Here is a 54056-nt window from a genome sequence, read left to right as displayed (position 1 = left end):
GGACCCACAACATGCGCGCCGCCGGCGGCGGCGAACTGCGGCTCGGCAAGAACGTGGACGTCTTCACCGCCACCGAGGTCGCCGACGACGACAAGGTCGAGCTGCTGCGGGCCTACCTGAAGCGCTGGAAGGCCGAGGTCGGCGTCTTCTTCAACGGGGTCGGCCCCGACTCGCCCGACGCCGACCTGCGTCGCATCGCCCCCGACCACCCGGTCTTCCGGATCGCCGTCACGAAGTGACCGAGTCCCCCGCGTCCGCGCCGCCCGCGCCGTCCGCGTCCGCCTCGGCGGCCTTCTCCGAGACCACCGGCTCCGGAGCCAGTGTGGTGAGGGCGCGCTGGGCGAGCGGGTGGGAGCGGACGAGTTCGCCGAGCGAGGTCCGGCCCTGGGTGATCTCCTTGAACGCGCGCCAGGCCGGGCGGAAGCCGGTCAGGGCCGCGTGGAACAGGCCGGGCCGGCGCTCGAACACCGCGAGCATCCGCTTGCCGACGCTCATCTCGACGCCGAGGCCCGCCTTGACGGCGAAGGCGTAGTTCAACGCCTGCCGGCGGGCGTCGACGGCGTCGTGGGCCTCGGCGATCCGCACCGCCCACTCCCCCGCGAGCCGCCCCGAGCGCAGTGCGAAGGAGATGCCCTCGCGGGTCCAGGGCTCAAGGAGGCCGGCCGCGTCACCACACACGAGCACCCGGCCCCGGGACAGCGGCGAGTCGTCGGCGCGGCAGCGGGTCAGGTGGCCGGAGGAGACGCTCGGTTCGAAGCCGGCGAGGCCGAGCCGGGCGATGAAGTCCTCCAAGTACCGTTTGGTGGCGGCGCCTTCGCCGCGCGCGGAGATCACGCCGACGGTCAGGGTGTCGTCCTTGGGGAAGACCCAGCCGTAACTGCCCGGCATCGGGCCCCAGTCGATGAGGACCCGTCCCTTCCAGTCCTCGGCGACCGTCTCCGGCACCGGGATCTCCGCCTCCAGGCCGAGGTCCACCTGGTCGACCTTCACGCCGACGTGGGCGCCTATCCGGCTGGCGCTGCCGTCGGCGCCGACCACAGCGCGCGCCAGCAGGGTCTCGCCGTCCTGGAGGACGACGGCGACCGTGCGCCGGTCGGGGACGGCCGAGCCGTGCTGTTCGACGCGCTGCACGGCGGCGCCCGTGCGCAGTTCGGCGCCCGCCTTCTGGGCGTGCTCGACCAGCTGCTGGTCGAACTCGGGCCGGTTGATCAGCCCGAACATCATCTGCTTGGAGCGGCGGGTGCGGGTGAACCGTCCGTTGTTGGAGAAGGTGACCGCGTGCACCCGGTCCTTGAGGGGCAGCTCGAAGCCGGGCGGGAGCGCGTCGCGCGAGGGTCCGATGATGCCGCCGCCGCAGGTCTTGTAGCGGGGCAGCTCGGCTTTCTCCAGCAGCAGCACGCGCCGTCCCGCGACCGCCGCCGCATAGGCCGCCGAGGCTCCCGCGGGTCCCGCGCCCACCACGACGACGTCCCACACCCGCTGCACGTCGTCCGCCGAAGAATTCTCACCGCTCACGATGGTCCGCTGCTCCGATCAAGCCGTAGAAGCCGTAAGTGTCGTATGTGCCGTATGTGCTGTATGCCGTATCAAGCGGTAGGTGCCGTATCAACCCGTGGGTCAGGCCCTGTCCGTCCGTAGCCGGGCACCTACCACCTGTCCCCCGCATCCTACGGCGGAGATCGCCGCAGGCCGCTGTGGGAGGATCGGTGTACTCACCAGTTCAACGTCGCACCCACGAGGAGCGTGCCCATGTCGTCCAATCCGGTCGCCGAGACCGTCGCCGCCCTGCTGCCCAGGGCGAGGGCGGAGCTCGCCGAGCTGGTGGCCTTCAAGTCGGTGGCGGACTTCACCCAGTTCCCGAAGAGCGAGAGCGAGGGCGCCGCGAACTGGGTCGCCGACGCGCTGCGCGCCGAGGACTTCGTGGACGTCGCCGTGCTGGACACCCCGGACGGCACACAGTCGGTGTACGGCTATCTGCCGGGGCCGGAAGGTGCCAAAACGGTCCTGCTGTACGCGCACTACGATGTGCAGCCGCCGCTGGACGAGGCCGCCTGGACCTCCCCGCCGTTCGAGCTGACCGAGCGGGACGGCCGCTGGTACGGGCGCGGTGCCGCCGACTGCAAGGGCGGCGTGATCATGCATCTGCTGGCGCTGCGTGCGCTGAAGGCGAACGGTGGCGTCCCGGTCAACGTCAAGGTGATCGCCGAGGGCTCGGAGGAGATGGGCACCGGCGGCCTGGAGCGGTATGCCGAGCAGCACCCCGACCTGCTGACGGCGGACACGATCGTCATCGGCGACACGGGCAACTTCCGGGTCGGCCTGCCGACGGTGACCACGACCCTGCGCGGCATGGCCATGGTCCGGGTCCAGATCGACACGCTCCAGGGCAATCTGCACTCGGGGCAGTTCGGCGGTGCCGCCCCGGACGCGCTGGCCGCGCTGATCCGGGTGCTGGACTCGCTGCGCGCGGAGGACGGTTCGACGACGGTCGACGGGCTCGCGCCGGAGGCGGGCTGGGCGGGGCTGGAGTACGAGGAGGAGCAGTTCCGCAAGGACGCCAAGGTGCTGGACGGCGTCGGGCTGATCGGTGACGGCTCGGTCGCGGACCGCATCTGGGCGCGTCCGGCGGTCACGGTGCTCGGCATCGACTGCCCGCCCGTGGTCGGCGCCACCCCGTCGGTGCAGGCGAGGGCCCGTGCCCTGGTCAGCCTGCGGGTGCCGCCGGGCGTGGACGCGGCCGAGGCGAGCAAGCTGCTCCAGGCCCACGTGGAGGCGCACACGCCGTGGGGTGCCCGCGTGCGGACGGAGGCGGTCGGCCAGGGGCAGCCGTTCCGCGCCGACACCGCCAGCCCGGCGTACCAGGCGATGGCCGACGCGATGGCGGTCGCCTACCCGGGCGAGACGATGCAGTACGCCGGTCAGGGCGGCTCCATCCCGCTGTGCAACACCCTGGCGAGCCTCTACCCGCACGCCGAGTTCCTGCTGATCGGTCTGAGCGAGCCGGAGGCGCAGATCCACGCGGTCGACGAGAGCGTGTCTCCCGAGGAGTTGGAGCGCCTGTCGGTGGCCGAGGCGCTGTTCCTGCGGAACTACGCGGCGGGCTGAACCGCTCTGCCCACGGCAGAGGGCCCTCGTCCGCGGACGGGGGCCCTCCTACGGTCCGGGTATGGACGTCATCGAACTGCTCCCCCGGCTGCACCTGCTGCGCTTCCCGGTCGGCCAGGCCTACCTCTGGCACGACCCGGACACCGGTGCCTCGACGCTGATCGACGCCGGCCCGCTCGGCTCGGGCCGGCCCATCGCCGACGCCCTCACCGCGCTGGACCGGTCCCCTTCGTCGGTACGCCGGATCGTCCTCACCCATTTCCACGAGGATCACGTCGGCGGGGCGGCGGAGTTCGCCGCCCTGAGCGGAGCCGAGGTGCTGGCCCACCGCCTGGACGCACCGGTGATCCGGGGTGAGATCCCAGGCCCGCCGCCGGTGTTCGAGGAGTGGGAGCAGCCGATCCGGGCCGAGGTCGCGAAGCTGCTGCCGGTCGGCGAGCCGGTCCCCCCGGACGAGGTGACGGAGTTGTCCGACGGTGCCGTGCTGGACTTCGGCGGCGGCGCCCGGGTCGTCCACGTGCCAGGTCACACCGACGGCAGCATCGCGCTCCATCTGCCTGCGCACGGCGTGCTGTTCACCGGGGACGCGGTGGCGGTGTCCCCGGTCACCGGCTCGGTGATTCTCGGGGTCTTCAACCTCGACCGGGCCCGAGCCGTCGCGTCCTTCGGGCGGCTGGCCGATCTGGCCGCGGAGGTGGCCTGTTTCGGCCACGGTGATCCGGTGACCGCGGAGGCATCCCGGGTGCTGCGGAAATCCGCGGACACCTACGGGCCGCCGCGCTGAGCGTGGGGACATGACCACACCCCGCGCCGTATCGCCGCCCACACCGACCTCGACAGGCAGTCAGGGGACGTCAACCGACCGGGATGCCGGCCTCCAGATAGAGCGCGGCGCCCCGCTCCCGGGCCCGCAGCGCCCAGCGCAGCCGTTCGTAGCGCACCGGGGGCAGCATCTCGGCGGCCTCCTGTTCGGTGACGAAGCGCCAGCCGCGCAGCTCGGGTCCCGGCAGCACCAGCCGTCCGGCCTCGGCGGAGTCCAGCCGGCCGCCGTCGAAGAGCAGCCGCAGGCCTCCGTAGCGGGGCGGTACGGGCTGCTCCCAGTCGACGACCAGCAGCCTCGGCATCTTCTCCAGCCGGATCCCGGTCTCTTCCTCGACCTCGCGCACGCCTGCCTGCGCGGGGGCCTCGCCGGGCTCGACGACACCGCCGGGGAACTCCCAGCCGGCCTTGTAGGTGGGGTCGACCAGCAGGACGCGGTCCTCCTCGTCGAAGAGGAGCACCCCGGCCGCGAGGGTCTCGGCGGTGGGCTCCGGGGTCTGCACGATGTCGCAGACGGACGCGGTACCGGTGCCGACGGCGTCGGCGATGTACACGGCCGTCTCGTACGGGGTGAGGGTGCTGGTGTCGACGAGATGGGCGTCGGCGCCGATCCAGGAGGCGAGGGCGGCGCGGTAGGGCTCGATCTGGTCGTACGACCACTGCCGGACGCGCATCTCGCCGTCGGGCAGGTCGGACGGGATCTCGCGCCCGGCTATTCGCTCGCGCAGGATCGTTTCGGCCGGGGTGAGGCACAGATGCCGGACGGCGATCCGGCGGGCGGCGAGACCCCCGAAGATCTCGTCGCGGTACTCCTGGCGCAGCAACGTCATGGGAACCACCAGGGTCCCGCCCAGCTCGGCCAGCATCGCGGCCGCCGTGTCGATCACCAGTCGCCGCCACATCGGCAGGTCCTGGAAGTCCCCGACCTCGGCGAGGTGCTTGGCCGGTAGCAGGTGTGTCAGTGCCCCGCCGATGATCTCGGGGTCGAAGAGCGTGCTGTTCGGGATCAGTTCGATCAGTTCACGTGCGGTGGTGCTCTTGCCCGCACCGAACGCGCCGTTGACCCAGACGATCACGGACTTCCCCCTCTTCTGTTGGCCCCCTGAGGCTTGCCCGCTCCACACTGCCACGGAAACCAGTTCCCGTTGAGGGCGCGCAGAACGGAGTGCCGGTGCTCCCTCCGCGGAACACCGGCACCGTCGTTCTCTCCCGCCCCGCCGGGCTACTCCTGGCCCAGGAAGTCCCGATCGGTCTGGAAGCTGTCCTCGCCCACGAGATGGCCGACGTGCTCCAGGGTGTCCGAGATGTGCAGGTCGTCGAGCGGGCCGTCGTCGGCGGCGTGCGACGGAGTGATGGCGGCCACGACGAATCCGGTGGCCAGGCTGGCGATGGCGAGCATGCTGCGCTTCTTCATGCCCCGTCCAACTACGCGGGCGGCCAGGGGTCACGGGCGGACCCGCGAGGGGAGCAACACGGCGGGTCGGCGCGGCGGCGGTGGGCGCCTCGCCGTCGGTCCCGCGCGGAAACCGGGTGGCCCCGGCGATCACCGCGCGGCTAGCCTCGGGAGACCCGATCTCCCGACCGCACGGAAAGACCTGCGCCATGACCAGCCCGCGACCGACCACGACCCTCTGGCGCCCCACCGGCCCCGTGGAGCTCGCACTGGTCCGGGAGCTGGAGTGGCGCGCCTGGCCGCCCCGGCTGCCCGAGCAGCCGATCTTCTACCCGGTGCTCGACGAGGACTACGCGATCAGGATCGCCCGCGACTGGAACGTCAGGCACGACGGCGCCGGCTTCGTGACCCGCTTCGAGGTCGACACGGAGTTCGTCCGCCGCTACCCCGTCCAGCAGGCGGGCGGCAGCACGATCCTGGAGCTGTGGGTGCCGGCCGAGGAGCTGGACGAGTTCAACGCGCACATAGTCGGCACGATCGGCGTGGTCCACGAGTTCCGGTGAGGCCGGGTGCCGTCGCCGCACCAGGACATCGGATGTCCTACCCGGCCACCCCACAGGCAGGTCCCAGAGACCTCATAGTCTCCTGGGTCCGTCAGTCAACACAACCCAACGCACGCGACGGCGCCCCATCCCCAACAGGCCCCACAACCAGGCCAGTACGGGAACTGGAGCAACCTTCACCACTTCCCTTCCAACATAGCTCAACAGCTCCTACCATAAGCGCGCACCGATGACGCCCACATGACGTCATCCCACCTTTCGCGAGTCGGAGGAGCGTCACGATGCGTCACCCTCACACCCGCACAACCCGCCGAAGAGTGGTCGGAGCACTGACTGCGGCACTGCTGTGTACGGCGGGCCTCGCCGCACCCGCCGCCGCCGGCGGGGCATCCGGCTCGCCCGCCCCCGCCGACGGACTCGCCCTCACCCCGCCGATGGGCTTCAACAACTGGAACTCCACGCACTGCGGTGCGGACTTCGACGAGACCATGGTCGAGGGCATCGCGGACCTCTTCGTGGCGAAGGGCCTGAAGGACGCCGGCTACCGGTACGTCAACCTCGACGACTGCTGGGCCCTGCCGAGCCGCGACGCGGACGGCAAGCTGGTCCCGGACCCGGCCAGGTTCCCGCACGGCATCAAGGCGGTCGCCGACTACGTGCACGCCAAGGGCCTCAAGCTCGGCATCTACACCAGCGCGGGCACCAAGACCTGCAACGACGCGGGCTTCCCGGGCGCCCTCGGCCACGAGTACAGCGACGCCCGGCAGTTCGCCGACTGGGGTGTCGACTATCTCAAGTACGACAACTGCAACAACCAGGGCGTGGACGCCAGGCAGCGCTATCTCACCATGCGGGACGCGCTGAAGGCGACCGGGCGGCCCATCGTCTACAGCATCTGCGAATGGGGCGAGAACAAGCCCTGGGAGTGGGCTTCGGACGTGGGCCAGCTGTGGCGCACCACCGGGGACATCAGCGACAGCTGGGGCTCGATGGTGTCGATCCTGAAGCAGAACCTGCCGCTCGCGCCCTATGCGGGCCCCGGGCACTGGAACGACCCGGACATGCTGGAGGTCGGCAACGGCGGCATGACCGACACCGAGTACCGCTCGCACTTCTCGATGTGGTCGATGATGGCCGCCCCGCTGCTCATCGGCACCGACCTGCGCAAGGCCTCCCCGGCGACCTTCGACATCCTGGACAACAAGGAGGTCATCGCCGTCGACCAGGACCCGCTCGGCAAGCAGGGCACGGTGGTCTCCTCGGCCGGCGGACGCTGGGTCGTCGCCAAGGAGATGAAGGACGGCAGCCGCGCGGTCGCCCTCTTCAACGAGTCCAGCTCCCCCCAGCGCATCGCGACCACCGCGCAGGCGGTCGGCCTCTCGCACGCGCCCGCCTACACCCTGCGCGACCTGTGGCGGCACCGGAGCTACAACACGGCGGGCGCCCTCTCCGCGGTCGTCCCGGCGCACGGCACCGTCCTGGTCCGGGTCGCCGTCGACCGGCGCTGGGCGGCCAACCCACCGGCCGTCGAGCTCGGCCTGGACGGAAGCCGGTTCATCGAGCCGGGCAGCACGGCCGCGCTCACCACGTCCGTCACCGACCTCGGCCGCACGACGGCCCGTAAGGTCTCCGTGTCGCTCACCGGCCCGCACGGCTGGACCGTCACCCCGACCTCGCCGGCCAGGACCGCGGCACTGCCGACGGGCCGTGCCTTGCGCACCGGCTGGAAGGTGACCGCTCCCGCGGGGACGCCGAAGGGGTCGTACGACCTCGGGCTCCGGGCGAGCTACCGGTCGCCGGCCGGAGTGCGCGCCGAGAGCACGATGACGATCACGATGACCGTCGCGGACCCGCCGCCCGCCGGCAGCTCCTATCTCAGCGACCTTCCCTGGCTGTCGGCCGACAACGGCTGGGGACCCGTGGAGCGCGACACCAGCAACGGGGAGACCGCCGCGGGCGACGGGCATCCGATCACCGTCGGCGGGGTGGTGTACGCCAAGGGGCTCGGCACCCATGCCCAGAGCCAGGTCGACTACTACACCGGCAAGGCGTGCGAGAAGGTCACCGCCGAGGTCGGCGTGGACGACGAGGAAGGCGCCGACGGAAGCGTCTCCTTCGAGGTCTGGGCGGACGGCACCAAGGTCGCCTCGACCGGCGTACTGACCACGGACATGCCCGCCCGGCCGTTCACCGCCGACGTCACCGGCGCCGAGGTGGTCAGCCTCGTCGTCACCGACGGCGGGAACGGCGTCACCTCCGACCACGGCGACTGGGCGGACGCGCGGATCACCTGCTGACGTCCCGCGCGTAGCACGTTCCCGACCGGCCGTTCCCGACCGGCCCGGTCGGCCGGACCTGAACCCCGGCCGACCGGGCCTGAACGTTACTGCTCCGTCCCGCGGCTGCCTCAGACCCCCGCCGCCGTCGCGTCCGTGCCCATCCGCGCCAGCGCGGCCGCCGCCGCGCCCACCAGGCCCGCGTCGGTGCCCATCTGGGCCGGGACGACCGTCAGACGCTGCACGAAGGAGAGGGTCGCGTAGTCGGTGAGGGCCTTGCGCAGCGGCGTGAAGAGGATGTCCCCCGCCTTGCCCACACCGCCGCCGATCACCGCGATGTCGATCTCGACCAGGGTCGCGGTGGCCGCGATCCCGGCCGCCAGCGCCTGCGCGGCCCGCTCGAAGGACGCCACCGCGACCGGGTCGCCGGTCCGGGCCGCGGCCGCGACCGCCGCCGCCGAGGTGTCGCCGTCGGGACCCGGCTGCCAGCCGCCCTCCAGCGCGCGCCGGGCGATGTTGGGCCCGCTCGCGATGCGTTCCACGCAGCCGCGCGATCCGCAGGGACAGGGGTCCCCGTCGAGATCGACGCTGATGTGCCCGATGTGGCCCGCGTTGCCGGTCGGCCCGGGGTGCAGCCTGCCGCCGAGCACCAGGCCGCCGCCGACACCCGTCGACACCACCATGCACAGCGCGTTGTCGTGGCCGCGGGCCGCGCCCTGCCAGTGTTCGGCGGCCGTGATGGCGACGCCGTCACCGATCAGCTCGACCGGCAGACCGCCGGCTGCCGCGCGCACCCGCTCCACGAGCGGGAAGTCCCGCCAGCCCGGCACGTTGACCGGGCTCACGGTGCCGGCGGAGGCGTCCACCGGGCCCGCGCTGCCGATCCCGAGCGAGCCGGCCCGCCCCCACAGGGGTGAAGCGGCGAGTTCGCCGACCACCTCCTCGACGGCCCCCATGACCGTCTCGCCGTCCTGCTGGGCAGGCGTCGCGCGCTGGGCGCGCGCCTGGATCCGTCCGTGGCCGTCCACCAGAGCGCCGGCGATCTTGGTGCCGCCGATGTCGAGGGCCGCCACGAGGTCGGTGTGCATCAGAGTCAGATCTCCCCGTCAACCATGAGTAACCGAGTGAAAGGCAGCCGTCCAGCGGTGGGGGCGCGGGCCGGAGATTGCGGTGGACAGTCTCCCTCGCATCTGACAACGTTGTCCAGGCTCTATGCTCGACGCCACATCCTCATACAAACCCATGGACCTGTGCATCCCCCGTGGACAACAGGAATCCCACCGTGGACGACAGGACAGGACGCCGCATCGTGCCCGAGACCTCCCGCCGCGCAGACCGTCTTCCCGGCTCCCGTTACGGGACCCGGCCGACGATGAAGGACGTGGCTGCGCGCGCCGGTGTCGGTCTCAAGACGGTGTCCCGGGTGGTCAACGGCGAGGCCGGGGTGACCCCGGACACCGAACGCCGGGTCCAGGAGGCGATCGACGCACTCGGCTTCCGCCGCAACGACAGCGCGCGGGTGCTGCGCAAGGGCCGTACCGCGAGCATCGGGCTCGTCCTGGAGGACCTCGCCGACCCGTTCTACGGCCCGCTCAGCCGTGCCGTCGAGGAGGTGGCCCGGGCCCACGGCGCGCTGCTGATCAACGGCTCCAGCGCCGAGGACCCGGACCGGGAGCAGGAGTTGGCGCTGGCGCTGTGCGCGCGGCGGGTGGACGGGCTGGTGGTGATCCCGGCCGGCGACGACCACCGCTATCTGGAGCCGGAGATCAGGGCTGGCGTGGCCACGGTGTTCGTGGACCGCCCGGCCGGGAGGATCGACGCCGACGTGGTGCTGTCCGACAACTACGGCGGGGCCCGCGACGGGGTCGCCCACCTGATCGCGCACGGCCACCACCGGATCGGCTTCATCGGCGACATGCCCGGCATCCACACGGCGGCCGAGCGGTTGCGCGGCTACCGGGCCGCGATGGAGGACGCCGGGATATCCGTCGCGCCCGCGTGGACCTCCCTCGGCATGACGGACCCGGAGCGGGTGCGCCGGGCCGCCGAGGAGATGCTGTCCGGGCCCGCCCCGGTCACCGCGATCTTCACCGGCAACAACCGGGTGACCGTCACCGTGATCCGGGTCCTCGCCGAACAGCCCCGCCCGGTCGCGCTCGTGGGCTTCGACGACATCGAGCTGGCCGATCTGCTGCATCCGGGCCTCACGGTCGTCGCCCAGGACGCGGCCCTGCTCGGCCGTACGGCCGCCGAGCGGCTCTTCCGTCAGCTGGACGGAACTCTCCTGGCACCGGAGCGCATCGAGCTGCCGACCCGGCTGGTCACCCGCGGCTCGGGCGAGCTGCCGCCCTCGGAGTGAGCCGCGCATGACCGGCCGTACGCTCACGGAACTGGGCCTCGACCAGGCACCGCGCGACCACCCGCTGACCTACCCCGGCGTCTGGCCCGCCGACTCCGGACTCCTCGACGGCGACCGGCTGCTGCCGCTGGACCGGCTGGTGCACGACGACGGCCGGGTACCGGTGCTCGCGGTGGGCTCCAACGCCTCTCCCGCCCAACTCCAGCACAAGATGGCCGAGTCCGGGGTGACCGGGCCGATCCCCATGGTGCGCACCCGGGTGACCGGGCTCGATGTGGGCGTCTCCGCGCACGTCAGCCGGCTCGGCTATGTCTCGGCGTCCCCGCTCCGGTCCCCCGCGACGGCACGGGAGTTGTTCGTCCTCTGGCTGGACGGGCCCCAGCTGGAGGTGATCGACGCGAGCGAGGGCGTACCGCTGCCGGGCGGCAACTTCGGCCGGGCCTGGCTGCCCGCCCCGGACATACGCGTCGACCTGGCGGACGGCACGACGCTGCCCGGCGTCCACGCCTACGTCAACCGGCACGGCGTCCTGCACGACGGCTCCGGCACACCCCGCCGTCACCCCGGCGAACCTGCCCTTCTCACCGAACTCCTCACGGAGTCGGGTGAATTGAGGGGGCTGTTCGGTGCCACGCCGCAGGAGTTCTGCGCCCGTGCGCGCGCCGACGCCGACCTGTGCCGACGGGGCACCCGGCTGTTCGCCGAGCGGAGGTGGGCGGTCGCGTCGGGCCTGGAGCGGTACGTCCTTGCTCGGCGGACGGGAGGTCCGGGGACCGGCTCGTCGTGGTCGCCGCCCTTGGTGTAGACGTCGCTGACGTATCCACCGGCGTTGCCGCTGTCGTCGGCCCTGGCCCACCAGACGTCGTCCACCCGCCACAGGTCTCCCGGCGGCCCGGATCCCCCGAACCCGGATACGCCGGCCGCTACTTGCCGGAGGCCGTCAGATCGCCGCGCCGGGGTGCCGCGAACCCCTCCAGATCGGCGCGGGTCAGCCCGGTCAGCCGGGCCACCTCGGCGATGTCGAGGGCGCCGCAGTCCAGTCCGCGCAGCAGGTACCCGCCGAGGGCCTTGGCGGTGGCGGGCTCGTCCATGACGTCACCGCCGGCGCGGTTGGCGTACCGCGCGAGCCGGGCGGCGGCCTGCTCGAAACCCTCGCGGTAGAAGGCGAACACGGCCGCGTACCGGGTCGGGATGTGGCCGGGGTGCATGTCCCAGCCCTGGTAGTAGGCGCGGGCCAGGGCGCGCCGGGTGAGTCCGTAGTGCAGCCGCCAGGCGTCGTGCACCTTCGCGGTGGGGCCGACCGGCAGCACGTTGGTGGAACCGTCCGACACGCGTACGCCGGTACCGGCGGCCGCGACCTGCATGACCGCCTTGGCGTGGTCGGCGGCCGGGTGGTCGCTGGCCTGGTAGGCGGCGGAGACGCCGAGGCAGGCGCTGTAGTCGAAGGTGCCGTAGTGCAATCCGGTGGCGCGGCCCTCGGCGGCCTGGATCATCCGGGCGACGGTGGCGGTGCCGTCGGTGGCGAGGATGGACTGGCTGGTCTCGATCTGGATCTCGAACCCGATCCGGCCGGGCTCCAGGCCGTGCGCCTTCTCGAAGGCCTCCAGGAGCCGGACCATCGCGGTGACCTGCTCGGGGTAGGTCACCTTGGGCAGGGTCAGCACGAGGCCCTCGGGCAGGCCGCCGGCCGCCATCAGCCCGGTGAGGAAGATGTCGAGGGTGCGGATGCCCCGGTCGCGCACCGCGGCCTCCATGCACTTCATCCGGATGCCCATGTACGGTGCCGCCGTACCCTCGGCATACGCCTCGGCGATCAGCCGCGCCGCCCGGGCCGCCGTCTCGTCCTCCTCCGCGTCGGGGCGGGGGCCGTAGCCGTCCTCGAAGTCGACGCGCAGGTCCTCGATCGGCTCGCGCTCCAGCTTGGCGCGGACCCGGGAGTGGACGGGCTCGGCGAGTTCGTCGGACAGGCCGAGGACGGCGGCGAAGGAGGCTGCGTCGGGGGCGTGTTCGTCGAGGGCGGCGAGGGCCCGGTCGCCCCAGGAGCGGACGGTGTCCGCGGCGAAGGCGTCACCGGGGACGTACACGGTGTGGACGGGCTGGCGGGTGCCGGGGTCGCCCGGGTAGCGGCGCTCCAGTTCGGCGTCGACCGGCGCGAGGGAGGCGCTGATCTCCTCGCTGACGGCGCCCGCGAGACTCGTCGCCACCTTCTGCTGCTGGCCCTGGCCCATCCCACACCCTCCTGTTTTCCACTGTACGGAATCAACAATCCGTTGAATGAAGTTATCCGGATGCCTTCGGGACGGTCAACACCATGTCCACCGTGCGACACGCCCCCATCTGGGCATGTTCACGCTCGACTCACACCTGGGTAGCACACTCTCTGCGCAGGACTCGCCTTACGCACGCCTCGTCCGGCCGTCGCCACCGAAGGAGCCCCCGTGCCGAACCAGCGCCGAGTCACCCGTCGCCTGGGACTGAAGGTCCTGTTGGCCGCGGCGGTCACCGTGCCCCTCTCCAGTGCCGCGATCTCCGCCTCGTCCGCCTCCTCCAGACCGTCCGCCACTCTGCGGGCCGGGCGGGCGACCCCCTCGGCTCCGTCGCGGCGCGCGCCCCGGCTCGACGTCATGACCTTCAACCTGCGGTACGCCAGCACCGCCGAGCCCAACAGCTGGACCGACCGCCGGCCCGTGATGCGCGAACTGCTGCACCGCGCGCACCCCCAGGTCATCGGCACCCAGGAAGGCCTCTACCAGCAACTGCGCGACATCGACACCGACCTCGGACCGCACTACGACTGGATCGGCACCGGCCGCGAGGGCGGCAGCCGGGACGAGTCCACGGCGATCTACTACGACATCCGGCGCCTGGCCCCTGTGGAGCACTACACCTTCTGGCTCTCCGACACCCCGGAGGTCATCCGCTCCAACACCTGGAACGCCGCCTTCCCCCGCATCGTCACCTGGATCCGCTTCCGCGATCTCGCCGACGACGGCCGGGAGTTCTACGTCGCCAACACCCACTTCGACCAGAAGAGCCAGTACGCCCGCGAGCGCAGTGCGACCCTGCTCACCCAGCGGATCGCGGAGTTCGACCCCGCGCTGCCGGTCGTGGTGACCGGCGACTTCAACGCCGCCGCGCACAGGAACCCGGCCTACGACACCCTGGTGGACTCCGGCCTCGTGGACACCTGGGAGGCGGCCGAAAGGCGCGGCACCCTGTACGGCACCTTCCACGGCTACCACCGGCTCAAGCGGGACGGCGACCGTATCGACTGGATCCTGACCTCGCCGGGTGTGACCACGCACCGGGCGACGATCGACACCTTCTCGATGCACGGCCAGTTCCCCAGCGACCATCTGCCCGTGCAGGCCTCGCTGAGCCTGCGCTGACACCACGAGGCCCCCGTGACCGGTGTCGGTCACGGGGGCCTCGGACAGCCTGGCGGTGATCAGCCCTTGCGGGTGTTGATCTCCTCGGTCAGCTGCGGGACGACGTCGAAGAGGTCGCCGACCACGCCGAAGTCGACGAGCTCGAAGATCGGGGCCTCGGCGTCCTTGTTGACCGCCACGATCGTCTTCGAGGTCTGCATGCCCGCCCGGTGCTGGATGGCCCCGGAGATGCCGTTGGCGATGTACAGCTGCGGGGAGACGGACTTGCCGGTCTGGCCGACCTGGTTGGTGTGCGGGTACCAGCCGGCGTCGACGGCGGCACGCGAGGCACCCACGGCCGCGCCGAGGGAGTCGGCGAGCGCCTCGATGATCGCGAAGTTCTCGGCGCCGTTGACGCCGCGGCCGCCGGAGACCACGATCGCGGCCTCGGTCAGCTCCGGACGCCCGGTCGACTCACGCGGGGTCCGGCCGGTCACCTTGGTGCCGGTGGCCTTGTCGGAGAAGGTCACCGCGAGGGCCTCGACCGCGCCGGCGGCCGGGGCGGCCTCGACGGCGGCGCTGTTGGGCTTGACCGTGATGACCGGGATGCCCTTGGAGACGCGGGACTTGGTGGTGAAGGACGCGGCGAACACCGACTGGGTGGCCACCGGGCCCTCGTCGCCGGCCTCCAGGTCGACGGCGTCGGTGATGATGCCCGAGCCGATGCGCAGCGCCAGACGCGCGGCGATCTCCTTGCCCTCGGCGGAGGAGGGGACCAGGACGGCGGCCGGGGACACGGCGTCGTAGGCGGCCTGCAGCGCGTCCACCTTCGGCACGACCAGGTAGTCGGCGTACTCGGACGCGTCGTGGGTGAGGACCTTCACCGCGCCGTGCTCGGCGAGGACGGCGGCGGTGTCGGCGGCGCCGTTGCCGAGGGCCACGGCGACGGGCTCGCCGATCCGGCGGGCCAGGGTCAGAAGCTCCAGGGTGGGCTTGCGGACGGCACCGTCCACGTGGTCGACGTAGACGAGGACTTCAGCCATGGGAATGCTCTCCTGCTTGGATCAGTTGAGGGGCGGTCGGCGACTGCGGGGCTCAGATGAACTTCTGGCCCGCGAGGAACTCGGCGAGCTGCTTGCCGCCCTCGCCCTCGTCCTTGACGATCGTGCCGGCCGTGCGGGCCGGACGCTCGGTGGCGGTCTCGACCGCGCTCCAGGCACCCTCCAGACCGACTTCCTCGGCCTCGATGTCCAGGTCGGACAGGTCCCAGGACTCCACCGGCTTCTTCTTCGCGGCCATGATGCCCTTGAAGGACGGGTAACGCGCCTCACCCGACTGGTCGGTGACGGACACGACCGCCGGCAGGGAGGCCTCCAGCTGCTCGCTGGCGGCGTCGCCGTCACGACGGCCCTTCACGACGCCGTCCTCGACGGAGACCTCGGAGAGCAGGGTGACCTGCGGGACACCCAGCCGCTCCGCCAGCAGGGCCGGGACCACACCGGCGGTGCCGTCGGTCGAGGCCATACCGGAGACCACCAGGTCGAAGCCGGCCTTCTCGATCGCCTTGGCCAGCACCAGCGAGGTGCCGATCACGTCGCTGCCGTGCAGGTCGTCGTCCTCGACGTGGATCGCCTTGTCCGCACCCATCGACAGCGCCTTGCGCAGCGCGTCCTTGGCGTCCTCCGGACCGACGGTCAGGACGGTGACCTCGACGTCGTCGTCGGAGTTCTCGGAGATCTGCAGCGCCTGTTCGACCGCGTACTCGTCCAGTTCGGAGAGCAGACCGTCCACGTCATCACGGTCGACGGTCAGGTCATCGGCGAAGTGCCGGTCGCCAGTGGCGTCGGGCACGTACTTGACAGTGACAACGATCCTCAGGCTCACGCCGGCTCTCCTACTGCATCGTCTTTTCTGGGCTGCCTCTTGAAGGCAGCATAGGCGCCTCAAGCGGCTCATCCCGGTCGGGGCGGCCGCGCGCTCCGAACGGAATATTACTCGTCAGTACACCCAGTTCATGCCCGCTAAGCAAGCGCTTTGAACTGTGACCTTCGCAACGCAGCGTAACCGGAATCCGACGCCCCCGCAGGACGAGGGACGCGTGATCAATCGCGCAGTCCGTTGAAAGCACCCTGGTGGTACAGGAGCGGCCGGCCGGCGCGGGAGGGGTCTCCGACGACCACTTCGGCCAGCACGATGCGATGATCGCCGGCCGGTACCCGTGCGACGACCCGGCACACCAGCCAGACCAGCACGTCGTCGAGGACCGGGACTCCCGCATGGCCCTCGCGCCAACTGGTGGGCGCCCCGAACCGGTCGGCGCCGCTGCGCGCGAAGGTGGCCGCGAGCTCGGCCTGGTGCTCGCCGAGGACATGGACGCCGATGTGCTCGGCGGTGGATATCGCGGGCCAGCTGGAGGCGCCCGTGCCGACACCGAAGGAGAGCATCGGCGGCTCGGCGGAGACGGAGGAGAGGGAGGTGGCGGTGAATCCGACCGGGCCGCCGGCCCCGCGCGCGGTGATCACCGCGACGCCGGCGGCGTGCCGCCGGAAGGCGGAGCGGAGCAGGTCGGGGGAGGCGAGCCGGGAGGTGCCGAGGTCGGGCGTGGCCGTCATGGAGTCTTCCTTCTGGGGGAGGCGGCGTTCGGGTCCGGGGTCGTTCAGCGACCCGGACAGCGCGCGCTCGCGGTGCGGGCCAGATCGACGTGGACCCGCCCGAAGAGAAGGAGTTCATGGGGCATACGGTCAGGCTGACGATAGGTGGTACGCCCAGTCAAGTACGTTCCGGCATATGGGAGCTGCCTCACCGTCATCGGCACGTCCGTCAGACCGCCTCTCCCAGCGCGGCGATGACGTCCGCCTTCCGGGGCTGTCCGGTGGCCCGGCGCACCACCCGGCCGGCCGCGTCGAGCACCAGCACGGTGGGCGTCTTGAGGATCTCCAGTTCGCGCACCAGGTCCAGGTGGGCCTCCGCGTCGATCTCGACATGGGTGACCCCGGGGACCAGCGCGGCGACCTCGCCGAGCACCCGCCGGGTGGCCCGGCAGGGAGCGCAGAAGGCGCTGGAGAACTGCACCAGCGTTGCGCGTCCGCCGAGTTCGGCACCGAGTTCGGCCGCCCCGAGCCGCTTGCCGTCGTCCCGCCCGCGCACTCGTACCCTCCCGCTCCGCCGCTTGTGCAGCACTCCGTAGACGCTCGCCGCCGCGAGCACCGCCACGCACACCATCAGTCCGGTCATCACGGGCTCCAGCTTTCACGACGCCGCTCGCCACTTCGACAAGCGTTCACGAGACTGCAAAGATTCCCGACTCCCCTATCGGCCTTCGGGGCGGAATCCTTGGTTCATGGACATCGACGCACGTGGGCCGCGATTCGCGGCGGCCGTGACGACGGTCGTACTGGCCGCCGCGCTGATCACCCGGAGCCCCTGGATCCTCGCCTGGCAGACACTGGTGTTCGCGCTCGGCGCGGCCGCGGGCGTGAGCCGTTCGCCGTACGGGTGGGCGTTCCGGACGGCGGTACGACCCCGGCTCGCTCCCCCTACGGAGTTCGAACCACCCGAACCCCCGCGATTCGCGCAGGCGGTGGGACTGGTGTTCGCGGGACTCGGTCTGGTCGGCTTCGCGCTGGGCCCCGGCTGGCTGGGGCTCGCGGCGACCGGGATCGCGCTCGCCGCGGCCTTCCTGAACGCGGCGTTCGGGTACTGCCTGGGGTGCGAGATGTTCCTTCTCATCCGCCGAGTGGCGGTACGCGCAGAGTAAAGGCGGGTTAAAAATCCGAGGTGGATCATAGGCCGACGTGACGAGGATCTCGCCACTCCGGGGCACCAGGGCTGGCTCCCCGTCCGTTCTTCGGGCACGATCTGCGATACGTCGTAAACCTACGGCTCCGTAACTTTCTCGCCGGGAGACTCTTTCCCAGGCAGAGCAGAAAGGGTCCGCCCCGCCCATGGCCGAGTTGGTCTACCGTCCCGTCATCGGTTTCGCCAAGACGCTGTTCAAGGTCTGGGACCTCAAGATCGACTGCCAGGGTTCCGAGAACATCCCGCGCTCGGGCGGCGCCGTGCTGGTGAGCAATCACATCAGCTACCTGGACTTCGTCTTCGACGGACTGGCAGCCATCCCGCAGAAGCGCCTGGTGCGCTTCATGGCGAAGGACTCGGTCTTCCGGCACCGGATCTCCGGTCCGCTGATGCGCGGGATGAAGCACATCCCGGTGGACCGCAAGCAGGGCGAGGCGGCGTACCAGCACGCGCTGGACTCGCTCAAGTCCGGTGAGATCGTGGGGGTCTTCCCGGAGGCCACGATCTCCCAGTCGTTCACGCTGAAGAGCTTCAAGTCGGGCGCGGCGCGCCTGGCCCAGGAGGCCGGCGTCCCGCTGATCCCGATGGCGCTGTGGGGCACGCAGCGCCTGTGGACCAAGGGGCAGCCGCGCAACTTCAAGCGCAACCACCTCCCCATCACCATCCGGGTGGGCGAGCCGGTCGAGGCCCCGCGCGACCAGTACGCGGGCGCCATCACCCGCCGCCTGCGCGAGCGCGTCCAGGACCTGCTGGACGCGGCCCAGCGCGCCTACCCCGCCCGCCCGAAGGACACGGCGGACACCTGGTGGCTTCCGACCCACCTGGGCGGTACGGCCCCCACGCAGGAGCAGTTGAAGGCGGCCGAGGCGGTCTGAGCCTCAGCCCGCCGACTCGGGCGCCCGCACCTCGATACGCGCCCCGGGGCTGAACTTCTCCAGCAGCTCGGCGAGTTCGGCACCCGCCGACTCGACCTCGGCCACCGGCATCGGGGCGAGGCTCTCCAGGAGGAAGACGGCCGAGGTCGTCCGCTCGGTCAGGCGGGTGCGGGGACCCTGGCGCCAGTTCCAGCGGCGGCAGGTGACGCCCGCCGCGTCGCACCACACGACCTCGCCGGCGTCCGGGTGCTCGACGGCCTCCTCGCCGCCCGCGACCGTCACGAAGTCCTCCTCCCCCGTGGCGCGCACGAGGCGCATCCCGCCCTGGATGAGGTCGAGGTCCTCGCCGCCGACGGGGATCAGGTGGGCGACGCTGATGGCGTTGTAGAGGTCCACCAGCAGGTTGATGCGGGGCAGGCCGCCGTCCGCGAGGGCTCGTTTGGCCAGCGCCTCGGCGGAGTTCCGGGTACGGGACGGCTTGGATCCGAACGCCGTGTAGGCCGCGCGCCAGGCCGCCATGTGCGGATCCTCGTGCGGGGCACGCCCGTCGAGGCGCACCGCGAGCCGTCGGGACGCGTCGTCGAGGAGGGCCGAACTCGCCTCGGTGCTGGGCCCGTTGGCCAGACCGTGAGCCTCGATCGCGAGGTGCGTGAAGCCTGGCGCGAGGGCGCGCACCTCGTCGGACACGGTGAGCGTGAGAGTCATCTGCCTTGCCTCAGAGTGCGGTGGGGAACGTCTTCCACAGGTACGAGCGGTCGGGCGCCGCTTTCAGCGCGCCGAGCACGGCCGGGTGAGGTTCAGCGTACAGGACTGGATAGTCCATCTCATTGGACTCCGGGTCGGGAGTCCAGGCCAGCCGCTCGCCGTCGAGGGAGAACCGGGCGTCGACGCCGGGCTTGTTGCCGCGCGGGTCCTGCCGGTGCCAGGCCCCGTTGAAGCGGACGGCGACCAGCCCGTGCACGACGTGGCCGGTTCCGTCGTCGTCCGCCAGCCGCTGGTAGCACAGGGCGGTGGGGATGTCCTCGGCGCGCAGCAGGGCGGCGAGGGCGTGGGCCTTGGCACAGCAGATGCCGGTGCGCCGCTCCAGCACGTCCGAGGCCCGCCAGGTGACCCGGGGATCGCCGGCATCGGCGGAGTGCGGGACGGCGTCCCGCACGAACTCGTACGCGGCCCGTGCATAGGCATACGAGTGATCGGCTTCCGACGCCAGTCGGGCGGCCGCCTCCCGGACCACGGGATGGCGATGGTCGATGACCTCGTCAGCTGCCAAGTACGCGGACAGGTCGGCGGTGTTCTGGATCAGCTCCATGAGCGCAGAGCATAGAAATGCGATCACCCGAGAGTCAATGACTTTTCAGGCGACCGCATATCTATGCAACAGCCGTGGCCCTGCCTAGCGCGCCATCTCCTCCTTGAGCGCCGCCACGAACGCGTCCACGTCCTCCTCGGTCGTGTCGAAGGCGCACATCCAGCGCACGTCTCCGGCGGCCTCGTCCCAGAAGTAGAACCGGAAGCGCTTCTGGAGGCGCAGGCTCACGTCGTGCGGGAGCCGGGCGAAGACGCCGTTGGCCTGCACCGGGTGGAGGATCTCCACACCGTGCACGGCCCGGACGCCCTCGGCGAGCCGCTGGGCCATCTCGTTGGCGTGCCGGGCGTTGCGCAGCCACAGGTCCTTGGCGAGCAGCGCCTCCAGCTGCACCGACACGAAGCGCATCTTGGAGGCGAGCTGCATGGACAGCTTGCGCAGGTGCTTCATGTGGCTGACGGCGTCCTGGTTGATCACCACGACCGCCTCGCCGAACACGGCGCCGTTCTTGGTGCCGCCCAGGGAGAGGATGTCGACGCCGACGGCGTTGGTGAACGTGCGCATCGGGACGTCCAGGGAGGCCGCCGCGTTGGCTATCCGGGAGCCGTCCAGGTGCACCTTCATGCCGTGCCCGTGGGCGTGCTCGCAGATCGCGCGGATCTCGTCCGGCGTGTAGAGGGTGCCCAGCTCGGTGCTCTGGGTGATCGACACCACCTGCGGCATCGCACGGTGCTCGTCGTCCCAGCCGTACGCCTGCCGGTCGATGAGGTCCGGGGTGAGCTTGCCGTCGGGGGTGGGCACGGTGAGCAGCTTGAGGCCGCCCATGCGCTCGGGGGCGCCGCCCTCGTCCACGTTGATGTGCGCGCTCTCGGCGCAGATCACCGCGCCCCAGCGGTCGGTGACCGCCTGGAGCGCGACGACGTTGGCACCGGTGCCGTTGAAGACCGGGAAGGCCTCCGCGGTCGCGCCGAAGTGGCCGCGAACGATCCGCTGGAGGTTCTCGGTGTACTCGTCCTCGCCGTACGCCACCTGGTGACCGCCGTTGGCGAGGGCCAGGGCGGCCAGTACCTCGGGGTGGGCTCCGGCGTAGTTGTCACTGGCGAAACCGCGGACCTCCGGGTCGTGGTGGCGACGTGCGTCGGTCTTCGGAGGATTCACGGCTGCTCGGTCAGCCACAGACGGTTTCCGTTCACTTCGGATGCGGACCTGCTCCAGACGCCCTCGACGGCCTCGGCGAGGTCTTTGACGTCCGTGAAGCCCGCGAACTTCGCGTTGGGACGCTCGGCGCGCATCGCGTCGTGCACCAACGCCTTCACCACCAGGATGGCAGCAGCGGAGGTCGGGCCCGCCTCGCCCCCGGCCTTGCGGAAGCCGTCGGCCATGGCGAGCGTCCACGCCTCGGCGGCGGCCTTGGCGGCGGAGTACGCGGCGTTCCCGGCGGTGGGCTTCGACGCACCGGCGGCACTGATCAGCACGTACCGTCCGCGGTCGCTGCGCTGCAGGCCGTCGTAGAAGGCCAGGGAGGTGTGCTGGACCGTCCGGATCAGCAGCTTCTCCAGCAGGTCCCAGTCGGCCAGGTCGGTCTCGGTGAAGTTCGCGCTGCCGCGCCAGCCGCCGACCAGGTGGACGAGGCCGTCGATCCCGCCGTGGTCCTTCTCGATACGGTCGGCCCACGCCCGGGTCGAGTCCAGGTTGAGCAGGTCGACCGTCTCACCGGTGACCACGGCGCCGCCGCCCGCGTAGCGGGCCGCGTCCACGGCCTCCGCCAGACGCTCGGGATTGTTGTCGGCGCCGACGACGGTCGCGCCCGCCCCGGCGAGTCTGACCAGGGTCGCGTGCCCGGCGGGTCCACCCGCCCCGGCCACCGCGATCACCGCACCACTCAAAGACCCGTTGCCCGCCATGTGCTTCCCCTCTTGAGCAGTGTTCCGGAGACGGCCGCTCACGCGGCGACCGGCTCGGCGCTGTCCGCCGTGATGCCCTTGGTCTCGGCGATCACGTTCTTCAGTTTCTTGGACAGTGCCTCGTAGAACATGCTCAGCGGAAACTCGTCCGGAAGCACGTCGTCCACGAGCTTGCGCGGCGGCAGCGTCAGGTCCAGGGCGTCCGGGCCCTTGGCCCACTTGGAGCCCGGGTGCGGGGCGAGGTAGGCGGCGACCAGCTCGTAGCCGGCGAACCAGTGGACCAGCTTCGGGCGGTCGATGCCGTCCTTGTACAGCTTCTCGATCTCGGCGCACAGCTGGTTGGTGACCTGCGGGGCGCGCTCCCAGTCGATGGCGAGCTTGTTGTCGGTCCACCGGACCACGTCGTGCTTGTGCAGGTAGGCGAAGAGCAGCTGGCCGCCGAGCCCGTCGTAGTTGCGGACCCGGTCGCCGGTGACCGGGAAGCGGAACATGCGGTCGAAGAGCACCGCGTACTGCACGTCACGGGCCTGCGGGACGCCGTCGGCCGCCAGCTTCACGGCCTCCTTGAAGGCGGTGAGGTCGCAGCGCAGCTCCTCCAGGCCGTACATCCAGAACGGCTGGCGCTGCTTGATCATGAACGGGTCGAACGGCAGGTCGCCGTGGCTGTGGGTGCGGTCGTGGACCATGTCCCACAGGACGAAGGCCTCCTCGCAGCGCTTCTGGTCGTGGACCATGGCGGCGACGTCCTCGGGGAGCTCCAGGCCGAGGAGGCCGACGGCCGCGTCGGTGACCCTGCGGAAGCGGGCGGCCTCACGGTCGCAGAAGATACCGCCCCAGGAGAAACGTTCCGGCGCCTGGCGCACGGCGATGGTCTCGGGGAAGAGGACGGCGGAGTTGGTGTCGTAGCCGGCCGTGAAGTCCTCGAACGTGATGCCGCAGAACAGCGGGTTGTCGTAGCGGGTGCGCTCCAGCTCGGCCAGCCAGTCGGGCCAGACCATGCGCAGCACGACCGCCTCCAGGTTGCGGTCCGGGTTGCCGTTCTGGGTGTACATCGGGAAGACGACCAGGTGCTGGAGGCCGTGCGCGCGGCTCGCGGCGGGCTGGAAGGCCAGCAGCGAGTCGAGGAAGTCGGGCACCTGGAAACCGCCGACCGCCCAGCGCCGCAGGTCGGTCACCAGGGCACGGTGATAGCCGGCGTCGTGCGGGAGCAGTGGGGACAGCTCCTCGACGGCCGCGATCACCTCGTCGACGGCCCGCTCGGCGTCGGCGCGGCCCGGGGCGTCCTCGGCGTCGAAGTCGATCGACCCGTCCTTGGACTGCCATGGCCGGATCCGCTCCACGCCATCCTTGAGCACGGGCCACGCCGGGTGCTCGACCACCCTGGACACGGGAGGAACCTGCTCCTCCGAGCGCACCTGCACAAGAATTTCCGTCATTACCCATCCTCTACGGGAGAACCTCGCGTATGGACACCGTATGCATACGAGCTTTCTCCCAGCAAGGGGGCCCTCAGGAAATTATCCTGCGACGCTGCATCTTCGCCGCGCTTTTTCCTGTGCGAAACCGTGAAGACGCTCACATTCACTGCGACTGGTGACGCGGAGTCAGCTCCGGGCGGCGCATGGATCCGGCCGGTCAATACACGGCGGGACGCGCCCACCCCCGGGTGACCGCCGACAGGGGCACGAGCCAGCCGCCGCGCGCCCTGCGCACCAATCCCCCGTGTACGTACGGGTTCATCGTGCCGGGCGGCCATTAGGCTGCGCCCAGCCGCGTGGACAGCGACGTCCCGTCGTACGGTCCGCGCGCGTGCATCCCCGCCGCCGTCGACGGAAGCGAGTTGAATCTTGAACTTCCTTACCATCGGTCACCGCGGAGTCATGGGCGTCGAGCCCGAGAACACCCTCCGTTCCTTTGTCGCCGCCCAGCAGGCCGGCCTCGACCTGATCGAACTCGATCTGCACCTCAGCAAGGACGGCGCCCTGGTCGTCATGCACGACGCGGAGGTGGACCGCACGACCGACGGCACCGGCCCGATCGCCGAGAAGACCCTGGAGGAACTGCGCACCCTGGACGCGGGCCGCGGTGAGCGGGTGCCGGTGTTCGAGGAAGTCCTGGACGCGGTACGGACGCCGTTGCAGGCCGAGATCAAGGACGTGGCGGCGGCCCGCGCGCTGGCCGAGCTGATGCAGCGACGGGACCTGGTGTCCCGGGTGGAGGTGTCCTCGTTCCATGACGAGGCCGTCGCCGAGATCGCCCGGCTGGTACCGGGCGTGCGCACCGCGCTGATCGCCAGCCGGTACGGCCCCGACGTGGTGGAGCGGGCCCGGGAGGCGGGGGCGGCGACCCTGTGCCTCAACATCCGGCGGCTGACCCTGGAGGTCGTCGAGCACGCCCGCAAGGCGGACCTCAGGGTGATCGGCTGGGTGGTGAACACCCAGGACGACCTGCGGCTGGTGCGCGCCCTCCAGCTGGACGGCGCGACGACCGACTACCCGGAGATCAAACGCACCGCCCGCTTCACCGCGTGAGCCGTCAGACCAGTGGCTTGAGCAACAACTCGAACTGCAGGTCGGCACGTTGCGGGATACCGAAGCGCTCGTCGCCGTACGGGAACGGCGTCATCTTTCCCGTACGGCGGTAGCCGCGCCGCTCGTACCAGGCGATCAGGTCGTCGCGCACGGAGATCACCGTCATGTGCATCTCCGTGACGCCCCAGTCCTCCCGGGCCCGGCGCTCCGCCTCGGCGATGACGACCTTGCCGAGGCCGGCGCCCTGGAGGCCGGGGCTGACCGCGAACATGCCGAAGTAGGCGTGGGTGCCCCGGTGTTCCAGCTGGCAGCAGGCCACGACCCGGCCTTCCCGCTCGACGACGAGCAGCGTGCCGTCCGAAGCCTTGATGACGTCGAGGACACCGTCCGGGTCGGTCCGCTGCCCCTCCAGGATGTCCGCCTCGGTGGTCCAGCCGGCCCGGCTGGCGTCACCCCGGTACGCCGACTCGATCAGCGCGACCAGCGCGTCCACGTCGGCGTCGGTGGCGTCGCGGAAGGACAGTCCGGCGGCGGCGTTCTCCATGGGCGGCTTCTCCGATCTCGGGCAGGCTGAACCGGTCATGAGCCTAACGCCGCCGGTCGACCGGCGGTGAAGCGGTGGTGACGGGTGCGGGGAAGGAAGGTGCGAGGCTCCGGGCGCCGGGGCACGGGGGGCTGGGTGCCGGGGCACCGCCTGCGGGGTGCCGGGGGTGGGTGGGGCTACGCTCCGGTCGCATGGTGCACGTACTGAGCAGTCGTACCCTTGTCCACCCCACCGACCTCGAGCGTTCCCGCGCCTTCTACGGCGAGCAGCTCGGCCTCGCCGTCTACCGGGAGTTCGGCACCGGCCCCGAGCGCGGCACGGTGTACTTCCTGGGCGGCGGTTTCCTGGAGGTCTCCGGGCACGCGGACACCCCCGCCTCCCCCGCCGTGCAGCTGTGGATGCAGGTCGCGGACGCCGGCGCGGCGCACGAGGAGCTGGCGGCCAAGGGGGTCGAGATCGTGTGTCCGCCGGTGAAGGAGCCGTGGGGCCTGGTCGAGATGTGGATCGCGGATCCGGACGGCATCCGAATCGTGCTGGTGGAGGTGCCGGCCGACCATCCGATGCGGTACCGGCCGGGGATCTGAGGGCGCGCCCGGGTCCGATGGCCGCTGTCAGTGGCGGGGTCTAGCGTTCGGAGAAGAGATCCCCCGGAAGGAGCGGCCATGGAGTTCGACAAGCCGGTGACGGGCGGCCCCTGCTGGACGGAGCTGGGGACCGACGACCTGGAGGGCGCCAAGCGGTTCTACGCGGAGCTGTTCGGCTGGCGTCCGGAGACGGATCCCCGGCAGGAGGCCGGCTGCTACACCGTGGCGCATCTGGGGGACGCGGCGGTCGCGGCCATCAGCCCGCTGTACCAGGAGTCCCAACCGGTCGCGTGGAACGTGTCGTTCGCGGTGACCGACGCGGACGCGACCGCGCGGCTGGTGGAGGAGGCCGGCGGCACGGTGGTCGTCGGCCCGATGGACATCTTCGACGTGGGCCGCTTCTCGGTCGCCCTCGACCCCACCGGCGCGGCCTTCCAGCTGTGGGAGGCGCGGGCCTTCCGTGGCGCCGGGCTGCTCAACGCGCCCGGCGCGCTGGGCTGGGTGGAGCTGGCGACCCGGGACACCGGCCGGGCCGGGAGCTTCTACAGCACCGTCTTCGGCTGGAGCGCCGAGTCCTCCGAGTGGTACACGGAGTTCGCCGTCGGCGGGCAGCAGTTCGGCGGGATGGCCGACATGGGCGACCGGTACCCGCCGGAGGTGCCTCCGCACTGGCTGCCGTACTTCGCGGTCGAGGACGTGGACGCCACGGCCGAGGTGGCGGTCGCGGCGGGCGGTACCGTGCGCGCGAAGCCGATGACGGTGCCGGACGGCCCGCGTATCGCCGTACTGACCGATCCGCGGGGCGCGGTGTTCGGCGTCTTCCGGGCGGAGGAGAAGGGCTGAGCCGGGGGTCGTCCGTGCGGTGTGCGGCGGCCGGCGGCAGCGGCTCGACGGGCGGCGCCGCGGCCGTCGCCGTACCGCCCATGGCATCCCGCGGTCAGGCGCGCAACGCGCCCATCCTGCCCTCCAGTCGTCCCAGCAACTCGGCGAGCAGTCCGGCCAGTTCGCCCTGTCCGTCGGGGGCCAGGACGGACAGCACGGCCGTCTCGTAGGCGAGTTGTTCGGGCAGGATGCCGTCTACCAGGTCCCGGCCCGCGTCGGTGAGGCGGAGGTGGGCGACCCGCCGGTCCCGGGCGTCGCCGCGCCGCTCGACCAGGCCCCGCTCGGTGAGCTGCTTGAGGCGTTTGGTGACGGCGGCGCCGGAGGAGAAGGTCTCCTTGGCCAGCTCGCTCGGGGTCAGTTCGTGACCGGTGCGGCGCAGCGCGCCGAGCAGGTCGAACTCGGGGCGGCTGAGACCCGCCCGGCGCAGCGGGGCGTCCTCGGCCTGCTGGAGCAGGGCGGCGCAGCGGTTGATGCGGCCGATGACCTCCATGGGCCCGGTGTCCAGCTGGGGATGGACGGCCCGCCACTGCCGGACGACGGCGGCGACCGTGTCGTCTCTGCCCGCGGCTCTGCCCGTCCCCCCGTCCGCGTCGCCGTCGGCCGCCGGTCGTCCGTTGGTCGCCGTCATGGCCGTACGTCCTCCGTAGTCCTCGTGCCATCCCAGGAGTGCGGTCCCTGGCGTCGTACCGTCGCGGCGAGCGTACGGTGTCCGGACTGCTCGGCGAGCACGACCCGCTCCTGGGGGAGTGCGCTCTGCCACCACTCGCCGGACGCGGCGTCGGCCGTGGCGCGCAGCTCGGCGAGGGCGGCGGACAGGGTGCGGCGGGCCGCCTCCAGGGCGCGCGGGGCCGGGTGCGGTCCGGCGAGCAGCCGGGCGGTCTCCTCCCGGGCCCGCTCGACGGCGCTCAGGGCGCGTTCGACGCGGTCGCCGGCCCGGCGGTCGGTGACCACGACGGCGGCGGCGAAGCCGACCACCGCGCCGACCAGGGTGTCCAGGACCCGGTCGGTGATCAGCTGCCCGGGGTCCTGGGTGCGGGCGAACTCGGTGATGAGCAGCGCCATCGGGGTGACGCAGACGCTGCCGAGCCAGTAGTTGCGGCCGATCAGCGCCTCGGCGCCGAAGTTGAGGACGAGGCAGCTCAGTACCAGGACGGCCGGGTGCAGATGGGCGAGGGGCACGACGGCGGCGAAGACCAGGACGCCGAGGAGGTTGCCGACGACGCGCTGGACGCCCCGGCTCCAGGTGAGGGTGGTGTTGGCCTGGTAGAGGGAGGCGGCGGTGACCAGCGCCCAGTACGGGCGGCCGACGCCGAGGGCCAGGGAGGCGTATCCGGCGAGGGCGCAGCCGAGCGCGGTGCGGGCGGCGAGCGGGGTGAGCGGGCCGAGCCGGTGCCACAGCGGGCGGTGCGGTACGGCGCGTTCGGCGTCGACGCCGAGGAGTGCGTCGTCGGCGCCGGCCACCCGCGGGACGCGTCCGGTGCCGCGCAACTGGCGTGCCCAGCCGCGCAGTCGCTCGGGGTCGGCGTCGGCGGGGGCGGCGAGGGCGACCTCGGCACGGACGACGAGGTGTTCGAGGGCGCGGCGGGTGCGGTCGGTGCGGGCGCCGGTGGCGAGCAGGGACTGCCAGGCGGCGTGTACGGCGGCCGCGGCGGTCCGGGCGCGGGCGTGGCCCTCCCCGGTACCGCGGGTGTCGGCGTAGGCGGCGGTGGCGTTCAGGGCCTGGGCGGTGGCCCGGCGCTCCGGGCCGTACGGGCGCAGCAGCCCGGGTGCCATGCCGACCAGCCAGGCCCACACGCCCGCGAGCAGGGCCAGTCCGACATGGCCGGGCACCTGGGCGAGGTCCTGCGGGGCGAACAGGGAGGCGGAGCTGATGAAAGTGAGGACCACGTTCCCGGGCGGGCCGACCCGGGTGGCGTCGCACAGCGCCTTCTGCACGGCGGCCATCAGGGCGCCGACGGTGACCAGGGCGACCGCGTTCGTGGTGAGCGAGGCGGCGAGCAGGGCGACGGCGAGACCGCCGGTCATGCCGAGGACGACCCGGGCCAAGGTTCGGGCGCGGGCTGGGTAGGGGCGGTTGTGGCCGTAGAGGGCGCACAGCGATCCGGCCATCGTGTACATCGCCAGGTCGAGGCGGCCGAGGGCCAGCAGGGTCAGGTTGGGCGGGGCGACCGCGGCGACCACGCTGATGGCGGGTTTGTACCAGATGTCGGATGGCCGGCCGAGGCGCAGCGCACCGGCGAGGGGCAGACGGCGGGTGGTGGGGGACGCGGTGCTCATACACATCAATTTAGCATGTGTTTTACTCGTGAAGCACCTTCGAACATGCCGTCCGGCCGACTGTCCGCTATCGCCGAACAAACCCTTCGTCACCTGCTGTGCTCCGCCGAGTGCTCCCCGTGTACACCCTTGCGCTCGCGTGCGCGCCGTGCGGGCGGGGCATCGCATCCATCGATGCGACGTCGAGCGGGGGAGGTGCGCGTGCACGGACCGGCTTCGCCCGGCTGGCTGCTGGTCGCGCTGTGCGCGGCGACCGGGGCCTACTGTCTGCTGCGGATGCGCAGCAGCGTCGAGGAACAGCGGCGCGCCGCGGGCGGCGAGGCGCTGATGGGGTTCGGCATGGCCGCGATGGCCGTGCCCGCGACCGTCTTCACCCCACCGGTCTGGACATGGCCGCTGTACGCGGCGGTGTTCGGCGCGGCCGCGCTGCGCGCCCTGTGGAGCACCCGCGACAGCACGCACCATGTGCACCATCTGGTGGGGGCCACGGCGATGGTCTACATGGCGGTGGCGATGGCGGCCTCCCCCGCCGGCCACCACCACGGCGGCGCCGGAGTCCCGGCGGTGACCGGGCTGCTGCTCCTCTACTTCACCGGCTTCGTCCTGCTGTCCGGGGCGCGGCTGGTGCCGGTGGCGGCGGCCGGGAACGGGCCGGTCAGGTGGGGCGACCGGCCCGAGCTGGCACGGGCGTGCCGGCTGTCGATGGGAATCGGGATGGTGGCCATGCTCCTGGCGCTGTGAGCGGGTGACGGCACTCGCGGCACACACGTTGCTTGCGTCACTTTGGCGCGACGGCCTGTACCCCTGGGCAGTCCCCCGCTCATAGGGTGCTGGCCATGATGGTCCCCGTGGCACTGCTGCTGCTCGGCATCCTGACGGCCGTGGCCGGTCCCCGGCTGCTCGCCCGGGCCGACTGGACGGACCGGGAGCCGGTGGTCGCCCTGTGGGCGTGGCAGTGCGTGGTGGCGGCCGTGCTGCTGTGCTGTGCGCTGTCGATGACGCTGAGCGCGGCGGCGGCCTGGCAGGCGGCGCGGGGGCAGTTGTTCGCGACCGCCCCGCGCGGGGTCGCGGACGCCTATCCGCTCGCCGCGACCGGCCCTTGGGCGGCGACGACCGCGGTGACGCTCGCCTGCGCCGGGCTGTGGAGCGGGGCGATGCTGGTGCGCGAGATCGCCGGAGCGAGGGCTCGGCGCCGGCAGCGGCGGGCCGAACTCCTGCGCCGCGCACCGTTGTTGCCCGGTGAGGAGGGGTCCGCCGACCGACTCGTGGTACTAGAGGGCGAGCGCCCGGATGCCTGGTGGCTGCCCGGCGCGGCGCCCCGACTCGTGGTGACCACGGCCGCGTTGCGCCGACTGAAAGGGCGTCAGCTGGACGCGGTCCTCGCTCATGAGCGGGGGCACGCGCAAGCCCGGCACGACTGGCTGCTGCACTGTTCGGCGGCGCTGGCGGGCGGGTTTCCGCAGATCCCGGTGTTCGCCGCGTTCCGCGACGAGATGCACCGGCTGGTCGAACTGGCCGCGGACGACATGGCGTCCCGGCGGCACGGCCGTCTCACCACCGCGCTCGCCCTGGTCGAACTCAACGAGGACCGGGGCGTGTTCGGCCCCGGCCCGGCCCCGCACGCCCATGTCCCGCAGCGGGTGGACCGGTTGCTCACCGCCCCGGACCGGCTCCCCGCCCGGCACCGGCTGCGGCTGACCGCGACCGCCGCCCTGGTCCCCGTGATCCCTGTGCTGGTGGCGCTCGTGCCGGGACTGCGCGCGCTCGGGTAAAGCCGTACTCATCAGGGAATTGCCCTGCGGGCAATGATTCGGCAAAGATCACGTCATGCGCCCCCCGCCCAGCGACCGTCCTGCTCCGCTTCTCGCGACCGCCGTCCTCGCCCTCTCCTCGGCGCTGCTGCTCGCCCTCGTCGCCGGCGAGTGGCCTCCCCTGGTCGCGCTGGACGAGGACATCGCCGACGCCACCCATCGCTGGGCCGTCGCCGACCACGGCACCACCCATGTGCTGCGCATCCTGACGGACTGGGTCTGGGACCCGCTGACCATGCGTCTGCTGTGCGCGGGGGTCGCGGTGTGGCTGGTGTGGCGGCACTCGGCGTGGTGGACCGCCCTCTGGCTGGCCCTGACCTGCGCGCTCGGCACGGTCGCCCAGCAGTCCCTGAAGGCCGCCGTCGGCCGCCCGCGCCCACAGTGGCCCGACCCGGTCGAGTCCGCCCCCTACGCCGCCTTCCCCTCCGGGCACACCATGACGGCCACCGTGGTCTGCGGCCTGCTGCTGTGGCTGCTGCACCGCTGCGGCACCGGCCGCACGCTGCGGCGTACCGCCCTGATCGCGGCCGGCATCTCGGTCATCGGCGTCGGCCTGACCCGGGTGTGGCTCGGCGTGCACTGGCCCTCGGACGTACTGGGCGGCTGGCTGCTCGGGGCCCTGGTGGTGGCGCTGGCGGTGGTGGCGTACGAGTGGGAGCGCGGCGGCCGGGGACATCCTCACTAGGGCCTGTCTGACAATTCCCGTCTGCCTCACGACGCCATGCACGCACTCTCGCCGCACCGGGCGCAGACCCAAGTACGTCCAGTACGAGGGCCTACGCCCGGCACGCCGAGAGCACGCACCTGACGCCGCGAGGCCGCCCTCCGGGCGACGACGGGAATTGTCAGACAGGCCCTAGTGGACGATCCCGTTCAGAGCCGGACGGCCGGTAGCGGTACCTACGATCATGTGGCGGCCTCGGGAGACTCCCGCGGAGCCGTCGAAGGGGGTACTTTGTCCAGCATTTCCAGACGGTCCCTGCTCGGATACTCGGGGACGGCCGCGGCCGGCGCGGTGGTCGGCACAGCGGCGTCCGCGCAGCAGGCACAGGCGGCGGAGTCGGCGACGGAGACCGCGTCGACGCAGTTCCCGGAGGGGACGCTCTTCAGCGGCGGCAGCAACCTGGGCGGCGACGCCGATCTGTACCTCACGGTCAAGTTCAGCGTCGACACGAACGCCACGGACGCCTCGGGCAACCGCATCGATCCCGTGGAACTCGCGGGTCTGCTCAGCGACTTCGCCGTCAGCCGCGGCTGGCCGGCCATCACGTTCTACGGCACCCCGAGACCCGCCAAGCTGAACTGAGCGCCCTCAGCGGCAGCCCGGGCCGGACAACGGCCCGGGTAAAGTCCGGCGCATGACTGCCGTGCTCTTCGACTTCTCCGGAACGCTCTTCCGTGTCGAGTCCACCGAATCCTGGCTGCGAGCGGTGCTCGCCGAGTCCGAAGCGGGTCTCACCGAGGCGGAGTTGACCGCCGCCGCGCGGGCGCTGGAGGTGGCCGGGGCACTGCCCGGCGGAGCGAACCCGGTGGAACTGCCCGAGGAACTGGCCGGGGTGTGGGCGGTACGCGACGAGAGCGCCGAGCAGCACCGCGCCGCCTACACCGGGCTGTCCCGCCGGGTGCCGCTGCCGGACCCGGCGCTGCACGACGCGCTGTACGAGCGGCACATGACCCCGGACGCCTGGACGCCGTACCCGGACACCGCCGAGGTGCTGCGGACCCTGCGCGCGCAGGGGATCGGGGTCGGTGTGGTCAGCAACATCGGCTGGGACCTGCGCCCGGTCTTCCGCGCCCATGGGCTCGACGCGTATGTGGACGCGTACGTCCTGTCGTACGAACACGGTGTCCAGAAGCCGGACCCGCGGCTCTTCACGGTCGCCCTGGAGGCGCTCGGGGCCGCGCCCGCCGAGACGCTGATGGTCGGGGACAGCAGGCCCGCCGACGGCGGGGCGGCGGCGCTGGGCTGCCGGGTGCACTTCGTGGACCATCTGCCGGTGGCCGAACGGCCGGACGCGCTGCTGCCGGTGCTCGACCTGGTGGGCGCGGCCCGCCGACCGGCCACGCCCACCCAGGCCTGACCCGTTCACGCCGTCCGTCCGAGACGCTCCCCCGTGTCGCCCCGGACGGACGGCAGCCCTGAACAGGCCCCGCGCAGGGCGGTGCCCACTGCGTCGATTATAGTTGGCTGGCAGCCAGTCAACGCAGGAGTTCCAGGATGTCCCCTCGCAGCGCCTCGGTCAATGAAGAGTTGCGGAGGCGTTCCCGGGAGCGGCTCCTGCAGGCGGCGGTCGAACTGGTCGACGAGCACGGCTTCGAGGCCACCACGCTGGGCGCCATCGCCGACCGTGCCGGATCGGCGCGCGGACTGGTGTCGTACTACTTTCCCGGCAAGCGCCAGCTGGTCCAGTCCGCCGTGCACCGGCTGATGCACCGCACGCTGGAGGAGGGGCTGGAGCGCGAGCCTCGCACGGACGACGGCCGGGAGCGGCTGGCCCGTGCCATCGACGCCATCCTGGGCCTCACGCGCGACCGGCCGGTGCTGATGCGCCAGCACATGGCGGGCCTGCTCCAGGCGGAGGGCTTCGTGCAGTGCCCGGAACAGCGTCGGCTGTCGGAGCTGCTGGGCGACACCGTCGCCCGCTACGGCTCGCACGACGTCGCGGCCGACTACCCGCTGCTGCGCGCCCTGCTGATGGGGGCGGTGTACGCGGCGCTGGTGCCGGGGGTGCCGATGCCGATCCCGGTGCTGCGGGCGGAGCTGTTCGAGCGCTACGGGCTCGACTGGGAGCTGGGCGTGCCCCCGGAGTCCGCCCCCGCGACGCAGCCGCAGGACCTGTCCCGGTTCTTCGCCACGGAGGACCGGACCGGGTCCGAGTGACCGGCCCGGTCAGCGGCGCGCGTGCCGCGGCGCCAGAAAGCCCGCGTCGCGTGCCTGCGCGATGAGCCGGAGCGACCGCCGTCGGCTGTGCCCGGTCGCCCACATCACGGCGAGGACCGGGTCGACGCCCTTCTCCTGTGCGGCCCGGTACTCCTGGGCGACCAGCCACCGCCCCTCGATGCCCCGCGGCCAGGCGGGCCGGGCGCGCCAAGGAGCGACGGCGCCCTCCGCACCCTCCGCACCTTCCGCACCGCCCGCACCTTCTTCGAGATCCTCCCCGGCGGGCTCCTCGTCCGCGTACGACTCCATCCCGCACGCCCGGAACAGCGGTTCCTCGATCCAGTCGGCGAGCATGGTCAGATCGGCCAGCGACAGCGCGGGCCGCGCCTTGACGTCCTCGATCGACACCCGCCCCCCGGCCACCACGGCGAGCGCGTCGACCTGGGCACCGTCCCCGAAGGCCAGCGTGACCTGGAACCACGACGTGGCCCCCGTGTGCTCCTGCACCTCCCAAGCGGGCGACACGGACACCGTGCCGTCCTCCGCACGCCGATCAGACAGATTTAGACAGGATGCTTCTAGCACACACGAAACGTAACCGCATGATCACACTCCATACGACCGGACACGCGTCCGCTTCACCCCAGCGGCCCCTGTCGAGGCGGCCACGCCGGTGGGATGCTGGAGGCACCAGCCCCTCGGGCAAGGAGTCTCCCGTGTTGCGTGTCGCCGTCGTCGGCTCCGGGCCGAGCGGGTGCTACACCGCCCAGAACCTCGTCCAGCTCGACCCCACGGTGGTCGTGGACGTCCTGGACCGGCTGCCGTGCCCGTACGGACTGGTGCGGTACGGCGTCGCCCCGGACCACGAGAAGATCAAGTCGCTGCAGGGCAATCTGCGCGCGGTCCTCGAACACGAGCGGGTGCGGTTCCTCGGCGGGGTCCGGATCGGCGGCGGTCCCGGCGAACTCCCGGTGGAGCGGCTGCGCGAGCTGTACCACGCGGTGGTGTACTGCGTGGGCGCCGCCGGCGACCGGCGGCTCGGCATCCCGGGCGAGGAGTTGCCGGGCAGCTGGTCGGCGACCGAGTTCGTGTCCTGGTACAGCGCGCATCCGGACGCCATCGACGCCGGTTTCGTGCGCGACGCCCGCTCGGCGGTGGTCATCGGCGTCGGCAATGTCGCGGTGGACGTGGCCCGGATGCTGGCCCGGGGCGTGGCGGAACTGAGCCCGACCGACATGCCGCAGGCGGCGCTGACCGCGCTGGCGGCGAGCCGGATAAGAGAGGTCCACGTGGTGGGCCGGCGCGGCCCGTCCCAGGCCCGCTTCACCACCAAGGAACTGCGCGAGCTCGGCGCCCTGCCGGATACCGAAGTCCGCGTGGATCCGGCCGAGTTGGCGCTCGACCCGGGCTTCGCCGACCCGTCCGCGCTGGCCGCCGCGCAGCGCCGCAACGTGGAGGTGCTGCGCGGCTGGAGCACGGCCGCCACCCGGGGCGCGGGGCGCCGTATCTGGCTGCGGTTCTTCCTGCGCCCGGTCGAACTGCTCGCGGACGGCGGGCGGGTGAGCGCGGTGCGCTTCGAGCGGACGGAGCCGGACGAGCACGGCGGGGTGCGGGGCACCGGGCGGTACGAGACCGTCGACGCGCAGTTGGTGCTGCGTTCGGTGGGCTATCGCGGAGTACCGCTGGCCGGGCTCCCGTTCGACCCGGGGACCGGCACGGTGCCGCACGCGGCGGGCCGGGTCCTGCACGGTCCGGCCGGAGCGCCGGGCGACTACGTGGCCGGCTGGATCAAACGCGGCCCGACCGGCGTCATCGGCACCAACCGGCCCGACGCCAAGGAGACGGTGACCTCCCTCCTGGCGGACGCGCCCGTGCTGCTCGGCAGGGCGGTGCCGGAGGATCCGGTCACGGCGCTGCGGGCGCTGGGCATCGAACCGGTCGCGTGGTCGGGCTGGCAGGCGATCGAGCGGGCGGAGGCGGCGCTCGGCGCCCGGCTCGGCCGCAGCGTGGTCAAGCTGGCGGACTGGGACACGCTGCTGACGGCGGCACATTCGGGGGCGTAGCGGCGTCCAACGCGACCAGGTGGGCAGGACACGTATCGGCAACACTGCGGAAATCAACAAACTGTTCAATCCGCTTACGGTCTGGTCCTGACCGGATGTCGTCCCCCGCCGCCGCTCTGGAGTCCCCGTGCCCACCACCGCCGCCCCCGTCCCCTCCCCCGTCCATCCCGTCGACGAGGTCCCGCCCGTACGGCAGCTGGCCGCCTTCGGCCTGCAGCATGTGCTCGCGATGTACGCGGGTGCCGTCGCCGTCCCGCTGATCGTGGGCGGTGCGATGAAGCTGTCGCCCGCCGACCTGGCGTATCTGATCACCGCCGACCTGCTGGTGTGCGGGGTCGCGACGCTCATCCAGTGCGTCGGCTTCTGGCGCTTCGGCGTCCGGCTGCCGATCATGCAGGGCTGCACGTTCGCGGCGGTGTCGCCGATGGTCCTCATCGGTACGACGGGCGGCGGGCTGCCCGCGATCTACGGCTCGGTGATCGTCGCGGGTCTGGCGATCATGCTGCTGGCCCCGGTCTTCGGAAAGCTGCTGCGCTTCTTCCCGCCGCTGGTCACCGGCACGGTGATCCTGATCATCGGGGTCTCACTGCTGCCGGTCGCGGGCAACTGGGCGGCGGGCGGCGCCGGCGCGAAGGACTTCGGGGAGCCGAAGAACCTGGCGCTGGCGGCCTTCGTGCTCGCGGTGGTGATAGGCGTGCAGCGGTTCGCCCCGGCCTACCTCGCCCGGATCGCGGTCCTGATCGGCATCGCGGTGGGCCTGGCGGCGGCGGTGCCCTTCGGCTTCACGGACTTCAGCGGGGTCGGTGACGCGGACTGGCTGGGCATCAGCACGCCGTTCCACTTCGGGACGCCGACGTTCAAGGCGTCCGCGATCGTCTCCATGCTGGTGGTGGCCCTGGTCACCATGACGGAGACGACGGGTGACCTGATCGCGGTGGGCGAGATGACCGGCCGCAGGGTCGAGCCGGGCTCCCTCGCCGACGGTCTGCGCGCCGACGGCCTCTCGACCGTCCTGGGCGGTGTCTTCAACACCTTCCCGTACACGGCGTTCGCCCAGAACGTGGGCCTGGTCGGCATGACCCGGGTGCGCAGCCGCTGGGTGGTCGCGGCGGCCGGCGGCATCCTGGTCCTGCTCGGCCTGCTGCCCAAGCTGGGCGCGGTGGTCGCCGCCGTACCGGCTCCGGTGCTCGGCGGTGCGGGCCTGGTGATGTTCGGGACGGTCGCGGCGAGCGGCCTGCGCACGCTCGCGGCCGTCGACTTCCACGGCAACAACAACCTGACCGTGGTGGCCGTCTCGGTGGCGGTCGGGGTGCTGCCGGTGGGGGTGCCGACGGTCTACGAGAAGTTCCCCGACTGGTTCCAGACGGTGATGAACAGCGGTATCAGCGCGGGCTGTCTGACGGCGATCGTCCTGAACCTGCTCTTCAACCACCTTCCGGCGAAGGCGGGTGCGGACTCGCAGGCGGTGAAGGCTGCGTAGGAGATCGCCTGAGTCCAGGCCGATCGCTCACCGACGCCGCGGACGGCCTCCCCGTCCGCGGCGTCGGTCGGGAGTGCCGCGCGGCCCGCGCCCGATCCCTGGCGGGCCGCCGTACCTGTAGGGCTCGGTCAGCCCACGTCGATCTTGGAGGCGTTCTCGGCCAGCCAGTCGTCGAAGCTCTTGAGCTCCGGGTTGATCTCGCGCAGCCTGTCCAGGTCCCGGGCTCCGGTGAACTCCCGGTCGAAGTCCCCGTAGTACTGGAACATGTTGGCGATCTCGTCGGCGGCCGGAACGTCGAGGGCGCGGAAGACGTCGTACGGCACGGACTGGAAGCGCACCGGCTCACCGATCACGGCCCCCAGCTTCTCCGCGTACTGCGCACCGGTCAGGTGATCCCCGCCCAGGCTGACGGTCTTGCCGATGAACTGCTCGCCGCCCTTGAAGAGGGCGTATGCCGTGCGGCCGATGTCCGCCACGTCCACCCCGGACAGGAGCTTGCCGTCCTCGAACGGCATGGTCACCGTGAGCACGCCGTCCTCGCCGCGCTTGGGGAGGAAGACGTTCAGGAAACCCTGGAAGAAGAAGGTGGTGTTCAGGAAGGTCACCGGGACGCCGGCCTCCGTGAACAGCCGGTTGCCTTCACCCTTGGCGTCGAAGTGCGGCACGTTGTACTCGCCCTGGAGGACCGGCATCCGGTCGTCGTCCAGCGGCAGCAGCTCGCGGGTGTCCTCCAGGGTCGACCAGATCACATGCCGCAGGCCCGCCGCGTCGGCCGCCCGGACCAGGACACCGATCTCCTCCGTCTCCTTCGCCGCCGAGCCGTGCGCCCAGAAGTTCGTGACGAGGAAGGCGCCGTAGGCGCCCTCGAACGCCTTGTGCACGGTCGGCTCGTCATGGAAGTCCGCCCGGACCACCTCGGCACCGAGCGCGGCGAGCTCCCGGGCGGCGGGCGAGGCCGGGTCCCGGGTGATCGCGCGCACCGCGAACTCCGAATCCTGGTCGGCGAGGATCGCCCGCGCGACACCGCCGCCCTGGGAGCCCGTGGCACCGGTCACGGCGATGATCTTCTTTGCACTCATGACAGCAGTCCCTCTCCGAGAGGAAAGCATCTGGTTGATGCGTCAACAACCAGATTCTAGAGAGGTACGCGTTGATGCATCAACTACATCGGCGGGGATTCGGCCACATTCACTCGACGGCGGGACGCTCGATCAGGTCGGGTCCTCGTCCAGCTTCGCCACCACTCGGTCGGAGAGCTGAGCCAGCATCCGCAGCTCCGCCGGCGTGACATGGTCGAGGAAGAGTTCGCGCACCGCCTCCACGTGCCGCGGTGCGGCCGCCTCGATCGCCGCGCGCCCCTCCTCCGTGATCACCACGAAGGCGCCGCGGCCGTCCTCGGCACACTCGTCCCGAACCACCAGGCCGCGCTTCACCATGCGGGCGATGTGATGGGACATCCGGCTCTTCTCCCATTCCAGCGCCCGGGCGAGATCCAGGATCCTCCGTCGCCCGTCCGGCGTGTCCGTCAGCTCGACCAGCACTGCGAAGTCCGCGGCCGACACATTCGACTCCGCCTGCATCAGGCGCGACAACCGGCCCCGCAGCGTGTCGTTCAGCCGGAGGAAGCTCCGCCATGCTTGCTGCTCGTCCTCCGTCAACCAACGCACCCTCTCGCCCATGAGGCCGAGTGTAAACGTGGTTGACATTTCATCGAACCCTTGTCCCGACGAGCCAGCCCCATGGTTGACACCTTACATATGGTTGATGTGTCATCTTAATCATGCGGGCACCCCGCCACACGGCCGAGGAGATCCCATGAGCACATCACCAGCGAGCGGCCCCGTCGCGCCGCCGATGCCCGAGCAGAGCGAACCGCGGCTGATCGACCACCAGCCGCGCCCGTACCTGCACAGCCGCGCTCCGAAGACGATCTCCAGCAACGTCCTGGGCCCGGCCGGGGTCGCCCGACCCCTAATGAGCGCCCGGGACAACCGGCGCGTGGCGGACGTCGTGCGAGCCACCGGACGCGAGAAGCCGGTGCTCGCCGGCCTCCGTGCGGAGAACTCCGCGGTCACGCCCTCTCTGCAGGCGGCCGGCGAGGGGTTCCGGATCCACGTCGTCACCGATGCTTCAGCAGGACCGAGTCCGGCAGGGGGCAGGCACCACCGCCGGGTCCCACTCGATCGCGAGGCTGCCGTGGGCCCACCGCGCAGCGCACATCGGTGGGCTGTGGGAGTGGCGGTCACCGTTCTCCTCTACATCACTCTCCTGACGATGACGGCGGGCGCCAAGCCCCTCTACTGCTGTGACTAGAGGGCGCGCCGCGAATGTCCCCTCGAGGAAGCCGCCACCGCCCCGCTCAGTCGTGCGGAAACTCGCCCGACCGCGCGGGGCCATGCGCAGCCAGGGCTGCGCCTCGTCGTGGCGCCCCTGGCGTTGGAGGGTGCGGCCCACGCAACCCACTAGGTGGATACGTCAACCATGCCCGCGGAACGCGCTCACGCCCGACCGTATTCCACTCACCGTCCGCGCCGGGAGTTCAGCTGCGTGACGGATTCCCGCGCGGAGTGATGACGGCGTTCGGCAGGGCAGGGGCGGGAAGACGGCTCCCGGGGTAGCCCTCGACGGCTCCGAAGCGGTCGGAGGAAGCCTCCCAGTCCGCTCGGGCCCGGACGATGTCGTCATGGCTCCGGCCGATGAAGTTCCACCACATGACGATCTCCTCCTCGAAGGGAGGTCCTCCGAGCAGGATCGTCCGCGCCGGGCTGTCCGACTCGTTCACCAGCGTCAGGCTGTCCGAGCCGCAGGGGACGTACCCCAGTTCGGCCGGCCGGATCACGGTGTCGACCAAGCGGACGTCCCCGCTGTCCACGAGGAGGCCGTGCTCGAAGTCGGGCGCCACGGTGAGGGTGACCGTCGCACGCGGTTCGAGAACGACCTCCGCTCCGAGGAGTGGGGTGAAGCTTCGCACCGGGGAGGTGCTGCCGGCGAGCGAGCCCAGGAAGACCCTGATCTGCGCCCCGTCGACACGCACGGGTTCCGGCACGTAGTGCTGGAAGTCCCGGTCGGCGGCACGGTGCTGCCCGGGCAGTGCCACCCACAGTTGCACCCCGTGGAGGACGGTGGTGCCCGGGGTGGAGACCTCCGAGTGGGCGATGCCGTGACCGCCGGTCATGAGGTTCATCTCTCCGGGACGGATCAGGGCATGGGTGCCGAGGCTGTCACGGTGCTCGATCTCGCCGCTGAACAGCCAGCTCACCGTCTGCAGTCCGGTGTGCGGATGCGGGGCGACGTCCATGCCGCCCGTGGCGGTCACATCGACGGGGCCGTAATGGTCGGCGAAGCACCAGGCCCCGATCAGCGTCCGGGCCCGCTGAGGCAGCGTCCGACGCACGAGCATCGCACGCGGGCCGCCCAGGGGCACTTCCCGCGCCGACAGCACATCGACCCGGGGCCCTCCGGCCGGCCGGTTCCCGTCGACCGGGGCACCGCACCGCACTTCCGCAGGCCGGGTTTCCACATTGCTCATGGGGAGCACCTCCCGCACACTTTGGTTGTCGTATCAACTATCATGCCATGAAGGCGGCCCGGCTGCGCACAGGGCCACAGCCGAGGCCGGACTCGACCGCGAGCACCGGTCGGCGGGACAAGCCGTGCACCGTGCCGTACGCACGAACCCTCCCACTTGGTTGACACATCAAGTAAAGTCCCCGGGGATTCGAGCCGCCCCGCGGGTGAACCGACCACTCACGAAGGAGCCCACCCATGTCCGATCTCGTCTTCGGCCTGGACACGTTCGGCGATGTGCCGGAAGACGACTCCGGGAACCCGGTCTCCGACGCCCGCGCCATCCGGCAGGTCCTCGACGAGGCCGTCCTCGCGGAGGAGAGCGGCGTCGACGTCATCGCCCTCGGTGAACACCACCGCCCGGAGTTCGCGATCTCGACCCCGGAGACCGTCCTCGCCGGCATCGCCACGCGCACCCACCGCATCCGGCTGGCCTCCGGCGTGACCGTGCTCAGCTCCGACGACCCGGTCCGCGTCTTCCAGCGCTTCGCCACCGTGGACGCCCTCTCGAACGGCCGGGCCGAGGTCATTCTCGGGCGCGGCTCCTTCACCGAGTCGTTCCCCCTCTTCGGATACGACCTCGCCGATTACGACGTGCTGTTCGAAGAAAAGATCGAGCTCTTCGCCAAGCTGCTGGAGGAGAAGCCCGTCACCTGGAGCGGCACCAAGCGGGCACCGCTCAAGGACGCCGACGTTTTCCCCAAGACCGAGTCCGGGCATCTGAGCACCTGGGTCGGTGTCGGAGGTTCGCCCCAGTCGGTCGTCCGCACCGCCCGCTACGGTTTCCCGTTGATGATCGCCATCATCGGCGGCGCCCCCGAACGCTTCACGCCGTACATCGACCTCTACCAGCGCGCCACCGAGCAGTTCGGCACGACCGCTCACCCGGTCGGCATGCACTCGCCCGGCTTCATCGCCGACACGGACGAGGAGGCCAAGGAAGCGCACTGGCGGCACTACAAGGTCATCCGGGACCGCATCGGCAAACAGCGTGGCTGGCCGCCGGTCCGCAAGGCGGAGTACGAGGCCGAGATCGAGAGCGGCTCGCTGTACATCGGATCTCCCGAGACGGTCGCCCGCAAGATGGCCCGCGCGATCAAAGCGCTCGGTGTCGGCCGTTTCGACCTCATCTACACCAACGGCGCGCAATCGATCAGCGCTCGCCTGCGTGCCGTCGAGTTGTACGGCACGAAGGTCATCCCCATGGTCCGCGAACTCCTCGCGGACTGACACCAGGAACGGAGAAGAGATGCCCGCCACCGCCGTCCGCACCGTCGGCATCCTGGGTGCGGGAAAGGTCGGCACCGTGCTGGCCCGCCTGGCCCTGGCCGCCGGTTACCGCGTGTTCGTCGCGGGGTCGGGCGACCCCGCCAAAATCGCCCTCACCGTCGAAGTCCTCACCCCAGGCGCGGTCCCGGTGACCGCGGCCGAGGCCGCGGCACAGGCGGATGTCGTCGTCCTGGCCCTTCCGCTCGGCAAGTACCGCAGCGTGCCCGCCGAGGCCCTGCGCGGCAAGCTCGTCATCGACGCGATGAACTACTGGTGGGAGGTGGACGGCAGCCGCGAGGACCTCACCGACCCGCTCACCTCGTCGAGCGAGACCGTGCAGGCGTACCTGCCCGGTGCGCGCGTGATCAAGGCGTTCAACCACATGGGCTACCACGACCTCGAGGACGGGGCCCGGCCCGAGGGAGCCCCGGACCGCAAGGCGATCGCGATCGCCGGCGACGATCCGGACGACCTCGCCACCGTGGCCGGCCTCGTCGACGCGTTCGGATTCACCCCCGTCATCGCAGGCCCGCTCGCCGAAGGAGTTCGACTCGAACCGGGCACCGAGCCCTTCGGTGCCGACGTCGGCGCCGACGAACTGCGCGCGATGCTCGACCGCTTCCCGGCATCGGACCGCGGACGGGCCGTGATCAGCGCGCGGACCGCGGCTTCGGCACGGGCTGAGGACGCGGCCTGACCACCGGCCGCGGCGGCGAGGAGAGCACCGGCCGCCGGGTCTGAGCGGACCCTGGCGGCGCGGCCCGGCAGCGGTGCCGGACGCCCGCGAATCGTCAGCCGCGGAGGAACAGGTCCGCCGGAACCGCCTCGGCCAGGATGCCGTATCCGGCCGGGTTGAGGTGCAGCCAGTCCCCCACCTGGAGGTCGGCCCGCAGCCGGCTCGGATCGGCCGGATCCCGTACCACCCGGTCGAAGTCGATCACAGCATCGAAATGGCCGAGGCCGCGGATCCAGGCGTTGACCCGCTGCCGGGCCGCCTCGCGGACGCCCGCCCCGTCGTCGTACGCGTTGCCGCCGAAGGGCAGCAGGGTGGCGCCGTAGACCCGGATGCCCTGGGCGTGGGCGCGGACCACGATCTGCCGGTAGGCGGCGATCAGGTCGTCGGCGACGGCGCGCTGGGCATCCGGGGTGGCGGCGGCGGTGCCGATGTCGTTGACGCCCTCGAAGACGATCAGCCAGGAGACCCCGCTGCGGGACAGGACGTCCCGGTCGAGGCGGGCCAGGACATTGGGGCCGAGACCGTCGTCGAGCACACGGTTGCCGCCGGCCGCCTGGTTGAGGACCGCGATGTCAAAGGTGGCGGAGCGGGTCTGGAGGCGGTCGAAGAACTGGTCGGGCCAGCGGTCGTTGCCGTTGGTCGTGGATCCCCGGCCGTCGGTGAGCGAGTCACCGAGCACGGCCACGGCCCGGGTCGCGGCCGGCGCGGTCACCTCGACGTCGCTCAGCAGATACCAGTGGTCGGCCGAGGCGGCGCCGCTCAGGTCCGGGTCCCGGGTGTGGTCGCCGTTGACGAGGTACGACGTGGTGCGCGAACCCGGGTGCGAGGTGAGCGCCAGATCGGGCTGGCCCTGCGCGGTGTAGGCGGTGACGGTGAGGTTGGATCCGGGGGCCAATTCGAAGTCGACGGGATCGGAGACGACCTGGGCGCCGACGGGGACGACGGCCGCGGTACGGCCCGAGAACGTCACCGGGTGGAGGCTGCCGGGCACGATCGCGCGGGCCCCCGCCCGCCCGTCCCTCGGGAGCGCCACGGTCACCGAGGTGAGCGGGAGCGGGGTGTCGCCGTAGGCGTTGGAGAAGCGCAGCCGCAGCCGATGGCCGCCGGTGGTGACGCGGACGGTCTGGCGCAGGGTGGTGTCGGCCAGCACCGACCTCTCCCCCGTGAACGGCGCGGGCGGCAGATTGCCGACCTCGGTGAGCTGCGGCATGCCGGTCCAGGTGTTGACCCAGTGGCTGCCCTGGTCCGGCTGCGCGCCGGCCGGCCGGGGACCGCGGACCAGCGCGGTGACGGCCGTGGCGGTCACGACCAGGGCGAGAGCCAGGACACAGGCGCTGAGGAGCGTGGCGAGCGGCGTTCTGCTGGGCTGCGGCTTCACGGGGGCCTTCCTGACTGACGAGGGACGGCGGCGGAGCCGTCGTCAACTGACCGTGCAGGCGGTGCCGTTGATCGCGGCTCGGTGCGGCGTCGTACGGGGATCCCCCGGCATCGTGGCATGGACATGGCCGCCATGGAAGCGCTCCCACCCGACTTCGGGAGTCAGGTGCCGGACGGGAACGGATGTCGCGCGGAGCGTTGACTAGAAAGCGCTTGCATCCTACGTTCCGTTCAGCACCGTGACCGGCGGGCCCGCGAGCGGGTTCATTCGGGCAGGTGTCTGCATTTCTGGTTCTACAGGCTGGACTGCGTTCATCGATCCGTCCACCTGCCGGACCCTCAGAAGGACCCCCCACTCGACAGAAGGCATACGGGACATGACTTCACGAGCACGAACCAGTGCGCGCGCACTGGCGGGCGGGCTGGCCGCTTTCGGACTCTCGCTTGGCATGATCATGACTAACGGAGCCCAGGCGAACGCGGCCACCTGGCCGACCGCGAGCGGCAGCCAGGCCGTCACCGCGACCATCAAGCTGTCGGGCACGAAGGACTACGGGATGCTGCGCCTGTACGGCAGCGGCGACCTGGGCAGCGGTGGCCAGAACGAGGACCAGGATCCGATCCTCGACCTGGCGGCCGGCACGGTCCTGAAGAACGTCATCATCGGCGCGCCCGCCGCGGACGGCATCCACTGCGAGGGCGGTTGCACCCTGCAGAACGTGTGGTGGGAAGACGTCGGCGAGGACGCGGCGACCTTCCGCGGCTCCTCCTCGTCCAACGTCTACACCGTCTCCGGCGGCGGCGCGAAGGAAGCCAGCGACAAGGTCTTCCAGTTCAACGGCGCCGGGACGCTCAACGTGTCCAACTTCGCCGTACAGAACTTCGGCAAGCTGGTCCGCTCATGCGGCAACTGCTCCACGCAGTACAAGCGCACCATCAACCTCAACACCATCGAGGCGACCTACAAGGGCAGCGCGCTCGTCGGGATCAACACCAACTACGGCGACAGCGCGACGCTGAAGAACATCACGATCGTCGGGGACAGCGGCAAGAAGATCGTGCCGTGCCAGAAGTACATCGGCAACAACACGGGCGCGGAGCCTCCCACGAACGGAAGCGGGCCGGACGGGACGTACTGCAAGTACGCGAGCTCGGACATCACCTACAGGTGAGCCCGAGCGGTGGGCCGTCGCCCGTCACCGGGCGGCGGCTCCACCGGCACGCCTCGGTCACGCATGACTCCAGCGCCATGCGCTCGACTTGTAGACGCAGGTGATGCCCTCTCCGGCGGCGTCGGTGGTGACGGCTCCGTGGTCACTGTTCCGGCAGAACTGGCCCGCCTGATAGCAGTTGCCGGAGTTGGACTTGATCGAGCAGGTCCCGGTGTCGACGCTCCCCCCGCCGTTGTCCGATCCGGCAGCGGCCTGTGCCGCTTCGGTGACCCTGACGGTCACGGTCGGACCGGGCTTACTCACGGTCCTCGTCTTCGTGACCGTGGGCGCGGGCTCCGCCTTCGGAACGGCGGTGAGGGTCGCCGTCGCGGTGATCGTCGTCGTCGGCGCAGCCTTCGCGTCTGCCGCGGCCCCGCCGTTCCCCGTGGCGGCGATCACCGCCCCCAGCGTGAAGAGCGTGAACCCGCCCCGTAGGCCGCCGACGACTGCGGCGCCGGCCGGACTTGTGAACAGCTGCGGTCATGACCAGCGCGGGCCGGTCAGGCTCTCGCCTGTCCGCCGAGCAGGACGGCACCCGTCAGAGCGGCAGCGGATGACGCGCCCGCTTGCCCTCGGCTCCAGCACTGCAACCCGGGTGCGCAGGCGTCAGGACCGCCCAACGGCCTAGCTGTTGCGGGTCAGGACGTTGGTGACGGCGCATAGTGGTGGGCAAGATTGGTGGCGAGGTCGCGGAGGTGAGCCCTGGCTTCGGTGGGGCCGTGCACAGTGATGGCGCTCCCGAACGGCAGTAGTGCTCGCACGTCCTCCAGATGCAGGAAGCGGATCGTTACCTTGCGGCCAGTGGCCGATTCTTCATGGTCGTCCGGGACGAGTCGTAGGCCAAAGATCCGTTGCGCCCGCTCGATCTGGGTCTGGTCGATGGTGGCGCTGACCTCTATCGCGTGGTTGTGCTCCCACTGATCAATGAGCGCCGCAGCGACGGTGGCCAGGGTCTGGCTCTCGCGGATCCGTCGTGGCTGGTCGACTTCTTTCCACGTCGTGATCCGTTCGAGTCGGTACATCCGTGGCACTCGGGCACAGTCGGCGACGAGATACCAGATGCCGGCCTTGGCCAACAACCCGTAGGGATCCACGACCAGGTCGCGTGGGCATGACTCGCGTGGGCTGCCGTACTCGATCCGTAGCCGGCGACCTCGCCGCACTGCGCCGATCAGCGAAGCCGGAGTCGTGCCGGAAGCTCGTGCCTGACGCCAGGGACGGCTGTCCACGTGCACTACGTCGGTGAGCGGCAGGAGCTCATGACCTCGACGTGGCTGTGTAGCCATGATCTTGGAGAGCGCGCGCCGGCTTTCGACCGATACGTTGAGCTCCGCACGTTGCTTCTCGTCGAGCCCGGTGAGCGACAGATGATCACGCTCGCCCGGTGTGAGTCGCGTGAGGTCGAGCCCGGACCCGGGCAGCATGGTCACGCCTCCGAGGCGGCCCCGTTGTGCGGTCACCGGCAGTCCGGCGTCGCGGAGCCAGTTCAGGTCCCGGGTGATGGTTCGAAGGGACACCCCGAGCGCCGAGGCAAGTTCCTGTGTGGTCACGGCATCCCTCGATTCGAGGAGCAGCATCAGGGAGAAGAACCGGTCTGGGGTCACACGCCAAGTTTTTCAGGAATTGCGACACGATGCGGCGCATATCCCGGTCAGGCTGGTGGATGCGTACCTACGTACCTACGACCTGTGAGAAGGAACAACCATGACCACATCCGTCGTGTCCATCGTCTACGTGAACGACGCTCCCGCCGCAGCTCGTTTCTACGGGGATCTCCTCGGCATGAGCCCCTCGTTCGAGACTCCGGGATACATCACCTTCGACCTCGGGCCGGGCGCTGACCTCGGTCTGTGGTCTGGCCAGTTCGAGGATCTGTCACCGGATGTCCCGCGCACCAGTGAGGTGTGCCTGGCCATCGACGGTGGACCCGACGAGCTCAACGCGACCTTCGAGCAGTGGAATTCCAAGGGGGTCACGATCCTGCGCGAGCCTCATGATGCGGGGTTCGGGCTGACCTTCCTCGCAGCCGATCCTGACGGGAACCGGATCCGCGTCGCACCGCAGGACTGAAAGGCCGCAATGCTTTGAGCGTCCCAGTTCAGGCGCCCACCAGGGGTGACCGGCTGCCCCCGAGGAGCCGCCCCGCCGAGCACAGCCTGCCGTTCTCGACCTGGAGCCTGGTCAACCCGGCCGACTTCCTGGTCGACGAGGGGGTGGTCGACGACGTCAGCCACGAGGGACTACGCATCCCGCTCCGCGAGGAAGGCGTCACCCTACGAGACCCAAAAGGCCCGGGTCGAACACCTCTACGCCATCACCGACGGCGACGTGATACCTGAACCCGGCGAGCCCGAAGTCATCCTCGACATGGACGAGTTCGGCCCACTCAACCTCCAGCCCCATCCCGGACGCCAGCGGACTGAACGCGGTGGCAAGGGCAAGGACCCCGGCCGCGAACCTCGACCGCGCCGCCGGGCCACCTACACCCGCCCGCACGGCGTGCGCCACCTCTTCGCAGCCTGCGACCTGGGCAAAGACCAGCTCTGCGGCCACATCAAGAAGACCAAGAACCGCAGCAAGTTCCTGGAATTCTGCCGCTACCTGCGCTCGCTGCATCCGGCGGACTTACGCATCGCGATCGTCTGTGACACCTACGCGCCGCACTTGACGGCCAAGCGCTGCCAGCGGGTCGGCGCGTGGGCGGCTGCCAATAACGCCGAGATCGTCTACACCCCCACCAACAGCTCCTGACGGAACAAGAACGCCGCCGACAAGCGCCTCACTGCCCTCGTCCGCCGGGCGAACGCCGCCTGACCCGCGCCGCCCGCGTCTGTCCTGGGTCGTCAGGTCTGGTTCGGTGGCGCACTCATCGCTGCCGTCAGGAACGTGATCGCCCATCGCCGGGCCGCCTCGCCCGCTACCGGGGACACGCAGCCAGGGGAGGGCTGCTGGTGGACCTCGAGGCGGTCGACGGTCGTCACGGCAAGGATCCCCCGCATCCGGAACCACAGCTCCTCCGGGGAAAGGCCGGGCAGTACGCGCGCGAAAGCCGCGAAGTAGCGCTCGCGGACCGAGTCCTCGGCCGGGCCGGTCCAGCTGCGTGCCTCCTCGGCCGGATCGCTGAGGATCGTCATGATCAGCCGGGACGTCCGGGCGCCGCCCTCGTCGCCGGCCGACATCTCGTCGAACAGCGGCCCGGCGAATGCCTCCACCAGTTCGCTGACCGGTGGGTCGGGGGTCCGGGCGAGCAGTTTGTCGAGCCCGGCGCACTGGGCAGCGTTGATGGGTTCGACCACGCGGCGGACGACTGCGGCCATCAGCTCCGCCTTCGAGCCGAAGTGGTAGCCGACGGCGGCCAGGTTCGCTCCGGCGAGTTTGGTGATTGAGCGGATCGAGGTGCCGCGGTATCCATGCTCGGCGAAGAGGCGCTCGGCCGCGTCGAGGATCTGGGTGCGGGTGTCTGGGGTCGCCACACGAGGGACTCTACATATGTTTGAATGAAACGAACGTATGAATCAAACGAACGTATGAAAGAGGACAGTCATGAAGCTGCTCGTGTACGGCGCCGGGGTTTGCGGCAGCCTGTTCGCCGCCCGCATGCATGAGGCCGGCCACGACGTCTCGCTCCTCGCCCGGGGCGAGCGCCTCACCGCCCTGCGCCGGCACGGAGTGCAACTCGCCGAGGAAGGCAGCCCGGCTGTCAAGCGGGTGCCGGTACCGGTGGTCGAGCACCCGGACGGCGGGTACGACCTGATCACCGTGTTCGTCCGCACCCACCAGGTGGATGCAGTGCTGGAATCACTCGCCGGTGCCCCAGGTGACGTGCTGTTCCTGGTCAACTGGGCAGCCGGCCCGGAGACGCTGGGTGCGGTGCTCGGCCGCGAGCGGGTGCTGCTCGGCTTCCCCACGACCGGCGGCACGATGGACGGCGACGTGGTCCGCTACCGCAAGAGCAATTTCATCACCCGCCGAGTCACGATGCCGATCGGCGAGCCCGACGGCCGTACCACCCCGCGACTGGAACGGATCGTGGAGGCGTTCCGTACCGCCGGGATCAACGCCAAGGCCGAGCCGCAGATGGATGCCTGGCTCAGGACGCACGCCGCCTTCGAGGTCCCGCTCGGGCAGGCGGTACACGCGGCGGGCGGCCCGGTAGTGCTGGCCGACGACCCTGACGCGGTCCGCGGCATGCTCCACCTCATGCGGCAGAACCTCGCCGCGATGGAGACGCCGCCGGTACCTCGCGCGTTCGCCGCGTTGCGGGCTCTGCCGCAAGAGCTCCTCGTGGCCGTGCTCCGGCGCTTCCTGAAGAGCCCGACGGCCGTGCACAGCGGACTCAACAACCCCTCGCCTGCCACGGCGGCCGAACTCGACCGGCTGGCCGAACAGCTCCGTGCCCCTGCGGGAGCCCGTCAAGCAACCCAGGACGGCGAAAACCTCACCACGCACACCACCGCCAGTCCCACAGTCCTCGAACCCAGCTCCTCCGGCTCCACGGACGGCAACCGCTGACCTCATGACCGTTTCGGTGGCAATGGAGCGTCCGGCCTTCGGAGTCAGCGTGGCTTTCTCTCCCCTTGCGGCCACGTCCCGCAAATAGCGCGGCACTACAGGGCGAACGTCGGTTGATGCGGCACTGGATCCCCGCTTCTGTGGATGCACGAGCCTGCCCGCCGGCCTTGCCTGCGGGCAGGTGTATCCCGCCGGCCCATCGGTCCAGAATGAGAGCCGTCCCTGGTCGGGCAGGGACGTCAGCGGTGTGGGCGAGGTCGGTACCCGGATCTTCGCGCACCCCGTAGCGGTCGGCGTGGCACGCCGGTGTCGGCTTCGGCCGCCTCGGCCGGACATGACCCGCGCATGCTCCCGCCTGCCCTCGGGACTCGCCTCCGTCGATCCCGCGCGCGGTGGCGCTCGCACGACGACGCCCTTCTCCCGCAAGCCGCACTCCGGTGACGTCAGCCGTCCAGGTGCCCCATGGACTCGCCCAGTTCCGCCCGATAGGCGGCGTACGCGGTGCGCAGTTCGTCGCCCGGCCAGTGTGCGGGCAGGAGTTCCGGTGGCAGGACCGGGTCGGTCAGCAGGTGGCGTACGGCCGCCGCGAAGAGCGTGAAGCGGTCGGGTGGGCGGGGGGATTCGGCCGCGTGGGTCAGCAGGGCGCGGGCGGTGGTGGCCCAGGTGGTCAACGGCCAGAGGTGGGCGGCCAGTTCGGGGGCGGGACGGGACGGTCGGGCCGTGCAGGACTCGGCGATCTCCAGCACGTCGTCGGGGAGGGGTCTGGCGAGGTTCGCCGGGCGGAGCCAGACGCCCTCGCGGAGTTCGGCCAGGCGGAGGGAGGTCAGGCGGGTACGCAGGTCCGCGCGTTGGGCGGGGCCGCGGCCCGTGGTCGTGATGATCAGCATCTCCCAGTCGCCGTGCCACGCGCGCGTGCGGGGCCGTACCGCCTCGTCCTGGCGGCGCTGGCGGGCCAGCAGGCGGTCACTGAGGCCGTAGACGGCGTCGTCGGTGCGGCGCAGGTCGCCGGCCGCCGTCATCCGGCTGAGCGCGGCCCGGAGCGCGGAGCCGCCGACCCCGAACGGCTCCACGAGGCGGATCAGCTCCTTCACCGGCAGTCGCGGCGGATGCGTGCCCAGCAGCAGGCTCAGCACGACCGACCGGGCGGACAGCGGCCGCAGGTCGACGCCGGCGGGCTCGGCGGACACGTTCATGCGCATGGTCACGTACTGTACGTGCGGCTCGGTATTGCAACATTGATACAGCCGCAGGAAGAGTGCAACATGGAGACATGGACTCGACCGCCGCGCTTCCGCAGCCGCAGTACGCCACTCACGACGTCACCAATCAGGCACCGCCGCTCGCCCCGTACGACGCCTCCGACGACCCGGCCCTCCTCGAGGGGCTGCGCCGGGAGGGCGCCGAGTGGGCCGAGCAGGGGATCCGCCGGCTCGGGGCGCGGGCCGGGAGCGCGGAGGCGCAGGAGTGGGGCGAGCTGGCCAACCGGCACGAGCCGGAGCTGCGCAGCCACGACCGGTACGGCAACCGGATCGACGAGGTCGACTTCCACCCCAGCTGGCACCACCTGATGCGGACGGCGGTGGCCGAGGGGCTGGCGGGGGCGGCCTGGGCGGACGGCCGGCCCGGCGCCCATGTCGCGCGGACGGCCGGCGGGCTGGTGTGGGGGCACACCGAGTCCGGCCACGGTTGCCCCACCTCGATGACCTATGCGGCCGTCCCCGCCCTGCGCGCCACGCCGGAGCTGGCCAAGGTGTACGAACCGCTGCTGACCAGCCGGGAGTACGACCCGGAGCTGCGGGTGCCGACCGAGAAGCCGGGGCTGCTCGCCGGGATGGGGATGACCGAGAAGCAGGGCGGCTCCGACGTACGGACCAACACCACGGCGGCCACGCCCACCGCCGAGCCGGGCGTCTACACCCTGCGCGGGCACAAGTGGTTCACGTCGGCGCCGATGTGCGACGTCTTCCTGGTGCTGGCGCAGGCGCCGGGCGGGCTGTCCTGCTTCCTCGTGCCGCGCGTGCTGCCGGACGGCAGCCGTAACGCGTTCCGCATCCAGCGGCTCAAGGACAAGCTCGGCAACCGGTCGAACGCGTCCTCCGAGCCCGAGTTCGACGGAACGGTGGCCTGGCTCGTCGGGGCCGAGGGGCGGGGTGTGAAGACCATCATCGAGATGGTCAACTGCACCCGGCTGGACTGTGTGATGAACTCGGCGACCCTGATGCGCAAGACGCTCGTGGAGGCCGGTCATCATGTGCTCCACCGCAGCGCGTTCGGCGCGCGGCTCGTCGACCAGCCGCTGATGCGCAACGTTCTGGCCGACCTGGCACTGGAGTCGGAGGCCGCGACCACGCTCACGCTGCGGCTGGCCGGCGCCGCCGACCGCGCGGTGCGCGGGGACGAACAGGAGCGGGCCTTCCGGCGGATCGCGACCGCCGTCGGCAAGTACTGGGTCACCAAGCGCGGCCCGGCCTTCACCGCGGAGGCCCTGGAGTGCCTGGGCGGCAACGGCTACGTCGAGGACTCCGGTATGCCCCGCCACTACCGCGAGGCGCCCCTGTTGTCGATCTGGGAGGGCTCCGGCAACGTCAACGCGCTCGACGTGCTGCGGGCGCTCACCCGCGAACCGGGCGCCGCCGACGCCCTGTTCGGGGAACTCGCCCACGCGCGCGGGGCGGACACCCGGCTGGACGCCACCGTGACCCGGCTGAAGACCGAATGGGCGGAGACCGACCAGGTGGGTGCCCGCCGGCTGGTCGAGCGGATGGCGCTCGCTCTCCAGGCCTCCCTGCTGGTCCGGTACGCCCCGGCCGCCGTCGCGGACGCCTTCTGCGCGACCCGGCTCGGCGGCGACTGGGGGCACGCGTTCGGCACGCTGCCCGCCGGGACCGGACTCGACGCGATCCTGGAGCGGGCGCTGCCTGTCGGGCACTGATCCCTCCACGGGGTGCCGTCGGCCGGTGGCCGTCGATAAATCGCACACAGTCGTCGTCCGATTCCGCATCGTTGTCAGTGCCGTGGTGCAGACTCCTGATCAGGTGGTACTCGCCCGGGGAGGACAACGTGTTCACGGGGATCGACGAGGTCGACTGGGCCTCGCTGCGGCACGCGTACGGCAGCGCGGCGGACGTACCCGGTCTGCTGCGCGGACTGGCCTCGCCGGACGCGGCCGAACGGCAGGTCGCGCTCGACGGGATGTACGGCTCGGTGCACCACCAGGGGAACGTGTACGACTCGACGCTCGCCTGCGTCCCGTTCCTCTTCGCGCTCGCTTCCCGCGCGGAGGTGCCGGACCGGGGCGCCATAGTCGAACTGCTGGTCAGCATCGGGGCGGAGAGCACCGGTCCGCCCGCCCAGGCCGCGGTGCGCGCGGGTGCCGAGGCCTTCGTGCCGCTGGCCGACGACCCGTGTCCCGGAGTGCGGCGATCGGCCACGGGCGCGCTGGTCCGGTTCCTGGACGACCCCGCGCGGGTGCTGGGGCTGCTGCGCCGGCGGATCACGGTGGAGCGCGACGAACAGGTGCTGCCGACCCTGACCGCCGCCCTCGGCCTGTTCGTACGGCGCCATCCCGCCGAGGCGGCAGGGGCGGTGGAGCTGCTCGCCGCGCAGAGCGGGCCGCCGCACTCCCCCGGGATACGGCTCGCCGCGCTCGGCGAGCTGGCCCTCGGCGCGCCGGAGCGGCTGCCCGCCGATCTGGTGCCGACGGTGGTCCGGTTGCTCCGGGAGCGGTCCGAGCGGCGCGCCCTGGGTTCCGACCGGGTGGACCCGGACACGCTGGTCGGCCGGATACGGCGGCTGCGGCCGTCGGACGAGGAGGGCTCGTATCTGCTGCGCACCCTCCACCGGGCGCTGGACGACCGGGTGGCCGAGCGGATCTCCCTGCTCGTGGGCCAGTTGGGCAGTCCTGACGCCATGGACCGGTGCAACGCGGTGCGGATGTCGGCCGGGTTGTTCCGGGAGTGGCGGGCGGACTTCAGCGCGCCCGTCTCGCTGATCGGCGCCCAACTGGAGCCTCTGGAGGACCAGTTGCGTGACGCAGCCGTCTCGGTGCTCGCGGAGCTGTTCGGGCTGGCCGCACCCGCCGCCGACCAGCTGCACGCGCTGGTGACCGCGCGGCCCGACCTGTGGGTGCACACCTGGGAGCGCGGCCGGCCCTCGCTGGGCGGCCCGCTCAAGGCGCTGGCCAGAAGCGGTGACCCGCGCGCGGTCCCGGTCCTGCGGCAGTTGCTGGCGGGCCCGGTGGTGCCCGCCGGCCTGGGCTTCGAGGTGGTCCATCTGGGCCCGGCGGCGGCTCCACTCGCCCCCGCGCTGCGGCACCGGCTCGGCCAGGTCCCGCTGGACTCCCCCGAGGCCGCCGAACTGGCCGCTCCGCTGCTGGCGGCGCTCACCGCCCTGAAGGACCCGGCGGCGGTACCGGAGGTGCTGCGGCTGCTGCGCGGCGCACCGGACGGGCTCGGGGCGCGGGAGGCCCTCGTCGGGCAGGCGGTGCGGGCGCTCGACGCCCTGGGTACGGCGGCCCGGGCGGCGGCGCCGGTCCTGCGCGGGCTCCTCGGCACCCGGCACGCGGC

55 protein-coding genes and 1 pseudogene (2 of these 56 cut by a window edge) are annotated in these 54056 nt (G+C 71.4%); 30 read left to right on the top strand and 26 right to left on the bottom strand.

The annotated features are described in order from the left end of the window. Positions 1–239, top strand: the 3' portion of a protein-coding gene (locus ACZ5K7_RS23065) for a nitroreductase family deazaflavin-dependent oxidoreductase (protein ID WP_468915650.1). Its footprint begins 211 nt before the window's first position; the window shows 239 of its 450 coding nt (coding positions 212–450); its start codon lies beyond the left edge, outside the window; its stop codon occupies positions 237–239. Here the strand turns inward: ACZ5K7_RS23065 and ACZ5K7_RS23060 are convergent. Next, complete coding sequence (locus tag ACZ5K7_RS23060) at positions 229–1515, bottom strand: geranylgeranyl reductase family protein (protein ID WP_351712991.1); 1287 nt, start codon at positions 1513–1515, stop codon at positions 229–231. The genes ACZ5K7_RS23065 and ACZ5K7_RS23060 overlap by 11 nt on opposite strands. A gap of 234 nt (positions 1516–1749) precedes the next feature. Between ACZ5K7_RS23060 and ACZ5K7_RS23055 the strand changes: the two genes are divergently transcribed. Beyond that, the gene (locus tag ACZ5K7_RS23055; protein ID WP_468915648.1) at positions 1750–3105 is read left to right on the top strand and encodes a M20/M25/M40 family metallo-hydrolase; all 1356 of its coding nucleotides are present in this window, start codon (positions 1750–1752) and stop codon (positions 3103–3105) included. A 61-nt stretch (positions 3106–3166) separates the two neighbouring features. Then, positions 3167–3889 carry an MBL fold metallo-hydrolase gene (locus tag ACZ5K7_RS23050; RefSeq protein WP_351712987.1) on the top strand — a complete coding sequence of 241 codons (723 nt, stop codon included), beginning with the start codon at positions 3167–3169 and terminating at the stop codon, positions 3887–3889. A 70-nt stretch (positions 3890–3959) separates the two neighbouring features. Here ACZ5K7_RS23050 and ACZ5K7_RS23045 read toward each other — a convergent pair whose 3' ends face one another. Further along, positions 3960–5000, bottom strand: a complete 1041-nt coding sequence (locus ACZ5K7_RS23045; RefSeq protein WP_351712985.1) for an NUDIX hydrolase — start codon at positions 4998–5000, stop codon at positions 3960–3962. 146 nt (positions 5001–5146) lie between these two features. After that, the gene (locus ACZ5K7_RS23040) at positions 5147–5338 is read right to left on the bottom strand and encodes a hypothetical protein (protein ID WP_351712983.1); all 192 of its coding nucleotides are present in this window, start codon (positions 5336–5338) and stop codon (positions 5147–5149) included. 188 nt (positions 5339–5526) lie between these two features. Here ACZ5K7_RS23040 and ACZ5K7_RS23035 point away from each other — a divergent pair, with 188 nt between their 5' ends. Together ACZ5K7_RS23035 and ACZ5K7_RS23030 are read left to right on the top strand one after the other, a co-directional pair. Beyond that, positions 5527–5880 carry a hypothetical protein gene (locus ACZ5K7_RS23035; protein ID WP_351712981.1) on the top strand — a complete coding sequence of 118 codons (354 nt, stop codon included), beginning with the start codon at positions 5527–5529 and terminating at the stop codon, positions 5878–5880. Between the two features lie 281 nt (positions 5881–6161). Then, on the top strand, positions 6162–8177 hold the full coding sequence (locus tag ACZ5K7_RS23030) for an NPCBM/NEW2 domain-containing protein (protein ID WP_468915646.1): 2016 nt from the start codon (positions 6162–6164) through the stop codon (positions 8175–8177). A 110-nt stretch (positions 8178–8287) separates the two neighbouring features. On the opposite strand, the gene ACZ5K7_RS23025 is transcribed toward ACZ5K7_RS23030, so the two are convergent. Further along, positions 8288–9244 (bottom strand): ROK family protein, encoded by a 957-nt coding sequence (locus ACZ5K7_RS23025; RefSeq protein ID WP_351712979.1) that lies wholly within the window; start codon positions 9242–9244, stop codon positions 8288–8290. Positions 9245–9438: 194 nt separating this feature from the next. On the opposite strand from ACZ5K7_RS23025, the gene ACZ5K7_RS23020 reads away from it, so the two are divergent. Further along, positions 9439–10515, top strand: coding sequence for a LacI family DNA-binding transcriptional regulator (locus ACZ5K7_RS23020; RefSeq protein WP_351712977.1), 1077 nt, complete (start codon positions 9439–9441; stop codon positions 10513–10515). Between the two features lie 7 nt (positions 10516–10522). Then, positions 10523–11320 carry a hypothetical protein gene (locus tag ACZ5K7_RS23015; RefSeq protein ID WP_468915643.1) on the top strand — a complete coding sequence of 266 codons (798 nt, stop codon included), beginning with the start codon at positions 10523–10525 and terminating at the stop codon, positions 11318–11320. A 118-nt stretch (positions 11321–11438) separates the two neighbouring features. Here the strand turns inward: ACZ5K7_RS23015 and ACZ5K7_RS23010 are convergent, their stop codons facing one another. Beyond that, complete coding sequence (locus tag ACZ5K7_RS23010) at positions 11439–12743, bottom strand: DUF6986 family protein (protein WP_351712973.1); 1305 nt, start codon at positions 12741–12743, stop codon at positions 11439–11441. A 210-nt stretch (positions 12744–12953) separates the two neighbouring features. On the opposite strand from ACZ5K7_RS23010, the gene ACZ5K7_RS23005 reads away from it, so the two are divergent. After that, positions 12954–13904, top strand: a complete 951-nt coding sequence (locus ACZ5K7_RS23005) for an endonuclease/exonuclease/phosphatase family protein (RefSeq protein ID WP_468915641.1) — start codon at positions 12954–12956, stop codon at positions 13902–13904. 59 nt (positions 13905–13963) lie between these two features. Here ACZ5K7_RS23005 and ACZ5K7_RS23000 read toward each other — a convergent pair whose 3' ends face one another. The 4 genes from ACZ5K7_RS23000 to ACZ5K7_RS22985 all read right to left on the bottom strand — a co-directional run bounded on the left by ACZ5K7_RS23000 (position 13964) and on the right by ACZ5K7_RS22985 (position 17117). Beyond that, a complete protein-coding gene (locus tag ACZ5K7_RS23000) occupies positions 13964–14926 on the bottom strand; it encodes an electron transfer flavoprotein subunit alpha/FixB family protein (RefSeq protein WP_351712969.1) in 963 nt (320 codons plus the stop codon). A 52-nt stretch (positions 14927–14978) separates the two neighbouring features. Next, a complete protein-coding gene (locus ACZ5K7_RS22995) occupies positions 14979–15767 on the bottom strand; it encodes an electron transfer flavoprotein subunit beta/FixA family protein (RefSeq protein WP_351712967.1) in 789 nt (262 codons plus the stop codon). A 218-nt stretch (positions 15768–15985) separates the two neighbouring features. After that, positions 15986–16495, bottom strand: a complete 510-nt coding sequence (locus ACZ5K7_RS22990; protein WP_351712965.1) for a flavin reductase family protein — start codon at positions 16493–16495, stop codon at positions 15986–15988. Between the two features lie 208 nt (positions 16496–16703). Then, the gene (locus ACZ5K7_RS22985) at positions 16704–17117 is read right to left on the bottom strand and encodes a TlpA family protein disulfide reductase (protein ID WP_351712963.1); all 414 of its coding nucleotides are present in this window, start codon (positions 17115–17117) and stop codon (positions 16704–16706) included. Positions 17118–17223: 106 nt separating this feature from the next. Between ACZ5K7_RS22985 and ACZ5K7_RS22980 the strand changes: the two genes are divergently transcribed. Continuing rightward, the gene (locus ACZ5K7_RS22980; protein ID WP_351712961.1) at positions 17224–17640 is read left to right on the top strand and encodes a DUF4395 domain-containing protein; all 417 of its coding nucleotides are present in this window, start codon (positions 17224–17226) and stop codon (positions 17638–17640) included. Positions 17641–17827: 187 nt separating this feature from the next. Further along, entirely contained in the window at positions 17828–18556 is a 729-nt protein-coding gene (locus tag ACZ5K7_RS22975) for a lysophospholipid acyltransferase family protein (protein ID WP_351712959.1), read from the top strand. Positions 18557–18559: 3 nt separating this feature from the next. Here ACZ5K7_RS22975 and ACZ5K7_RS22970 read toward each other — a convergent pair whose 3' ends face one another. From ACZ5K7_RS22970 to ACZ5K7_RS22950, 5 genes are all read right to left on the bottom strand, one after another. After that, a complete protein-coding gene (locus tag ACZ5K7_RS22970; RefSeq protein WP_468915639.1) occupies positions 18560–19261 on the bottom strand; it encodes a B3/B4 domain-containing protein in 702 nt (233 codons plus the stop codon). A gap of 10 nt (positions 19262–19271) precedes the next feature. Next, positions 19272–19865 (bottom strand): transglutaminase domain-containing protein, encoded by a 594-nt coding sequence (locus ACZ5K7_RS22965; RefSeq protein WP_468915637.1) that lies wholly within the window; start codon positions 19863–19865, stop codon positions 19272–19274. Positions 19866–19949: 84 nt separating this feature from the next. Continuing rightward, positions 19950–21020, bottom strand: coding sequence for a threonine aldolase family protein (locus tag ACZ5K7_RS22960; protein ID WP_351712952.1), 1071 nt, complete (start codon positions 21018–21020; stop codon positions 19950–19952). Continuing rightward, entirely contained in the window at positions 21017–21766 is a 750-nt protein-coding gene (locus tag ACZ5K7_RS22955; RefSeq protein ID WP_351712950.1) for an SDR family oxidoreductase, read from the bottom strand. The genes ACZ5K7_RS22960 and ACZ5K7_RS22955 overlap by 4 nt, the downstream gene beginning before the upstream one ends. A gap of 38 nt (positions 21767–21804) precedes the next feature. After that, positions 21805–23202, bottom strand: coding sequence for a DUF6421 family protein (locus ACZ5K7_RS22950; RefSeq protein ID WP_468915635.1), 1398 nt, complete (start codon positions 23200–23202; stop codon positions 21805–21807). A gap of 411 nt (positions 23203–23613) precedes the next feature. Here ACZ5K7_RS22950 and ACZ5K7_RS22945 point away from each other — a divergent pair, with 411 nt between their 5' ends. After that, positions 23614–24297, top strand: a complete 684-nt coding sequence (locus ACZ5K7_RS22945) for a glycerophosphodiester phosphodiesterase (protein ID WP_351712945.1) — start codon at positions 23614–23616, stop codon at positions 24295–24297. A 4-nt stretch (positions 24298–24301) separates the two neighbouring features. Here the strand turns inward: ACZ5K7_RS22945 and ACZ5K7_RS22940 are convergent, their stop codons facing one another. Next, complete coding sequence (locus ACZ5K7_RS22940; RefSeq protein ID WP_351712943.1) at positions 24302–24841, bottom strand: GNAT family N-acetyltransferase; 540 nt, start codon at positions 24839–24841, stop codon at positions 24302–24304. Between the two features lie 191 nt (positions 24842–25032). Here ACZ5K7_RS22940 and ACZ5K7_RS22935 point away from each other — a divergent pair, with 191 nt between their 5' ends. Then, the gene (locus ACZ5K7_RS22935; RefSeq protein WP_468915632.1) at positions 25033–25425 is read left to right on the top strand and encodes a VOC family protein; all 393 of its coding nucleotides are present in this window, start codon (positions 25033–25035) and stop codon (positions 25423–25425) included. A 78-nt stretch (positions 25426–25503) separates the two neighbouring features. Next, positions 25504–26268 carry a VOC family protein gene (locus tag ACZ5K7_RS22930; protein WP_468915630.1) on the top strand — a complete coding sequence of 255 codons (765 nt, stop codon included), beginning with the start codon at positions 25504–25506 and terminating at the stop codon, positions 26266–26268. 94 nt (positions 26269–26362) lie between these two features. On the opposite strand, the gene ACZ5K7_RS22925 is transcribed toward ACZ5K7_RS22930, so the two are convergent. Together ACZ5K7_RS22925 and ACZ5K7_RS22920 are read right to left on the bottom strand one after the other, a co-directional pair. Continuing rightward, entirely contained in the window at positions 26363–26935 is a 573-nt protein-coding gene (locus tag ACZ5K7_RS22925; RefSeq protein ID WP_351742520.1) for a MarR family winged helix-turn-helix transcriptional regulator, read from the bottom strand. Further along, positions 26932–28584: an FUSC family protein gene (locus ACZ5K7_RS22920; protein ID WP_468915628.1), complete on the bottom strand. Its 1653-nt coding sequence runs from the start codon at positions 28582–28584 to the stop codon at positions 26932–26934. The genes ACZ5K7_RS22925 and ACZ5K7_RS22920 overlap by 4 nt, the downstream gene beginning before the upstream one ends. 201 nt (positions 28585–28785) lie before the next feature. Here ACZ5K7_RS22920 and ACZ5K7_RS22915 point away from each other — a divergent pair, with 201 nt between their 5' ends. The 6 genes from ACZ5K7_RS22915 (at position 28786) to ACZ5K7_RS22890 (ending at position 33276) form a co-directional block, all read left to right on the top strand. After that, on the top strand, positions 28786–29325 hold the full coding sequence (locus ACZ5K7_RS22915; RefSeq protein WP_351712933.1) for a DUF5134 domain-containing protein: 540 nt from the start codon (positions 28786–28788) through the stop codon (positions 29323–29325). Between the two features lie 95 nt (positions 29326–29420). Beyond that, entirely contained in the window at positions 29421–30356 is a 936-nt protein-coding gene (locus tag ACZ5K7_RS22910) for a M56 family metallopeptidase (protein ID WP_468915626.1), read from the top strand. A gap of 55 nt (positions 30357–30411) precedes the next feature. Next, positions 30412–31080 carry a phosphatase PAP2 family protein gene (locus ACZ5K7_RS22905; protein WP_468915624.1) on the top strand — a complete coding sequence of 223 codons (669 nt, stop codon included), beginning with the start codon at positions 30412–30414 and terminating at the stop codon, positions 31078–31080. 270 nt (positions 31081–31350) lie between these two features. Next, positions 31351–31701: a twin-arginine translocation signal domain-containing protein gene (locus tag ACZ5K7_RS22900; RefSeq protein ID WP_468915623.1), complete on the top strand. Its 351-nt coding sequence runs from the start codon at positions 31351–31353 to the stop codon at positions 31699–31701. 52 nt (positions 31702–31753) lie between these two features. Further along, positions 31754–32476, top strand: a complete 723-nt coding sequence (locus tag ACZ5K7_RS22895) for an HAD family hydrolase (RefSeq protein WP_450972301.1) — start codon at positions 31754–31756, stop codon at positions 32474–32476. A 137-nt stretch (positions 32477–32613) separates the two neighbouring features. After that, positions 32614–33276, top strand: a complete 663-nt coding sequence (locus ACZ5K7_RS22890) for a TetR/AcrR family transcriptional regulator (RefSeq protein ID WP_468915621.1) — start codon at positions 32614–32616, stop codon at positions 33274–33276. A 9-nt stretch (positions 33277–33285) separates the two neighbouring features. On the opposite strand, the gene ACZ5K7_RS22885 is transcribed toward ACZ5K7_RS22890, so the two are convergent. Further along, positions 33286–33807: a DUF6214 family protein gene (locus tag ACZ5K7_RS22885; protein WP_468915619.1), complete on the bottom strand. Its 522-nt coding sequence runs from the start codon at positions 33805–33807 to the stop codon at positions 33286–33288. A 185-nt stretch (positions 33808–33992) separates the two neighbouring features. Between ACZ5K7_RS22885 and ACZ5K7_RS22880 the strand changes: the two genes are divergently transcribed. Then, a complete protein-coding gene (locus ACZ5K7_RS22880) occupies positions 33993–35339 on the top strand; it encodes an FAD-dependent oxidoreductase (protein ID WP_468915617.1) in 1347 nt (448 codons plus the stop codon). A 127-nt stretch (positions 35340–35466) separates the two neighbouring features. Further along, a complete protein-coding gene (locus tag ACZ5K7_RS22875) occupies positions 35467–36819 on the top strand; it encodes a nucleobase:cation symporter-2 family protein (RefSeq protein WP_450972302.1) in 1353 nt (450 codons plus the stop codon). A gap of 128 nt (positions 36820–36947) precedes the next feature. On the opposite strand, the gene ACZ5K7_RS22870 is transcribed toward ACZ5K7_RS22875, so the two are convergent. Together ACZ5K7_RS22870 and ACZ5K7_RS22865 are read right to left on the bottom strand one after the other, a co-directional pair. Further along, positions 36948–37898: an NmrA/HSCARG family protein gene (locus ACZ5K7_RS22870; RefSeq protein WP_351698769.1), complete on the bottom strand. Its 951-nt coding sequence runs from the start codon at positions 37896–37898 to the stop codon at positions 36948–36950. Positions 37899–38030: 132 nt separating this feature from the next. Next, positions 38031–38498: a MarR family winged helix-turn-helix transcriptional regulator gene (locus ACZ5K7_RS22865; protein ID WP_468915614.1), complete on the bottom strand. Its 468-nt coding sequence runs from the start codon at positions 38496–38498 to the stop codon at positions 38031–38033. 136 nt (positions 38499–38634) lie between these two features. On the opposite strand from ACZ5K7_RS22865, the gene ACZ5K7_RS22860 reads away from it, so the two are divergent. Then, positions 38635–39132 carry a cysteine hydrolase family protein gene (locus ACZ5K7_RS22860; protein ID WP_468915613.1) on the top strand — a complete coding sequence of 166 codons (498 nt, stop codon included), beginning with the start codon at positions 38635–38637 and terminating at the stop codon, positions 39130–39132. Between the two features lie 226 nt (positions 39133–39358). On the opposite strand, the gene ACZ5K7_RS22855 is transcribed toward ACZ5K7_RS22860, so the two are convergent. Further along, the gene (locus ACZ5K7_RS22855; RefSeq protein ID WP_468915612.1) at positions 39359–40348 is read right to left on the bottom strand and encodes a pirin family protein; all 990 of its coding nucleotides are present in this window, start codon (positions 40346–40348) and stop codon (positions 39359–39361) included. 236 nt (positions 40349–40584) lie between these two features. On the opposite strand from ACZ5K7_RS22855, the gene ACZ5K7_RS22850 reads away from it, so the two are divergent. Both ACZ5K7_RS22850 and ACZ5K7_RS22845 read left to right on the top strand, forming a co-directional pair. Then, positions 40585–41616, top strand: a complete 1032-nt coding sequence (locus ACZ5K7_RS22850; RefSeq protein WP_468915611.1) for an LLM class flavin-dependent oxidoreductase — start codon at positions 40585–40587, stop codon at positions 41614–41616. Between the two features lie 19 nt (positions 41617–41635). Next, the gene (locus ACZ5K7_RS22845; RefSeq protein WP_468915609.1) at positions 41636–42352 is read left to right on the top strand and encodes an NADPH-dependent F420 reductase; all 717 of its coding nucleotides are present in this window, start codon (positions 41636–41638) and stop codon (positions 42350–42352) included. Positions 42353–42446: 94 nt separating this feature from the next. Here the strand turns inward: ACZ5K7_RS22845 and ACZ5K7_RS22840 are convergent, their stop codons facing one another. Next, entirely contained in the window at positions 42447–43769 is a 1323-nt protein-coding gene (locus tag ACZ5K7_RS22840) for an SGNH/GDSL hydrolase family protein (RefSeq protein ID WP_468915607.1), read from the bottom strand. Between the two features lie 376 nt (positions 43770–44145). Here ACZ5K7_RS22840 and ACZ5K7_RS22835 point away from each other — a divergent pair, with 376 nt between their 5' ends. Continuing rightward, positions 44146–44940, top strand: coding sequence for a pectate lyase (locus ACZ5K7_RS22835; protein WP_468915605.1), 795 nt, complete (start codon positions 44146–44148; stop codon positions 44938–44940). Between the two features lie 57 nt (positions 44941–44997). Here the strand turns inward: ACZ5K7_RS22835 and ACZ5K7_RS22830 are convergent, their stop codons facing one another. After that, positions 44998–45378: a hypothetical protein gene (locus ACZ5K7_RS22830; protein WP_468915603.1), complete on the bottom strand. Its 381-nt coding sequence runs from the start codon at positions 45376–45378 to the stop codon at positions 44998–45000. Between the two features lie 239 nt (positions 45379–45617). Continuing rightward, positions 45618–46583, bottom strand: a complete 966-nt coding sequence (locus tag ACZ5K7_RS22825) for a helix-turn-helix transcriptional regulator (RefSeq protein ID WP_468915601.1) — start codon at positions 46581–46583, stop codon at positions 45618–45620. A gap of 100 nt (positions 46584–46683) precedes the next feature. Between ACZ5K7_RS22825 and ACZ5K7_RS22820 the strand changes: the two genes are divergently transcribed. Both ACZ5K7_RS22820 and ACZ5K7_RS22815 read left to right on the top strand, forming a co-directional pair. Next, positions 46684–47049 (top strand): VOC family protein, encoded by a 366-nt coding sequence (locus tag ACZ5K7_RS22820; RefSeq protein WP_468915599.1) that lies wholly within the window; start codon positions 46684–46686, stop codon positions 47047–47049. A 62-nt stretch (positions 47050–47111) separates the two neighbouring features. After that, positions 47112–47727, top strand: a pseudogene (locus ACZ5K7_RS22815) (transposase); the annotation flags it as partial. 95 nt (positions 47728–47822) lie between these two features. Here the strand turns inward: ACZ5K7_RS22815 and ACZ5K7_RS22810 are convergent. After that, on the bottom strand, positions 47823–48452 hold the full coding sequence (locus ACZ5K7_RS22810; protein ID WP_468915597.1) for a TetR/AcrR family transcriptional regulator: 630 nt from the start codon (positions 48450–48452) through the stop codon (positions 47823–47825). A 70-nt stretch (positions 48453–48522) separates the two neighbouring features. Between ACZ5K7_RS22810 and ACZ5K7_RS22805 the strand changes: the two genes are divergently transcribed. Next, on the top strand, positions 48523–49491 hold the full coding sequence (locus ACZ5K7_RS22805) for a ketopantoate reductase family protein (RefSeq protein ID WP_468915595.1): 969 nt from the start codon (positions 48523–48525) through the stop codon (positions 49489–49491). Between the two features lie 443 nt (positions 49492–49934). Here the strand turns inward: ACZ5K7_RS22805 and ACZ5K7_RS22800 are convergent, their stop codons facing one another. Further along, entirely contained in the window at positions 49935–50690 is a 756-nt protein-coding gene (locus ACZ5K7_RS22800) for a PaaX family transcriptional regulator C-terminal domain-containing protein (protein WP_468915594.1), read from the bottom strand. Positions 50691–50761: 71 nt separating this feature from the next. On the opposite strand from ACZ5K7_RS22800, the gene ACZ5K7_RS22795 reads away from it, so the two are divergent. Together ACZ5K7_RS22795 and ACZ5K7_RS22790 are read left to right on the top strand one after the other, a co-directional pair. Next, positions 50762–52423 (top strand): acyl-CoA dehydrogenase family protein, encoded by a 1662-nt coding sequence (locus ACZ5K7_RS22795; protein WP_468915592.1) that lies wholly within the window; start codon positions 50762–50764, stop codon positions 52421–52423. A gap of 128 nt (positions 52424–52551) precedes the next feature. Continuing rightward, positions 52552–54056: the 5' portion of a HEAT repeat domain-containing protein gene (locus ACZ5K7_RS22790; RefSeq protein ID WP_468915590.1), read on the top strand. It continues 475 nt past the right edge of the window; the window shows 1505 of its 1980 coding nt (coding positions 1–1505); it begins with the start codon at positions 52552–52554; the stop codon falls past the right edge of the window.

This window comes from Streptomyces sp. NPDC031497, assembly GCF_055580905.1.
Note: the sequence above shows the minus strand (reverse complement) of the source record. Positions and strands in the feature narration are given on the sequence as shown.

What these genes read in the sequence shown, in the direction of transcription:
- ACZ5K7_RS23055 (WP_468915648.1), top strand. Translation starts at nt 1,750, where the DNA reads ATGTCGTCCAATCCGGTCGCCGAGACCGTCGCCGCCCTGCTGCCCAGG.
- ACZ5K7_RS23050 (WP_351712987.1), top strand. Translation starts at nt 3,167, where the DNA reads ATGGACGTCATCGAACTGCTCCCCCGGCTGCACCTGCTGCGCTTCCCG.
- ACZ5K7_RS23040 (WP_351712983.1), bottom strand. Translation starts at nt 5,338, where the DNA reads ATGAAGAAGCGCAGCATGCTCGCCATCGCCAGCCTGGCCACCGGATTC.
- ACZ5K7_RS23035 (WP_351712981.1), top strand. Translation starts at nt 5,527, where the DNA reads ATGACCAGCCCGCGACCGACCACGACCCTCTGGCGCCCCACCGGCCCC.
- ACZ5K7_RS23030 (WP_468915646.1), top strand. Translation starts at nt 6,162, where the DNA reads ATGCGTCACCCTCACACCCGCACAACCCGCCGAAGAGTGGTCGGAGCA.
- ACZ5K7_RS23025 (WP_351712979.1), bottom strand. Translation starts at nt 9,244, where the DNA reads ATGCACACCGACCTCGTGGCGGCCCTCGACATCGGCGGCACCAAGATC.
- ACZ5K7_RS23015 (WP_468915643.1), top strand. Translation starts at nt 10,523, where the DNA reads ATGACCGGCCGTACGCTCACGGAACTGGGCCTCGACCAGGCACCGCGC.
- ACZ5K7_RS23010 (WP_351712973.1), bottom strand. Translation starts at nt 12,743, where the DNA reads ATGGGCCAGGGCCAGCAGCAGAAGGTGGCGACGAGTCTCGCGGGCGCC.
- ACZ5K7_RS23000 (WP_351712969.1), bottom strand. Translation starts at nt 14,926, where the DNA reads ATGGCTGAAGTCCTCGTCTACGTCGACCACGTGGACGGTGCCGTCCGC.
- ACZ5K7_RS22990 (WP_351712965.1), bottom strand. Translation starts at nt 16,495, where the DNA reads ATGACGGCCACGCCCGACCTCGGCACCTCCCGGCTCGCCTCCCCCGAC.
- ACZ5K7_RS22985 (WP_351712963.1), bottom strand. Translation starts at nt 17,117, where the DNA reads ATGACCGGACTGATGGTGTGCGTGGCGGTGCTCGCGGCGGCGAGCGTC.
- ACZ5K7_RS22980 (WP_351712961.1), top strand. Translation starts at nt 17,224, where the DNA reads ATGGACATCGACGCACGTGGGCCGCGATTCGCGGCGGCCGTGACGACG.
- ACZ5K7_RS22975 (WP_351712959.1), top strand. Translation starts at nt 17,828, where the DNA reads ATGGCCGAGTTGGTCTACCGTCCCGTCATCGGTTTCGCCAAGACGCTG.
- ACZ5K7_RS22970 (WP_468915639.1), bottom strand. Translation starts at nt 19,261, where the DNA reads ATGACTCTCACGCTCACCGTGTCCGACGAGGTGCGCGCCCTCGCGCCA.
- ACZ5K7_RS22965 (WP_468915637.1), bottom strand. Translation starts at nt 19,865, where the DNA reads ATGGAGCTGATCCAGAACACCGCCGACCTGTCCGCGTACTTGGCAGCT.
- ACZ5K7_RS22955 (WP_351712950.1), bottom strand. Translation starts at nt 21,766, where the DNA reads ATGGCGGGCAACGGGTCTTTGAGTGGTGCGGTGATCGCGGTGGCCGGG.
- ACZ5K7_RS22950 (WP_468915635.1), bottom strand. Translation starts at nt 23,202, where the DNA reads ATGACGGAAATTCTTGTGCAGGTGCGCTCGGAGGAGCAGGTTCCTCCC.
- ACZ5K7_RS22940 (WP_351712943.1), bottom strand. Translation starts at nt 24,841, where the DNA reads ATGGAGAACGCCGCCGCCGGACTGTCCTTCCGCGACGCCACCGACGCC.
- ACZ5K7_RS22935 (WP_468915632.1), top strand. Translation starts at nt 25,033, where the DNA reads ATGGTGCACGTACTGAGCAGTCGTACCCTTGTCCACCCCACCGACCTC.
- ACZ5K7_RS22930 (WP_468915630.1), top strand. Translation starts at nt 25,504, where the DNA reads ATGGAGTTCGACAAGCCGGTGACGGGCGGCCCCTGCTGGACGGAGCTG.
- ACZ5K7_RS22925 (WP_351742520.1), bottom strand. Translation starts at nt 26,935, where the DNA reads ATGACGGCGACCAACGGACGACCGGCGGCCGACGGCGACGCGGACGGG.
- ACZ5K7_RS22920 (WP_468915628.1), bottom strand. Translation starts at nt 28,584, where the DNA reads ATGAGCACCGCGTCCCCCACCACCCGCCGTCTGCCCCTCGCCGGTGCG.
- ACZ5K7_RS22910 (WP_468915626.1), top strand. Translation starts at nt 29,421, where the DNA reads ATGATGGTCCCCGTGGCACTGCTGCTGCTCGGCATCCTGACGGCCGTG.
- ACZ5K7_RS22905 (WP_468915624.1), top strand. Translation starts at nt 30,412, where the DNA reads ATGCGCCCCCCGCCCAGCGACCGTCCTGCTCCGCTTCTCGCGACCGCC.
- ACZ5K7_RS22895 (WP_450972301.1), top strand. Translation starts at nt 31,754, where the DNA reads ATGACTGCCGTGCTCTTCGACTTCTCCGGAACGCTCTTCCGTGTCGAG.
- ACZ5K7_RS22890 (WP_468915621.1), top strand. Translation starts at nt 32,614, where the DNA reads ATGTCCCCTCGCAGCGCCTCGGTCAATGAAGAGTTGCGGAGGCGTTCC.
- ACZ5K7_RS22870 (WP_351698769.1), bottom strand. Translation starts at nt 37,898, where the DNA reads ATGAGTGCAAAGAAGATCATCGCCGTGACCGGTGCCACGGGCTCCCAG.
- ACZ5K7_RS22865 (WP_468915614.1), bottom strand. Translation starts at nt 38,498, where the DNA reads ATGGGCGAGAGGGTGCGTTGGTTGACGGAGGACGAGCAGCAAGCATGG.
- ACZ5K7_RS22860 (WP_468915613.1), top strand. Translation starts at nt 38,635, where the DNA reads ATGAGCACATCACCAGCGAGCGGCCCCGTCGCGCCGCCGATGCCCGAG.
- ACZ5K7_RS22855 (WP_468915612.1), bottom strand. Translation starts at nt 40,348, where the DNA reads ATGAGCAATGTGGAAACCCGGCCTGCGGAAGTGCGGTGCGGTGCCCCG.
- ACZ5K7_RS22850 (WP_468915611.1), top strand. Translation starts at nt 40,585, where the DNA reads ATGTCCGATCTCGTCTTCGGCCTGGACACGTTCGGCGATGTGCCGGAA.
- ACZ5K7_RS22845 (WP_468915609.1), top strand. Translation starts at nt 41,636, where the DNA reads ATGCCCGCCACCGCCGTCCGCACCGTCGGCATCCTGGGTGCGGGAAAG.
- ACZ5K7_RS22835 (WP_468915605.1), top strand. Translation starts at nt 44,146, where the DNA reads ATGACTTCACGAGCACGAACCAGTGCGCGCGCACTGGCGGGCGGGCTG.
- ACZ5K7_RS22820 (WP_468915599.1), top strand. Translation starts at nt 46,684, where the DNA reads ATGACCACATCCGTCGTGTCCATCGTCTACGTGAACGACGCTCCCGCC.
- ACZ5K7_RS22805 (WP_468915595.1), top strand. Translation starts at nt 48,523, where the DNA reads ATGAAGCTGCTCGTGTACGGCGCCGGGGTTTGCGGCAGCCTGTTCGCC.
- ACZ5K7_RS22800 (WP_468915594.1), bottom strand. Translation starts at nt 50,690, where the DNA reads ATGCGCATGAACGTGTCCGCCGAGCCCGCCGGCGTCGACCTGCGGCCG.
- ACZ5K7_RS22795 (WP_468915592.1), top strand. Translation starts at nt 50,762, where the DNA reads ATGGACTCGACCGCCGCGCTTCCGCAGCCGCAGTACGCCACTCACGAC.